At 60.7% G+C, this 44,921-nt stretch carries 34 protein-coding genes; 15 read left to right on the top strand and 19 right to left on the bottom strand.

Annotated elements, in window-relative coordinates; genetic code table 11:
* A partial coding sequence (locus D8U60_RS08585; protein ID WP_130899922.1) for a DEAD/DEAH box helicase occupies positions 1-1,160 on the top strand: 1,160 nt, incomplete at its 5' end.
* A 50-nt stretch (positions 1,161-1,210) separates the two neighbouring features.
* Here the strand turns inward: D8U60_RS08585 and D8U60_RS08590 are convergent.
* Entirely contained in the window at positions 1,211-1,486 is a 276-nt protein-coding gene (locus tag D8U60_RS08590; protein WP_041478956.1) for a hypothetical protein, read from the bottom strand.
* 89 nt (positions 1,487-1,575) lie between these two features.
* Complete coding sequence (locus D8U60_RS08595; RefSeq protein WP_130899923.1) at positions 1,576-2,310, bottom strand: thioredoxin family protein; 735 nt, start codon at positions 2,308-2,310, stop codon at positions 1,576-1,578.
* Positions 2,311-2,482: 172 nt separating this feature from the next.
* Here D8U60_RS08595 and D8U60_RS08600 point away from each other — a divergent pair, with 172 nt between their 5' ends.
* Positions 2,483-2,875, top strand: a complete 393-nt coding sequence (locus tag D8U60_RS08600; RefSeq protein ID WP_130899924.1) for a transcriptional regulator — start codon at positions 2,483-2,485, stop codon at positions 2,873-2,875.
* Positions 2,876-2,996: 121 nt separating this feature from the next.
* Here the strand turns inward: D8U60_RS08600 and D8U60_RS08605 are convergent, their stop codons facing one another.
* The 3 genes from D8U60_RS08605 to D8U60_RS08615 all read right to left on the bottom strand — a co-directional run bounded on the left by D8U60_RS08605 (position 2,997) and on the right by D8U60_RS08615 (position 5,050).
* Complete coding sequence (locus D8U60_RS08605; RefSeq protein WP_130899925.1) at positions 2,997-3,866, bottom strand: DUF6279 family lipoprotein; 870 nt, start codon at positions 3,864-3,866, stop codon at positions 2,997-2,999.
* A gap of 77 nt (positions 3,867-3,943) precedes the next feature.
* Positions 3,944-4,660, bottom strand: coding sequence for a TorF family putative porin (locus tag D8U60_RS08610; RefSeq protein WP_016771158.1), 717 nt, complete (start codon positions 4,658-4,660; stop codon positions 3,944-3,946).
* A gap of 201 nt (positions 4,661-4,861) precedes the next feature.
* Entirely contained in the window at positions 4,862-5,050 is a 189-nt protein-coding gene (locus D8U60_RS08615) for a hypothetical protein (RefSeq protein ID WP_016985943.1), read from the bottom strand.
* Between the two features lie 339 nt (positions 5,051-5,389).
* On the opposite strand from D8U60_RS08615, the gene D8U60_RS08620 reads away from it, so the two are divergent.
* The 3 genes from D8U60_RS08620 (at position 5,390) to D8U60_RS08630 (ending at position 7,897) form a co-directional block, all read left to right on the top strand.
* Positions 5,390-6,226: a S1-like domain-containing RNA-binding protein gene (locus D8U60_RS08620; RefSeq protein ID WP_130899926.1), complete on the top strand. Its 837-nt coding sequence runs from the start codon at positions 5,390-5,392 to the stop codon at positions 6,224-6,226.
* A gap of 95 nt (positions 6,227-6,321) precedes the next feature.
* Positions 6,322-6,714: a DUF2177 family protein gene (locus tag D8U60_RS08625; RefSeq protein WP_024012046.1), complete on the top strand. Its 393-nt coding sequence runs from the start codon at positions 6,322-6,324 to the stop codon at positions 6,712-6,714.
* 253 nt (positions 6,715-6,967) lie between these two features.
* Complete coding sequence (locus tag D8U60_RS08630; protein ID WP_016771155.1) at positions 6,968-7,897, top strand: DMT family transporter; 930 nt, start codon at positions 6,968-6,970, stop codon at positions 7,895-7,897.
* Here the strand turns inward: D8U60_RS08630 and D8U60_RS08635 are convergent.
* On the bottom strand, positions 7,845-9,026 hold the full coding sequence (locus D8U60_RS08635) for an MFS transporter (RefSeq protein ID WP_130899927.1): 1,182 nt from the start codon (positions 9,024-9,026) through the stop codon (positions 7,845-7,847). The genes D8U60_RS08630 and D8U60_RS08635 overlap by 53 nt on opposite strands.
* Positions 9,027-9,129: 103 nt before the next feature.
* Between D8U60_RS08635 and D8U60_RS08640 the strand changes: the two genes are divergently transcribed.
* Entirely contained in the window at positions 9,130-10,023 is an 894-nt protein-coding gene (locus D8U60_RS08640; protein WP_122611683.1) for a LysR family transcriptional regulator, read from the top strand.
* A gap of 142 nt (positions 10,024-10,165) precedes the next feature.
* Positions 10,166-10,294, top strand: a complete 129-nt coding sequence (locus tag D8U60_RS27990) for a PA1414 family protein (protein WP_003184145.1) — start codon at positions 10,166-10,168, stop codon at positions 10,292-10,294.
* Positions 10,295-10,455: 161 nt separating this feature from the next.
* Here the strand turns inward: D8U60_RS27990 and D8U60_RS08645 are convergent, their stop codons facing one another.
* From D8U60_RS08645 to speB, 4 genes are all read right to left on the bottom strand, one after another.
* A complete protein-coding gene (locus tag D8U60_RS08645; protein ID WP_130899928.1) occupies positions 10,456-11,835 on the bottom strand; it encodes a sodium:solute symporter in 1,380 nt (459 codons plus the stop codon).
* A gap of 159 nt (positions 11,836-11,994) precedes the next feature.
* Positions 11,995-13,497 carry a cytosine permease gene (locus D8U60_RS08650; protein ID WP_041478966.1) on the bottom strand — a complete coding sequence of 501 codons (1,503 nt, stop codon included), beginning with the start codon at positions 13,495-13,497 and terminating at the stop codon, positions 11,995-11,997.
* A 51-nt stretch (positions 13,498-13,548) separates the two neighbouring features.
* Positions 13,549-13,971 carry a nuclear transport factor 2 family protein gene (locus tag D8U60_RS08655; RefSeq protein WP_122505894.1) on the bottom strand — a complete coding sequence of 141 codons (423 nt, stop codon included), beginning with the start codon at positions 13,969-13,971 and terminating at the stop codon, positions 13,549-13,551.
* Positions 13,972-13,981: 10 nt separating this feature from the next.
* Positions 13,982-14,932, bottom strand: coding sequence for an agmatinase (gene speB / locus D8U60_RS08660; RefSeq protein ID WP_003222717.1), 951 nt, complete (start codon positions 14,930-14,932; stop codon positions 13,982-13,984).
* Between the two features lie 293 nt (positions 14,933-15,225).
* On the opposite strand from speB, the gene D8U60_RS08670 reads away from it, so the two are divergent.
* The gene (locus D8U60_RS08670) at positions 15,226-16,119 is read left to right on the top strand and encodes a LysR family transcriptional regulator (protein WP_007956593.1); all 894 of its coding nucleotides are present in this window, start codon (positions 15,226-15,228) and stop codon (positions 16,117-16,119) included.
* Positions 16,120-16,126: 7 nt separating this feature from the next.
* Positions 16,127-16,723: a DTW domain-containing protein gene (locus D8U60_RS08675; protein ID WP_130899929.1), complete on the top strand. Its 597-nt coding sequence runs from the start codon at positions 16,127-16,129 to the stop codon at positions 16,721-16,723.
* Positions 16,724-16,757: 34 nt separating this feature from the next.
* On the opposite strand, the gene D8U60_RS08680 is transcribed toward D8U60_RS08675, so the two are convergent.
* From D8U60_RS08680 to D8U60_RS08690, 3 genes are all read right to left on the bottom strand, one after another.
* Positions 16,758-18,119, bottom strand: coding sequence for an HlyD family type I secretion periplasmic adaptor subunit (locus tag D8U60_RS08680; RefSeq protein WP_039761043.1), 1,362 nt, complete (start codon positions 18,117-18,119; stop codon positions 16,758-16,760).
* A 10-nt stretch (positions 18,120-18,129) separates the two neighbouring features.
* Complete coding sequence (locus D8U60_RS08685; RefSeq protein ID WP_110601996.1) at positions 18,130-20,289, bottom strand: type I secretion system permease/ATPase; 2,160 nt, start codon at positions 20,287-20,289, stop codon at positions 18,130-18,132.
* Between the two features lie 169 nt (positions 20,290-20,458).
* Positions 20,459-21,817: a TolC family outer membrane protein gene (locus D8U60_RS08690; RefSeq protein WP_016771146.1), complete on the bottom strand. Its 1,359-nt coding sequence runs from the start codon at positions 21,815-21,817 to the stop codon at positions 20,459-20,461.
* Positions 21,818-22,349: 532 nt separating this feature from the next.
* Between D8U60_RS08690 and D8U60_RS08695 the strand changes: the two genes are divergently transcribed.
* Positions 22,350-30,197: a retention module-containing protein gene (locus D8U60_RS08695; protein WP_130899930.1), complete on the top strand. Its 7,848-nt coding sequence runs from the start codon at positions 22,350-22,352 to the stop codon at positions 30,195-30,197.
* A gap of 168 nt (positions 30,198-30,365) precedes the next feature.
* Here the strand turns inward: D8U60_RS08695 and D8U60_RS08700 are convergent, their stop codons facing one another.
* The 3 genes from D8U60_RS08700 to D8U60_RS08710 form a co-directional block, all read right to left on the bottom strand.
* Entirely contained in the window at positions 30,366-33,386 is a 3,021-nt protein-coding gene (locus D8U60_RS08700) for an Ig-like domain-containing protein (protein ID WP_177435450.1), read from the bottom strand.
* A 149-nt stretch (positions 33,387-33,535) separates the two neighbouring features.
* On the bottom strand, positions 33,536-33,931 hold the full coding sequence (locus tag D8U60_RS08705; RefSeq protein WP_016771144.1) for a YbaN family protein: 396 nt from the start codon (positions 33,929-33,931) through the stop codon (positions 33,536-33,538).
* Positions 33,932-33,941: 10 nt separating this feature from the next.
* Entirely contained in the window at positions 33,942-34,529 is a 588-nt protein-coding gene (locus D8U60_RS08710; RefSeq protein ID WP_016771143.1) for a YecA family protein, read from the bottom strand.
* A 412-nt stretch (positions 34,530-34,941) separates the two neighbouring features.
* Here D8U60_RS08710 and recQ point away from each other — a divergent pair, with 412 nt between their 5' ends.
* From recQ to D8U60_RS08725, 3 genes are all read left to right on the top strand, one after another.
* Positions 34,942-37,071 carry a DNA helicase RecQ gene (recQ, locus tag D8U60_RS08715; protein WP_130899932.1) on the top strand — a complete coding sequence of 710 codons (2,130 nt, stop codon included), beginning with the start codon at positions 34,942-34,944 and terminating at the stop codon, positions 37,069-37,071.
* A 132-nt stretch (positions 37,072-37,203) separates the two neighbouring features.
* The gene (locus D8U60_RS08720; protein WP_016771142.1) at positions 37,204-37,638 is read left to right on the top strand and encodes a MarR family transcriptional regulator; all 435 of its coding nucleotides are present in this window, start codon (positions 37,204-37,206) and stop codon (positions 37,636-37,638) included.
* Positions 37,639-37,765: 127 nt separating this feature from the next.
* The gene (locus tag D8U60_RS08725) at positions 37,766-39,574 is read left to right on the top strand and encodes a FimV/HubP family polar landmark protein (protein ID WP_130899933.1); all 1,809 of its coding nucleotides are present in this window, start codon (positions 37,766-37,768) and stop codon (positions 39,572-39,574) included.
* 103 nt (positions 39,575-39,677) lie between these two features.
* On the opposite strand, the gene D8U60_RS08730 is transcribed toward D8U60_RS08725, so the two are convergent.
* Complete coding sequence (locus tag D8U60_RS08730) at positions 39,678-41,867, bottom strand: patatin-like phospholipase family protein (RefSeq protein WP_130899934.1); 2,190 nt, start codon at positions 41,865-41,867, stop codon at positions 39,678-39,680.
* Positions 41,868-41,938: 71 nt separating this feature from the next.
* Here D8U60_RS08730 and D8U60_RS08735 point away from each other — a divergent pair, with 71 nt between their 5' ends.
* A complete protein-coding gene (locus D8U60_RS08735) occupies positions 41,939-42,226 on the top strand; it encodes a SelT/SelW/SelH family protein (protein WP_016771139.1) in 288 nt (95 codons plus the stop codon).
* Here D8U60_RS08735 and D8U60_RS08740 read toward each other — a convergent pair.
* Together D8U60_RS08740 and D8U60_RS08745 are read right to left on the bottom strand one after the other, a co-directional pair.
* On the bottom strand, positions 42,220-43,113 hold the full coding sequence (locus D8U60_RS08740; protein ID WP_016771138.1) for a DMT family transporter: 894 nt from the start codon (positions 43,111-43,113) through the stop codon (positions 42,220-42,222). The genes D8U60_RS08735 and D8U60_RS08740 overlap by 7 nt on opposite strands.
* Positions 43,114-43,185: 72 nt before the next feature.
* Entirely contained in the window at positions 43,186-43,950 is a 765-nt protein-coding gene (locus D8U60_RS08745; RefSeq protein ID WP_130899935.1) for a helix-turn-helix domain-containing protein, read from the bottom strand.
* 135 nt (positions 43,951-44,085) lie between these two features.
* Between D8U60_RS08745 and D8U60_RS08750 the strand changes: the two genes are divergently transcribed.
* Entirely contained in the window at positions 44,086-44,901 is an 816-nt protein-coding gene (locus D8U60_RS08750) for a UDP-2,3-diacylglucosamine diphosphatase (protein ID WP_076566531.1), read from the top strand.
* Positions 44,902-44,921 lie beyond the last annotated feature (20 nt).

The following is a 44,921-nucleotide window of genomic DNA, read 5'->3' on the forward strand; positions in this document are numbered from 1 at the left end:
GCCTGATCGGCCCGGCGAAGATCCGCGTCAGCATCAAGACGCTGATCCTGCTGCCGACCCGTGAACTGGCCCAGCAGACTTTGAAGGAAGTCGAACGCTTCTCGCAGTTCACCTTCATCAAGTCCGGCCTGATCACTGGCGGCGAAGACTTCAAAGTCCAGGCCGCGATGTTGCGCAAAGTGCCGGACATCCTCATTGGCACCCCTGGGCGAATGATCGAGCAACTCAATGCCGGCAACCTCGACCTGAAAGAAGTCGAAGTGCTGGTGCTCGACGAAGCCGACCGCATGCTCGACATGGGTTTCGCCGAAGACGTGCAGCGTCTGGTCGACGAGTGCCCGAACCGTCAGCAGACCATGCTGTTCTCCGCCACCACCGGCGGTTCCGGTCTGCGCGAGATGATCGCCAAGGTCCTGAACAACCCGGAGCACCTGCAGCTCAACGCGGTCAGCCAGCTCAACTCGACGACTCGCCAGCAAATCATCACCGCCGACCACAATCAGCACAAAGAGCAGATTGTGAACTGGCTGCTTGCCAACGAGACCTACCAGAAGGCCATCGTCTTCACCAACACCCGCGCCATGGCCGACCGCATCTACGGCCGCCTCGTGGCCCAGGAATACAAAGCGTTTGTGCTGCATGGCGAGAAAGACCAGAAGGATCGCAAACTGGCGATTGATCGTCTGAAGCAGGGCGGCGTGAAGATCCTCGTCGCGACCGACGTTGCCGCCCGTGGTCTGGACGTCGACGGTCTGGATCTGGTGATCAACTTCGACATGCCACGCAGCGGCGACGAATACGTACACCGCATCGGTCGTACCGGCCGCGCCGGCAACGACGGTCTGGCGATCTCGCTGATCTGCCACGGCGACTGGAACCTGATGTCGAGCATCGAGCGCTACCTGAAGCAAAGCTTCGAGCGCCGCACGATCAAGGAAGTCAAAGGCACCTACGGCGGGCCGAAAAAGGTCAAGGCCTCGGGCAAAGCCGTCGGCGTGAAGAAGAAAAAGACCGACGCCAAGGGCGACAAGAAGAAAACCACGGCCAAGACACCGACCAAGCGCAAGAGCGTGAACCGGCCGAAGCCGGATTCTCTGGTGAGCAGCGACGGCATGGCCCCGCTCAAGCGTCGCAAGCCAGCTGAACCTGCGGCTGAGTAAGCTTTAGACCGCGCATAAAAAAACCGGACATTGTCCGGTTTTTTTTCGCCTCAACTGTCGGCCTTTTTCTCCGCCGACCCCAGTTCCTTCAGACGCTGATCGATCAACTGGCATTTGTCTGGGAGATCCGCACTGGCCGTGCCCAGATCCATTTTCTGCAACTCGGCGTTAATCTCCTTGGCTTTTTCCGGATTCTGCTCGGTGAGCTTGGAGACTTCCTTGGCCAGTTGTTCGCGTTTGATCGTCGCCTCTTCCGGCGTGCAGGCCCAGACGGGCAGGGCGCAGGCAAGGGTGGCGGCGAGGGAGAGCTTGATCAGGATTTTCATGGGCAGGCCTCAGTTCCGGTTAAGGCGGGTTAACCGGTTGAGGGCTGAAGCCTGGTAAAAGTTCAGAAACTGTGGGGGCAGGGTTGCGCTCAATCGGCATGGCAGCAGCCCGACTTCGGCGCACCGTCATACCGATCATGATGCCGCACCCATTCCATGATCTCGTCCTCGTTCCTGCCTTTGGGCGTCAGATCAAGGTAGTGGTAAGCGCCAACCAGCATGTCCAGACCGCGCGCGTATGTGGAATAGGTGTGGAAAATCTCGCCTTCGTCATTGCGATAAAACACGCTCAGCCCCGGCATTTCTTCCTCGGCGCTGTCGGTTCTTTCGTAGTTGTAGGTAGCCTTTCCCGCCGCGACGTCCTCAGCCCGGGCGCAGACGCCGAAGTCGTAATTGAAATCGCAACCTTCTGACGAGACCCAGTCGAACTTCCAGCCCATCCGCTTTTTGAAGTCCTGAAACTCGTTGAATGGCGCATGGGAAACTGCAACCACCGCGACGTCGTGATGGGCCAGGTGCTGGTTGGCGCCATCAATGTGGTCACTGAGGAACGAGCAGCCCTGGCAGCCTTGCTCCCAGCCTTTGGCAAACATGAAATGGTAGATGATCAACTGGCTGTTGGTGCCAAACAGGTCGTTGAGCTTGAGCTCGCCGTTCGGCCCTTGAAAATGATAGTCCTTGTCGACTTTCACCCACGGCAGGGCGCGGCGCTCGGCGCTGAGGCGATCGCGTTCCCGGGTGAAGGCTTTTTCGTGGGCCAGATGCTGCTGGCGGGCGGCGAGCCATTCTTCGCGTGATACCACCGGATGGTTTGTAACGTTCATGACGATGTCTCCTGCGGGTTGAACCGGCTGTTTCAGCCTAGTCGTTCATCGTGCGAGGGAATCGACAGCCGCCGGTCGGTCGGGTCCGGAAATACTGCTGAACGGCTGCGCAGCGCTTCGGTCACAACCTTGAAAGCGGCACAAAATCACCCGCACCGGAGGTTGGATCAGGATGACGACTTATAACTGGGATTTGATTGAACGTTTGCTGCATGAAGTGCAGAACAGCGCTGGCCACAGCTTCGCTCCCCGCACTTATGCCGAAGACCATGCGGCCGAGAAAGCCAGCGCCGGCGAGCCGATCGACAATCTCGATCACTTGAAAACCCTGGCCTGTGATTATGAAAAGCTCTTGCTGGAACGCGGATTCATCGAGCCACGGCCGGATCACGAGGGCAGTACTGGCAACAACTTCATTCTGACCCCGCGCGGCTCCAGCCTGCTGAGCCTGATCGACAGCAGCATTCCCGGCAACGATCATCCGCGTCAGGTGCTGGATGAGCAGGAGGATGCGCTGAATGAGGTGACGTTCGATGAAGTCGCCTCGAAGGCTCAAATCGCCTGAGCCAGCGAAATCCCCTGTGGGAGCGAGCCTGCTCGCGAAAACGGTCTGTCAGTGACATTTGAACTGTCTGACACTCCGCCTTCGCGAGCAGGCTCGCTCCCACAATGGGCCATTGGTTTATTCAAGGTTTCTGCGCGGCCTTCAGGCACTTGAGGTCATTGAAGTCTTTGCGCACTCCCTCGATTTTCTTCAACAAACGCTGACGCTGTTGCGGCGTGCTCTCGGCCATCAAGTCGACAAACAGCGAGCGCGCCTGGGCTTCGGTGTTGGCGTAGGCCTTGCGGTAATCCGCTGTCCATAAGCGCTCGCGGTTGACCAGAAGCGTCTCGATGCGTTGTGCGAATTCCGCGCTTTGGCGTTGCGCAACGGCGGCGCTGAACTGTTGCTGCCAGTGCGCGCGGTTGGCGATCCATTGGGTGTTCTGGTCGCCCAAGGCATTGGTCCAGGCCACGACGCGTTGTTTCTGTTTATCACTGAGCGGGCCTAGCCAATCGTTCAGGCGTTTTTCCATGCGCTCGCCGCGTTCCTTGATCTGCTGGGCCAGCGGCGGTTTCACGTATTCCTGCTGACGTTTGCGCAAATCCTTGGCAAACGCGTCGTTCATTTCTGCCACCTGTTTATCGTCCAGACCTTGCAGCAGCTCGATGGCCGAAGGGGTGATTTCCCGGGCGGTTTCGGCGATAGCCTGTTTGGCTTCGGCGGTGCGCTCCTGCAGCGCGGCGTCGCTGACCTGATTGCTCTCGACCATGGCCTGCAAACGGTCCAGCCAGTCGAGGTAACCCGGTAACTGCGTGGTGCAGTGCCAGCTCAGGTGTTCCTTGAGGCGTTCGTTGAACCAGTCTTTCTGCTCGCCGTTCATGTCCACGTAGTCGCTGAGCGACCACGGGATGATCACGTCGAGGTTGCGGTAGGCCAGGCCCACGCGGCTGCAAGCGCCGAGGGCGAGGGTGAAGATGAGCAGGGCGGCAATCTGTTTGAACCAGCGAGACATGGGCAAATCCTTGCGAGAGCCTGGCGTCGGAAATCTGATTCTTATGTGATGCAGGATGCGCGCGGCAGTTCAGCCGATCAATAGAACGTGCGTACAGCCTTTAGTGTGACGAGGCCGTCGCACTCGCTGTTGTGCCCGGAATAGGCCGAGCAATCACTGCCGCTGAGGCTGGAGTCGCTGTAGATCAGATCAAGATCGACGCCCATGAATGGCCGCGACAGTTTCACCGACCAATCAGTGAAACTGCTGATATAGCCACCGTCCACCGCCGCCGGTGTATTCAACTGGTGCGTGGTGTATTTCATGCTCACGCCAATGCCGAACGGCTGATTGCCAGTGAGGTCGGCAAACAAGGTGTTGTTCTGTTTATCCGGGTCGTTGCTCAGGGCAATGCCGAAGCGACTGCCGAGCAGAGTCAGGCCACCAAACAGCTCCTGGCTGTCGAGGGTATCCACGCGGGGATAGCTGTAATGGATCATCCCGACTTCATAGCCGAGCACCTGATCGAACGGCTGCTTGAAGCCGACGTAGGAATCGATCTCGAGGTTCTTGCCCGGGCTGATGCCCATGCTCGGCGCGTACTGGCCGAAATACACGCCGCTGTCGTGGCTCAGATCTAGGCCGCCGTGGAACGATCCGACCGCCGCCGGTTTCACCAGGCCCTGGGCCATGCTGCGGCTGGGCGTGGTGCCGAGCTTGAGATCGAAGTCGCCCAGTTCACCCTGAAAAACCTGCGCGTGCGCGGTCGCGCCTGACAGCAGGCTGACGAACAATAAACAGGGAAATGGGCGCATGCGTCACTCCATGAACCGCGAGCGCAGGGCGAAGGCCTGCTGAAACGCTTGATCTAGACGCGTGCAAGGATACCGGCGAATGCCCGGCATTGATGGCCGTTCGTCGATTTTCGGGAATTTGTTTAAAGCGAAGGGGTGTTGCGCGGTGCCAGTCCAGGCGCTTCGAAGCTCAAAGCGCCTCTGGACGGGGTAAAACCGGTGTTACTTCTTGCCCAGGCTGATCTGCTTGGACGGGCCGAATGTCTGGCCGCTGACGCCTTTGGCAATTTGCTGGATCTCGCCGCCGGACTTGAGGAATGCTGCGATCTGATCGTTGATCGATTCGCTGGTTTCAACGGCTGGAGCTGGCTTTGCTTTGCTGGTGGATGCTTTTACACGCATGGCGGCCATTAACCTTTAGAAAAGTAACTCGGCCAGGCATCGTACAGGAATAACTTGACAATAGCTTGGTAAATATCCCCCGGATTAACCAACCGTAACGCTGCATTATTACCGGCCGCTCACTCGTAATAAGCAGCTAACCTGCTGTTTTAAATAAGAACATTTAATTGAAGTGAGGCAAATCAGCACGGCTGTGAAGCGTCGGACCGGACTGACGAGCGGCACCCCGTAGGGCAGTGATCAAGCAAAATCAACAGGTTGACGCAGATTTTCCGGTGCGAGGATCTGTCGCCCGACGTTGGCGGCAAAAACGGGTAGAATGCCGCCCACGTATTGAGGGTTTCGGAAATGGCTTTAGTCGGGCGTTACAACAGTTTGCAAGTGGTTAAACACACTAACTTCGGTTTATATCTGGACGGCGGTGCCGACGGCGAAATTCTTTTGCCCAACCGTTATATCCCCAAAGATATTCCCAGCGAAGATGAAGACTGGCTCAACGTATTCATCTATCTGGACAGCGAAGACAAACTTCTCGCCACCACGGAAAAACCCAAAGTTCAGGTCGGCGAATTTGCCAGTCTGAAAGTGGTTGAAGTCAACAGCATCGGCGTGTTCCTCGACTGGGGCCTGCCGAAAGATCTGCTGCTGCCGTACTCGGAAGAAAAGCGCCAGATGACTGCCGGCGAATACTGCGTGGTGCACGTCTACCTCGACAAACACACGCGCCGCATCACCGCCACCGCGCGCCTCGATCGTTACCTGGACAAGACCCCGGCCACCTACAGCCAGGGGCAGGAAGTCGATCTGCTGGTAGCCGAAGCCACCGACATGGGCTTCAAGGCGATCATCAACAACAAGCACTGGGGCCTGATCCACAAGAACGAGATCTTCAAGTTCATGCGTTCGGGCATGCGCGAGAAAGGCTTCATCAAGGAAGTGCGCGCCGACGGCAAGATCAGCCTGAGCCTGCAACCGGTTGGTCAGGAAGCGGCGAGCAGTCTGAGTTCGAAGATCCTCGGCAAGTTGCGCGAAAACGACGGCACCCTGGCGGTCAGTGACAAGAGTGATCCGGCGTTGATCAGCAGCCTGTTCGGCGTCAGCAAGGGCAACTTCAAGAAAGCCATCGGTTCGCTGTACAAGGAAGGCAAGATCGTCATTCACGCCGATCGCATTGAACTAACCTGACTCACCGCAGGCCCATGGTAGGAGCTGCCGAAGGCTGCGATCTTTTGATCTTGATCTTGAAAATCGGCGGCTCCCACATCTAAAGGGGTGAGCCAATGAAAAAGGCGCTGATCGCTTACGTCGCAACGCTGCTGACGTTTCTGCTGCTCGATGGCATCTGGCTCGGGCTGCTGATGGCGCCGACCTATCGCGAACTGCTCGGTTCGCTGATGCTGGAAAAACCGCTGCTGTTGCCCGCAGCGGTTTTTTATTGCCTGTACGTTATTGGCTGCGTGGTGTTCGTGGTGTTGCCGGCGCTGAGCTGGCAGAGGGCGGCGAAGCTGGGTGCGCTGTTGGGGCTGGTGGCCTACGGCACCTATGACCTGACCAATTGGGCGACCTTGCGCGACTGGTCGGTGCAGGTGAGTTTGATGGATTGGGCGTGGGGGACAGTGGCGACAGCGGTTGCCTGCACGGTGGGTTATTTGATGGCGAAGCGATTTACGTGAGCTGATCCGGCAGTTGTGTTGGCAATGCTGGCCTCTTCGCGAGCAGGCTCGCTCCCACATGTTCACCGAACCCTCTGTGGGAGCGGGCTTGCTCGCGAATGACGGCGCAGCCGTCAACCATTCAGCGCTGACGCCACTGACCAACTTAATGTCTTTTCCAGACGGCTTTTTCCGCGCATCTGATTGATAATCCCCGACACTGTTTTCTGACCATTGGATGGCCTGCCATGTTGTGTGTGTTCGAGGTGTTGCGGTGAGTGCCGAGCGGCGCAATGCCGACGGTTTTGCCCTGCAAGTGATGATCGGCCTGTGCCTGATCTGGGGTGTGCAGCAAGTTCTGATCAAGTGGGCGGCAACGGACATCGCGCCGGTGATGCAAGCGGCGGGGCGCTCAGGAATTTCTGCGTTACTGGTCGGTTTGCTGATCTGCTGGAAGGGCGGTTGGGATCAGGTCGGCAGCACCTGGCGCGGCGGTTTGCTGGCCGGTGCACTGTTTGGTCTGGAATTCCTGTTCATCGCCGAAGGTCTGCAACTGACCACCGCCGCGCATATGTCGGTTTTCCTCTATACCGCGCCGATCTTCACCGCACTCGGCGTGCATTTCCTGCTGGCCAGCGAGCGTTTGCGCCCGTTGCAATGGCTGGGGATTCTGCTGGCGTTCATCGGCATCGCGATTGCCTTCGCCGGCGGTGTGTCGTGGGACAACCTTGATCGGCGCATGCTGCTGGGCGATGCCTTCGGCGTATTGGCCGGCGCCTGTTGGGGCGCGACCACCGTGGTGGTGCGCGCCTCGCGACTGTCGGAAGCGCCGGTGACATTGACCCTGTTTTATCAGCTGATGGTCGGTTTCATCGGTCTGCTGTTGATCGCGTTGTTCAGCGGCCAGATCACCCACGTCAGCCTGACTACCGTGGCGGTGGCCAGTGTGCTGTTCCAAGGGCTGGTGGTGTCGTTCTTCAGCTACCTGGTGTGGTTCTGGCTGCTGCGCCGTTATCTGGCGGCCAACCTTGCGGTGTTCTCGTTCATGACGCCGTTGTTCGGCGTGACCTTCGGCGTGCTGCTGCTCGGCGAACAGTTGAGCCTGAACTTTGTCATCGGCGCCGTGCTGGTGCTGCTCGGCATCACTTTCGTCAGCGCCGAACAGTGGCTGCGTCGGCGTTTGCGCAAGGCGCTGGGCCAGTAGCCTTGGCCTGCATCGCCAGCGCGCCGGCCAGCAACAGGCCGGCACCGGCGATCAGCAGCGCCGGCTGCAAGCCGCCGCTGAAATGGCTGCTCAGCGCCGCCAGCAGCGGGCCGCTGAGCTGGCCGACAGCGAAGCACGCCGTGAGCATCCCGGCGTTGCGCTGAGTGGCGTGGGGCGCCAGCTCTCGCGAACGCTGCATGACCAGTTGCATGCAGGCCAGAAACGGTGTGCCGCAGAGGATCACCCCCAGCGCCAGGCCGACGCCGCTGCCCAGCAGGCAAGCAAACACCCCGGCCGCTTGCAGCCACAACGTCGCCATCAGCCAGTGCCGCGTGGTCTCGGGATCATGTCGGCGCAGACTCACCAACCACACACCGATTGCCGCGCCGAGGCCAAAGCACGGCCAGAACAGATCCGCCTGCCACTGGCCGTGAAACTGCGCGTTGGCCATCTGCGACAGGAACGTTGCCGGAATGATGTAGCCGATGCCGTACAGCGCATATACCAGCGCCAGCCGGGCAATGCCGCGATTCGCTGGGTTCACATGGGTTGTTGCTGGCCTCGCTACCACCGTGGGCTGCGGTAACAACCGCCAGACGCCGAGCATCATCAGCAACGCGGCGGCCGCGTAAATCAGCCACAGGGTTGCCGATGTCTGCTGCAAGCGATGTGAGACCAGCGCCAGCAAGCCTGTGAGAAAAATCCCCAGACCCGGCCCGGCAAAAACCAGAGCACCCCAGCGCGGGCGACCCGCTGCCGCCGCCAGCGGCTGACTGAGTGAAGTGATCATCACCAGCACCCAGGCACTCGCCACCCCGGTGCCAAAGCGCAATAGCAGGTGCGACCAGAAACCGTTGGCCCAGAACGACGCCAGTGTCAGCAGCACGCACAGCCACAGCCCGCCATGCAGGCGACGCTGCACCTGCTGCGGCCGCTGGGCGAACATCGCATCCACGGCACCGAGCAGATAGCCGAAGTAGTTGGCCGCCGCGATCAGCCCGGCGGCGGTGAGGTCGATCTGCCCTTCGCTGAGCAGGTGCGGCATCTGAGGTGTCAGGGCGAAACGGCCAATGCCCATGGCCATCATCAGGGCAACGAAACAGGCGGATAAACGTATCAGCGGCGACATGGTCGGGCTTCCTTCAAGGCAGCAATGACCGTCAGGCTAGGATCGATTGACTTTCTTTAAAATTGAATAATAGTGAGTAACTTGTTCTGTTCAGGAGAAAGCAGTGGAATTCAGCCAACTGCGGATATTTCAGGCGGTCGCCGAGGAAGGCTCGATCACCCGCGCCGCCGAGCGCCTGCATCGTGTGCCGTCGAATCTGTCGACGCGCCTGAAACAGCTCGAAGAGCAGTTGGGTGTCGAACTGTTCGTCCGCGAACGGCAGCGCTTGCAGTTGTCGCCGGCGGGCAAGGTCCTGCTCGACTACGCCGGCAAACTCTTCGCTCTGCGCGATCAGGCCAGTGCGGCGGTGATGGGCGGGCAACCGGCCGGGGATTTCGTGCTGGGCACCATGTACAGCACGGCGGCGATCCATCTGCCGGCGTTGCTGGCGCGTTATCACAAGCAATACCCGATGGTGAATTTGCAGGTGCAATCGGCGCCGACCGGCGAACTGCTCGAAGGTTTGCTCACCGGTCGCCTCGACGCGGCATTGGTCGACGGACCGCTGGAACTGGCCGGGCTTGATGGCGTGCCGTTGTGCGAGGAGCGGCTGGTGCTGATCACTGAAATCGACCATCCGCCAGTACGCACCGCGCGGGACGTGGAAGGGCGGTCGGTGTTCACTTTTCGCCAGGGTTGTTCATATCGCATGCGTCTGGAAGCGTGGTTCTCTCATTACCACGCGGCGATGGGCCGGCCGATGGAGATCGAGTCTTATCAGGGCATGCTCGCCTGTGTGATTGCCGGCAGTGGTGTGGCGTTGATGGCCGAGTCGATGCTGGCCAGCCTGCCGGGTCGCGAAAGCGTCGCCGTGCATCCGTTGGCCGAGCCGTTCGCGGGTGCGACAACATGGCTCATGTGGCGCAAGGGCATGGCTGGGGCCAACCTGAATGCCTGGATCGACGTGCAGCAAGCGGTCTATCCCGTGGCTTTGCATGAAGTCCGTGAAACAGCGTGAACCAATCGCAACAGATTCTGTTCAATTCAGTAACAGATCATTGCGGATTTGGCCGAGCATTGCGTAGGACTTCGGACTATTATCAGTGCGAAGCGGCCTCAGAATTCCGGCCGCTCAGCACCACCCTGAAGGGGGCATGACGATGAAAGAGAAAATCCAGAACTGGCTGCACGATTTGGGAGTTGCCCTCGGTTTGATCGAACCGCCTCTGCAACCGGTACCGATTCGCACGGACGACGAACAGCGCCGACGCCAGCCACGTCGCCGTTAGTACCTGCGATCAGAGATTTCAAGATCGCAGCCGTCGGCAGTTTCTACAAAGTGTAGGAGCTGCCGAAGGCTGCGATCTTTTGTTTTTTATCAGGCAAAAAAAACGGGTGTGGCTACCGACGCCACACCCGCTGAAGAAAACATCAAGTCGTTACAGCCGATTCACACCGCCGTTGCCACGGTCGCCGGGCGCGGCGAGAACAGGCTGACCAGTACAAAGCTCACCAGGCTGACACCCAGGCTGTAATAGATCGGCGTGTTCGCGTCCATGCCGTCCTTGACCATGAACACCAGCGCGGTGATAAAGCCCAGCGTCATCGCGCTGATCGCCCCGGCAGTGGTCGCACGCTTCCAGAAAATCGCGCCCATCAGCGGAATCAGCATGCCGCCGACCAAGAGGTTGTAAGCCAGGGTCAGCGCGCTGATCACGTCATTGACGACCAGAGCAATACCCAACACCGCGATCCCCGTCAGCAGCGTAAACAGACGGCTGACCGCGACGTTGGATTGTTTACCGCCGCGCAGTTTCGGCAGCAGGTCTTCGGTCAGGGTGGTGGACGCGGCGAGCAGGCCGGCGCTGGCGGTGGACATCATCGCCGCCAGTGCGGCAGCGATCACCAGGCCACGGATGCCGTCGGGCAGCGAGACTTTGACGATGGCGGCAAAGGCGTTGTTGACGTTGTCCAGATCCGGAATCAGCACATGCGCAGCCATGCCGATCAAGGCGCAGACCAGGCCGTAAATGATGCAGTAGATCCCCGCGGAAGTGCCGGCGTATTTGGCGACTTTTTCGCTTTTTGCCGTGAACACCCGCTGCCAGATGTCCTGGCCGATCAGGATGCCGAAGAAGTAGATCATGAAGTAGGTAATGATCGTGTCCCAGCCGATGCTGGTGAAGTTGAAGCTGGCCGCCGGCAGTTGCGCGACCAGTTGATCCCAGCCGCCGACGCGGTACAGGCAGATCGGCAGCAGCAGGAACATCAGGCCCACCGTCTGGATGCCGAACTGGACGATGTCCGTCAGGGTCAGCGACCACATGCCGCCGATCGTTGAATAAGTCACCACGATACCGCCGCCCAGCAGTACGGAAATCCAGAAGGGCAGACCGAACAACACTTGCAGCACGGTGCCGATCGCCAGAATCGAGGTCACGCCGATCATCAGCGCGTAAGCGAGCATGATCGTCGCACTGGCGGTGCGCGCCATCGGGTTGTAGCGCTTCTCCAGGACCTGGGTGACGGTGAATACCTTGAGTTTCAGCAAGGGCTTGGCGAGGAACAGGTTCAGCGCGACGATGCCGCAGCCCAGTGCCGCGCACAGCCAGAATCCGGAGATGCCATGCACGTAACCCAGACGGACCGTGCCGACGGTGGACGCGCCGCCGAGGACGGTTGCTGCCATGGTGCCCATGTACAGCGACGGTCCAAGATTACGCCCGGCAACCAGATAGTCTTCGTGGGTCTTGGCCTTGCGCATGCCGTAGTAGCCGAGAATCAGCATCGCAGCGGCATAAATGAGTACGACGAATAAATCCAAAGCCATGATGGCGTGTCTCCGATTGTCTTTTTTATGGTCAAGCAAATGGGGTCTGCAAGGCTTCCTGTGGGAGCGAGCCTGCTCGCGAAGGCGGTCTGTCAGTCACACCAATGTTGGATGTGCTGAAGTCTTCGCGAGCAGGCTCGCTCCCACAGGGGATTCGTGTCAGGCGGCCTGACGCAGTTGAGGTTTTATTGCGGCTTCACTGCGCACATCCGTTGGCCCAAACACTTCCCGAGGTTCGGGGAACAGGCGTAGCAGCGTCAGATACACCACCGACGCCAGGCCCAATGTCACCGGCAAGCTGATGTCGATGCCACCGGCCAGTTCGCCCAGCGGGCCGACGAACTGCCCCGGCAGGTTGACGAAGCACAGGCCGACCAGCGCACTTGGAATCCACGCCCCCAGACCGCGCCAGTTCCAGCCGTGGTTGAACCAGTAGCGTCCGCCCTGTTCGCCGCGGGTGAACACTTGCAGGTCATCCGGGCAGTAGAAGCCGCGCCGTACCACCAGGCCGATGATCATGATCACCATCCATGGGGTGGTGCAGGTGATGATCAGCACGGCGAAGGTCGACACGCTCTGCACCAGGTTCGCCGCAAAACGGCCGATGAAGATGAAGGCGATCGACAGCACGCCGATCAGCAAGGTCGCCTTGACCCGGGACAGCACGCGCGGGAACACGCTGGACATGTCCAGCCCGGTGCCATACAGCGAGGTGGTGCCGGTGGACATGCCGCCGATCACCGCAATCAGGCACACCGGCAGGAAGAACCAGCTCGGCGAGACGGCCAGCAAGCCGCCGACATAGTTGTTCGCGGCGATGTAGTCCGGCGCCTTGATCGCGACGATGGTGGCGGTGGCGAGGCCGAACAGGAAAGGAATCAACGTCGCCAGTTGCGCGGCGATCACCGCCAGCATGATTCGGCCCTTCGGCGTCTCACGCGGGATGTAGCGCGACCAGTCGCCGAGGAACGCACCGAAGGAAATCGGGTTGCTCATTGCCACCAGCGCCGCGCCGATGAATGCCGCCCAGAACCCGGCCTGACCCAGCGCCACGCTGCCGGCGTACTGGCTGTCGAAAGCAGGGGCGAAGGCGAAGATGCCGAGCAGGAACAACAGGCTCGCGGCCCACACCGCGATGCGGTTGACCCACAGCATGATGCGGAAACCATAGATGCACACGGTCAGCACCAGCAGCGCGAACAGACCGTAGGCCAGGCCCAGGGTCAGGTCGGTTTCCGGCAGATCAACGAGGCGTTTGGCGCCGCCGACCAGCGCATCACCCGAGCTCCACACTGACAGCGAGAAGAACGCGATCGCCGTCAACAACGACAGGAACGAACCGACAATCCGCCCGTGCACGCCGAAGTGCGCACCGGAAGACACGGCGTTGTTGGTGCCGTTGAGCGGGCCGAACAGGCCCATCGGCGCGAGGATCAGCGCACCGACCACCACACCCAGCACAATCGCCCAGACACCGGCCTGAAACGACAGGCCGAACAGCACCGGGAAACTGCCGAGCACAGCGGTGGCAAACGTATTGGCGCCGCCGAAGATCAAGCGAAACAGGTCGCTGGGCCGGGCGTCGCGCTCATGATCCGGGATCTGTTCGACCCCGTTTGTTTCGATGCTGCTAAGGCTTTTTTCGTTGTTGTTGTTATTCATGATCTGCTCCGATCATCAGGCGCGCTCATCGTGCGTGAGCGTCACCATTGGCTAAGGGGGTGGCAGCCCTTCCGGCATTGCGGACAAATGTTCGTGACAGGCCAGCCATAGGCCTTGTTGTTCTAGGCTCGACGCTTGTCTTCTGAAAACAATCGTCTCGCGCTCCTGGCTGAAGTGTTGCTCCCCTTGCATGCGCAGCTCGGTGGCCACGTCATGGATGAAAATCGCCACGTCACCCTGCAGGCTGACAAAGGCGTTGCTCGAGGTGCACGACAGCACCTCGAATCCATCCTCGGCACGCCAGCGGTCCCACAACGCCTGATAGGCATCGCGCGACAGCAATGGCTGGTCGAGGGTGTAGAAAACGAAGCTGGCATCGGCGCTGAACGCCCCGAAGTAAGCTTCGCGATCGTTACGCGCAAACGCGGCGACCAACTCGGCGGCCGCGTGCAGAACCTGATCACGTGCGTGCATGACCCGACCCTCAGCGATGAACCACGCCAGGCAGTACGCAGAGCATTTCGTACAGCAGGTTGGCGGCCAGCAGCGAGGTGTTGCCGGTGGTGTCGTAAGCGGGCGAGACTTCTACCAGATCGCAACCGATCAGGTCGAGGCCTTGGCAGCCACGGACGATTTCAATCGCCTGAATGGTGGTCAGGCCGCCGATTTCCGGGGTGCCGGTGCCGGGCGCCCAGGCCGGGTCGATGCCGTCGATATCGAAACTCAGATACACCGGACCGCCACCGACTTTCTCGCGTACTTCAGCCATCAACGGCGCCAGCGACTTGTGCCAGCACTCTTCGGCCTGCACCACACGGAAGCCCTGATCGCGGCTCCAGTTGAAGTCGTCGGCGGTGTAACCCTGCGCTCGCAAACCGATCTGCACCACGCGGTCGCAATCGAGCAGACCTTCTTCGACAGCGCGACGGAACGTGGTGCCGTGGGCGATCTTCTCGCCGAACATGTGATCGTTGACGTCAGCGTGCGCATCGATGTGCACCAGGCCAACCTTGCCGTGCTTTTTATGAATCGCGCGCAGGATCGGCAGGGTGATGGTGTGGTCGCCACCCAAGGTCATCGGGATGACGTTGTGCTCGAGGATGTTGTCGTAGGCTTCTTCGATGATGCGCACGGCGTCGAGCAGGTTGAAGGTGTTGATCGCCACGTCACCGATGTCGGCCACCGACAGCGAGTCGAACGGCGCGGCGCCGGTGGCCATGTTGTACGGGCGGATCATCACCGATTCGGTGCGGATATCGCGCGGCCCGAAGCGGGTGCCGGGGCGCAGCGAAGTGCCGATGTCCAGCGGCACGCCAACGAAGGCAGCGTCGAGGCCGGCAGCGGTCGGTACATGGGGAAGTCGGAGCATGGTGGCGATGCCGCCGAAGCGCGGCATTTCATTGCCGCCCAGTGGTTGGTGAAGAATCTTGTCCACGGGTAGGGCCTCATCGTCTTTGTTTTATTTATGCCGGCGCGCCGTTGAGCACAGGTTCGGACGCCGCTGTGGGGCCGATCATGCGAAATGTAGTGACGGGGAAGAATCGCTACGGGCAAAAACTTAGTTCAGATTTTTCTAAACTAATGCCAGACTTCCACACCTGATCGTTTCCATGCTCTGCGTGGGAATGCATCCACGGACGCTTCGCGTCCAGCCGAACTCGCAAGTGACGCAGAGCGTCACGGGCTGCATTCCCACGCAGAGCGTGGGAACGATCCTTGGGAGCAGAAATGGCCAACGCCTTACCCGACCTGAAACTCCTGCGCATCTTCGTCAGCGTCGTGCGCCATCAGGGTTTTGCCAATGCGCAGCAGGAACTCAACCTGTCGACGTCGGCGATCAGCACTTATATGAGCCAGCTCGAAGCCGCGCTCGGTCTGGTGCTGTGCCATCGCGGGCGCGGTGGCTTCAGCCTGACCAGCAAGGGCGAGCTGTTCCATCAGGAAACCCTGCGCCTGCTCGCCGAGCTTGAAGGCTTCGAGCAATACGCCGCCGCGCTCAAGGGCGAACTGCGCGGCACGCTCAACCTCGGGGTGATCGATTCCACGGTCAGCGACAAGGCCCTGCCGTTTGCTGAAGCCATCGGCGCCTACAGCCAGGAACACCCGGCGGTGCATTTGCACCTGTCGGTGATGAGCCCTTACGAATTGCAGCTCGGCGTGCAGGACAATCGCCTTGACCTGGCCATCGGTGCGTTTTCCACGCGCATGAGCGGTCTGGTCTACATGCCGCTGTACCGCGAGCAGCACTGGCTGTATTGCAGCAGTCGCCATCCACTGTTCAACGAACGGCGCATCCCTGAGCAGGTCATCACCCAGCAACGGATGGTCGGGCGCGGTTACTGGAGTCAGGCGGAACTGGCCCGGCACGGTTTCAAACACAGTGCCGCGACCGTGGAAAGTATGGAAGCGCAGCTGATTCTGGTGCTCTCCGGCGCCTACATCGGTTACCTGCCGGAGCACTACGCCCAGGCCTGGGCCGACAAGGGTGATCTGCGTGTTCTGCTGCCGGCGACCTTCGGTTATCAGGCGCCGTTTTCGATGATCATGCGCAGGGGCCGCAGCCGCGAGCCGCTGATCCAGACCTTCCGCGATTTGCTCAAAGCGCAGCTCAATCAGGCTTGAGAAAAAAATGTCCCGACCACAATGCCCGCGCTGCCTGCGCCCCCAGACCCATTGCCTGTGCCCATTGATTCCGCACCTCGATAGCCGCACCCGAGTATTGCTGCTGCAGCATCCGAGCGAGGTCAGTCACGCGCTCAATACCGCGCGGCTGGCGGCGCTGGGGCTGAGCAATGCCGAGCTGATTGTCGGCGAGGTATTCGAGGATTTGCCGAAACTGTTGAACCGGCCGGGCTATCACGCGCGCTTGCTGTTCCCGGCTGAGGATGCGCAGCCGTTGCAGGCTTACGCGCCAAATGATCAGCCAATGTTGCTGGTCGTCCCGGACGGCACCTGGCGCAAAGCGCGCAAGATGCTGCACCTCAATCCGCTGCTGGCAGCACTGCCACGGGTGACCCTGACCGAGGGCGGCGTGTCGCGCTATCGCTTGCGCAAGGCACCGGGGCCGGGGGCGCTATCGACGATCGAGGCGATCGTGCAGGCGCTCGAAACCCTCGAAGCACCGACGACGTTTGCGCCGTTACTGAAACCGTTTGAAGCGCTGATCGAAGGGCAGATTGCGGCGATGGGGGAGGAGACCTTCCAGCGTAACCATGGCGACAAATGATCGTTCCCACGCGGAGCGTGGGAACGATCATTGGCTAGCGCTCGCGCATCGCCTCGGTCCGCGCTTTCAGCACCGGTTTGAGCAAGTAATCCAAGACGCTTTTCTCGCCGGTAATGATGTCCACCGTCGCCACCATCCCCGGGATGATCAGCAGCGGTTTCACGTCGCCGCCCAGGTGATTCTTGTCGGTGCGCACCTGAATCAGATAGAAGCTGTTGCCCTTGTCGTCGGTAATCGTATCGGCGCCGATCAGCTCGAGTTTGGCGCTCAGCCCGCCGTAAATCGTGTAGTCGTAGGCGCTGAACTTGACCATGGCTTTCTGGCCCGGATGCAGGAACGCGACGTCTTGCGGGCGGACCTTGGCTTCGATCAGCAGGTTGTCTTCCAGCGGCACGATTTCGACCATGTCGCTGCCCGGCTGGACCACGCCGCCGATGGTGTTGACCTTCATCTGCTTGATCACGCCACGCACCGGCGAAGTCACCGTGGTACGGCTGACGCGGTCGTCGATGGCGATGCTCGACGCGGTGATTTTCGACAGGTCGGTGCGTTTCTCATTCAGCTCTTTGGCGGCCTCGGAACGAAAGGTCTGCTCGGATTCGTCGATCTTGCTGCGGATCTCGGCGATCGCCGATTCGGCACGGGGAATCGCCAGCGTGGTGGCGTTCAGCGAACCGCGAATTTCCACGGCACTGCGTCTGAGGCGGAGGATTTCCACCGGTGACACGGCGCCGGTTTTCACCAGCGGTTCGGACATGTTCATCTCTTGTTGCAGCAGCGCCAGGCTCGAGCTGAACTGGCCTTGCTTGGAGCGAAACTCCGCCAGTTCCTGGGTTTTCTGCCGCAGTTGTTCGCTGAGGGTGCGCTGTTCGCTGGCCAAGCGGCGTTGGCGTTGCTCGTACAGCGAGCGCTCGTCCTCGGCGACTTGCGGCGCTTTGGCGATGACTTCAGCGGAGAGTTTGAAGGGGCGTCCCTCGGCCTCTGCTGACAGCCGTTCAACCTGCGCGGTCAGCGCGTAACGGTCGGCCTCGCTCTCGCCCTTGTTCGAGCGAAAGCGCGTGTCATCCAGACGCAGCAGGGTGTCGCCCTTGCCGACCATCTGGCCTTCGCGAACGAAAATCTCGGTGACGATGCCGCCCTCAAGGTTCTGGATTACCTGAACCTTGCTCGACGGAATCGCCTTGCCTTCGCCCATGGTCACTTCTTCGAGCACGGCAAATTTGGCCCAGACCAGAGCGGCGATCAGCAGCGCTGCCGCCAGCCACACGGTGATCCGCGATTTGCGCGGCGAATCCTGCAATGCTGCGCCGGCGGTTTCCGGCATGAACTCGGCTTCGGCGCTTTTGCCGAAACTGTCGAAGTAGCCGCGCTTGTTGCTATCGGAGGAAGCAGGCATGGCGTAACTCCTAGACCGCCGCCGAGCCGACACGGCCCTTGCGCAGTGCATCGATGACCGCTTCTTTCGGGCCGTCAGCGACGACCCGGCCGTTGTCCAGCACCAGCAACCGGTCTACCAGGCTCAGCATCGAGGTGCGGTGAGTCACCAGCAGCAGGGTTTTGCCTTGCACCCAGCCATGCAGTTTCTGCCGCAGCGCATCTTCACTGCTGTTGTCCATGGCGCTGGTGGGTTCGTCGAGCAGCATGATCGGCGGATCGAGCAGTAACGCGCGCGCCAGCAACACCGCCTGGCGTTGGCCGCCGGATAGCAGCTGTCCGCGTTCGCCCACCGGTCGGTCGAAGCCTTGCGGGTGTTGGCGGGCCAGCTCGGTGACGCCAGTCAGTTCGGCGACTTCGAGCATGCGTGAATCGCTGATGTAACGCGCGCCCAAGGTCAGGTTGTCGCGCAAGCTGCCGGCCAGCAGCGGCAGGTCGTGGGCGACATAACCGATCTGCTGGCGCAGGTCAGCCACGTCCAGTTGGCGCAGGTCGAGGCCGTCGAGCAGTAACTGGCCTTGTTCCGCTTCGTAGAAACCCATCACCAATCGCGCCAACGTGCTTTTGCCGGAGCCGCTGCGGCCGATGATGCCGACCCGCTCGCCGGCTTTCAGACTGAAGCTGACTTCGCTCAGCGCCGGTGCGTTCTGGCCGTTGTAGTGGAACGTCACGCCGCTGACGTCGAGGGCGCCTTGCAGCTGTGTGCGTTCCAATGGCCGTTGTTTGCCGTCGCGTTCCTGCGGCAGGGCCATCAGCGCGTCGGTGCTTTTCATCGTTAGTTGCGCTTGCTGGTAGCGGGTGATCAGCCCGGCGATCTGGCCGAGCGGGGCGAGTACGCGGCTGCCGAGCATGTAAGTGGCAACCAGCGCGCCGACGCTGAGGTTGCCGGCAATGATGCTGTAGACCCCGGCCACAATCGTCGCCATCCCGGAAAACTGCTGGATGAACAGCGTGCCGTTGGTGGCCAGCGCCGACAGGTTGCGCGCGTGGCTGTCGAGGCGGGTGAGGGCGCCGTGGGTGCTTTCCCATTTGTGCTGGCGCTCGCTTTCGGCGCCGCAGGCCTTGAGGGTTTCCAGACCGCCGAGGGTTTCGATCAGCACTGCCTGACGCTCGGCGCCGAGGCTCAGGCTTTTCTGCACGGTGTCACGCAGGCGCACCTGAATCGCCATGGCGAAGATGATGGTGATCGGAAACGCCAGCAGCGGAATCACCACCAGCCAGCCGCCGAGCAGGCCGATCACTACCAGCATCAACACCACGAAGGGCAAGTCGATCAGGCTGGTCAGGGTCACGGCGGTGAGAAACTCACGCAGGCCCTGGAAGTCGTGAATGCTCTGGGCAAAGCCGCCTATGGTCGCCGGCCGCGCTTTCATCGACATGCCGGTGATGCGCTCGAACAGCGTTGCCGAGAGGATCACATCGGTTTTCTTCCCAGCGGTGTCGAGCAGATGCGCACGCACCACGCGCAGCACCAGTTCAAAACCGGTGCCGATCAGCAAACCGATCGAAAGCACCCACAGCGTCGAGGTCGCCTGATTCGGCACCACGCGATCGTAGGTCTGCATGACGAACAGCGGCACCATCAGGCCCAGCAGGTTGATGAGGAAACTGGCGAGAATCGCATCGCTGTACAGCCATTTCGACAGTTTGAGAGTGTCGCGAAACCACGCATTTACCCGTGGCACCAGCGGCGCGCGCAGGTCTTCGAGTTCGTGACGCGGACGGGCGAACAAGGCCTGGCCGCTGTAATGTTCGCTGAGTTCTTCGCGGCTCACCCATTGCTCGCCGCCGTCGGCTTCGCTGGGCAGCAGCAGGGCTTTGCCATCCTCGCCGAAGCGCCGCAGCACAGCGGTGCGGCCGTCGTTGAGCAGCAGCAGGATCGGCAGGTTCAGCGGCGAAATGTCTTTCAGGTCACGACGCAACAGCCGCGCCTGCAATCCGGCCCGCGCTGCTGCACGGGGCAGCAGATCGAGGCTCAGGCGTTGTTTGTTCAGAGGCAGCCCGGCGCTCAGGCTGGCACGACTGACCGTGGCGCCATGCAGTTTGCAGAGGATCAGCAGACCGTCGAGTAACGGGTCGTCGAAGCTCAGGCGCGGATCGACCCCGGTGGCGCCGGGTTCCATGCTGGTCATAGTGATTGCCTCTGTTGAACGGGCTCGGTTATCGGATCGTTCCCACGCTCTGCGTGGGAGTGCCTCTAGGGACGCTCTGCGTCCAGTGACGCGGAGCGTCACGGGCTGCATTCCCACGCAGAGCGTGGGAACGATCAGAGATCGCAGCCTTCGGCAGGTCCTGCAGGATCTATTTCAACTCGGGCAGGCGCGCCTGGTTTTTCACTTCGGTCGTGGCAATCGCATCAGCCGGCAGCACCACGCGTTGCTTGCTCAGCAACTGGCCCATGTTCGCCAGCACGCGGTACATCGAGTATTCCTCGGTGTAGCGGATTTCGGTGTAGCGACGGTTGGCGTTGTACAGCTCGTTTTCGCTGTCGAGCAGGTCGAGCAGGGTGCGTTGGCCGAGGCCGAACTGGTCCTGATAAGCGGCGCGCACGCGTTTGGTGGTTTCTGCGTACTCGCGAGCGGTCGGCGTCTGCTTCTTGGCATTTTCCATGGCGTTCCAGGCCAGACGAATGTTCTCGTTGAGCTGACGCAGGGCGTTGTTGCGGATGTCCATTGCCTGGTTGATGTCGTGGGCATTCGCGGCCAGACGTGCCTTGTCGCTGCCGCCACGGAACAGGTTGTAGTTCATCACCACACCGACACGCCATTCGTTGTCGTGGCCTTCGTCGCCCTGCACGTTGTTGTTCGCGCCGACTGCTGCTTCGGCATCGAAGCGCGGGTAGAACGGCGACTTGGCCACTTCGTACTGGCTCTCGGCGGACTGCACGTCAGCCTGGGCCGATTTCAGGTACGGGTTGTTGTCGACCATGCTCTGCTGCGCTTCACGCAGGTCCGGCGGCATCTCACCGCGAGTCGAGGCCGGGGTTTCCAGCTCATCGGGCATGCGTCCGACCACGCTGTAGAAATTCGATTCGGCGTCGGCCAGATCGACTTCGGCGGTGTCGAGGTTGTTCTGCGCCAGTGCACGACGGGCAACCGATTGATCCGAGTCGGCGGTGCTGCCGATGCCGCGCTCGGTGCGCAGGCCGATCTGATCGTTGACGCGCAAGTGCGCCTGCAGGTTGTTCTTCGCCAGCGTCACCAGTTCACGCCGCTTGAGCACTTCGAGGTAGACCTCGATCGTGCGCAGGGCCAGATCCTGCGCGGTGCCCTGCGCGTAGTAGGCGCGCGAGTTGGACACGCCCTTGGTGCGCTCGACCTCGTTGGCGGTGTTGAAGCCGTCGAAGATCATCTGCCGCAAGCGCAGCTCCGACTGGGTGTAATTGAGGATTTCGGTGTTGTGATTACCGAAGGCACGGGTGTTGGTGTTGTCGCTGTAGCCGCGCCCGTAGGCAGCGTTCAGATCGACCGACGGATAAAACCCGCCCTTGGCCACTTTCACCTGCTCATCCGCAGACAGGCGGGCGTCCACGCGCGAAGCCAGCTCCGGGTGGGTGGCGATGGTGCTTTGAATCGCCTCGGTGAGGTTCATCGCCTGGGCTTGGGAAGTGCAAGCCATGGCCAGCAAAACCGCGCTGCAGAGGGGGGTTAAAACGCGCATGGGTGCATCTCCCTGGATCTCAATGTTGTGTTACCGTCGCCAAATATTTGACGTAAATTTAGGGTGTAAGCGTTTCACTCTTGTAACAACAGAGCTAAGAACATCCTAGAGCGTAGCTAAGAAAAAATTTTCATAAGGTTTATTCCAAAAAAAACTTATGCGGTTTTTCAAAAGCAGCACATTGTTCAGCTCGAAAGCCTTTGTTTTATGCGCTTTAGGGAGCTCAAAAAGGCTTGAGGAAAGTTCCATTCACTTTGCGAGACACTGCGAAGTACTGCTGAAGGGGAGGGACGCGTAGCGGGGAATGAGCGACAGATTTTTGTCACTCGAGTGATTCACCCCCGTTACGTAGCGCTAGTGGGTCGATGGATTGAACAGGGTTGGCAAGTGCTTGATAGCGCTGACAATTCGTTTCAAACCAGGCCTGCGAAACGAACTGTCGAGGGTGCGAGCGTCGCCCCCGGCAACCCGATTGAGCCATGGGCTGCTTCGCGAACGAGTGCCGACGGTGGTCGGCAGCGGAGGATTTCACATGGCAGCGCTCATCGGTACGGTCACAAAAGTCATTGGTCAGGTGTTCGCTCAAGCGAGCGACGGCATCAAGCGTCCGCTGTTCGAAGGCGATCGTTTGTACGCCGGCGATCAACTGATCACCGGCGCGGAAGGCGCGGTGGCAGTGAAACTGCAAAACGGCGAGGAATTGACCCTCGGCCGCGGCAGCAGCATCACCATGACCGGGCAATTGCTGGCCGACCAGGCTGTGCCGGTGAACGTCGACGAAGCGCAGACCCCGAGCCAGGCGCAACTGACCGATGTCGAGCAGATCCAGCAAGCCATCGCCGCCGGGGAAGACCCGAGCAAAACTGCCGAAGCCACTGCCGCCGGCCCCAACGCGCCCACCGGCAATACCGGTGAACTGGGCGGCGGGCACAGCTTCGTTCTGCTCACCGAAGTTGGCGGCCGAGTCGATCCGATCATTGGTTTCCCCACCGCTGGCTTCAACGGTATTCCCGAATTTCCCGAGTATCGTCGCGACGCGGACATCGACAATGGCGACGACACGCCAGCGCCGGTCGTGGTGCCACCGCCACCAGTGAACAACCCGGTCATCCTCAACGGCCTCAATGGGGCGGATGGCGAACTCAACCTCAATGAAGCCAATCTGCCTGACGGTACAGCGGCCAATCCAGGCGCGCTGACGCAAAGTGGCAGCTTCACGGTCTCGGCAGCGGATGGTTTGAACAGCCTGAGCATCGGCGGCATCAACGTGATTGTTGGCGGCGTGCCGATCGGCTTTCCCCAGTCGATCACCACGCAACTGGGCAACACCCTGACCATCACCGGTTACAACGCGGCGACCGGTACGGTCAGCTACAGCTACACCCTCAACGGCAACGAAACCCACGCGGCCGGCGACGGCGTGAACAATCTCAGCGAACAATTCACCGTGATCGCCACTGACAGCAATGGCGACAGCGCCACTGGCACCCTCGACGTGAATATCACCGACGACGTGCCCAAAGCGTTTGATGACGCCAACGGCGTTGCCTCGGAAACCTTGCTGACCCTGACCGGCAACGTCCTCACCAACGACATACAAGGCGCTGACCGCGTACCCACCGGACCGGTCACGCCGGGTACTTTCACCGGTACTTACGGCACGTTGGTGCTGAACGCCGACGGCACCTACACCTACACGCTCAATACCAGCGATGCCGATTTCAAAGCCTTGACCGGCGGAGGCAAAGGAACCGAAACGTTCGCCTACACGATCACCGATGCCGACGGCGATAGCAGCAGCGCCAATCTGGTTCTGCAGATCCACAACAACGACGATCCAGTCACCATCGATGGCCTGAACGTCGCCGGTGGCGAGCTGACGGTTTACGAGAAGAACCTTGGCGATGGCAGCGCCCCGGATGCTGGTGCGCTGACGCAAAACGGCACGTTCACCATCACTGCACTGGACGGCGTCACCACGCTGACCGTCGGCGGCATCGCCGTGGTGACCAACGGCGTCGCCGCAGGCTTCCCGCAGTCAATCACCACGCCATTGGGCAGCACGCTGACGATTACTGGTTTCAACGCTGCGACCGGCGTGGTCAGTTACAGCTACACCCTGGCCGACAACGAAGCACATCCGAACGCCAACGGCGCGAACAATCTGCCTGAGCAGTTCGCAGTCACGGTAGTCGATGACAACGGCACCACCGCCACCGGCACGCTGGACGTGAACATCGTCGACGACCTGCCGAAAGCCAACGATGACAGCAACGGCACTGCCTCAGAAAGCCAACTGACCCTGACCGGCAACGTCCTGACCAACGACGTGCAAGGTGCCGACCGCGTACCTACCGGCCCGGTTACTCCGGGCACTTTCACCGGCACGTTCGGGACGTTGGTTTTGAACGCCGACGGCACTTATACCTACACGCTCAATACCAGCGATGCCGATTTCAAAGCCTTGACCGGCGGTGGCAACGGAACCGAAACCTTCGCCTACACGATCACCGATGCCGACGGCGATAGCAGCACCGCCAACCTCATTCTGCAGATCCACAACAACGACGATCCAGTCATCATCGACGGCCTGAACGTCGCTGGCGGCGAGCTGACGATCTACGAGAAAAATCTCAGCGACGGCAGCGCACCGGACGCCACCGCGCTGACACAAAACGGCACGTTCACCATCACTGCACTGGACGGCGTCACCACGCTGACTGTCGGCGGCATCGCCGTGGTGACCAACGGCGTCGCCGCAGGTTTCCCGCAATCGATCACCACGCCGCTGGGCAGCACGCTGACGATTACTGGTTTCAACGCTGCGACCGGCGTGGTCAGTTACAGCTACACCCTGGCCGACAACGAAGCACATCCGAACGCCAACGGCGCGAACAATCTGCCTGAGCAGTTCGCAGTCACGGTAGTCGATGACAACGGCACCACCGCCACCGGCACGCTGGACGTGAACATCGTCGACGACCTGCCGAAAGCCAACGACGACAGCAACGGTACCGCCTCGGAAAGCCAACTGACCCTGACCGGCAACGTCCTGACCAACGACGTGCAAGGCGCCGACCGCGTCCCAACGGGTCCAGTCACGCCCGGCACTTTCACTGGCACGTTCGGAACTTTGGTTCTGAACGCCGACGGCACTTACACCTACACGCTGAATACCAGCGATGCCGATTTCAAAGCCTTGACCGGCGGCGGTAACGGCACCGAAACCTTCGCCTACACCATCACCGATGCCGACGGCGATACCAGCACTGCCAATCTCGTACTGAATATCCACAACAATGACGATCCGGTGCTGCTCAATGGCCTCGACGTCAACGGCGGCGAACTTACCGTCTACGAAAAAAACCTCAGCGACGGCACCAGCCCCAACACCCCGGCGCTGACCCAGAACGGCACTTTCACCGTCAGCGCTCTCGATGGTCTTCAGACCCTCACAGTCGGTGGCATCGCGGTGATCACCAATGGCGCGGCCGCAGGCTTCCCGCAATCAATCGTCACCCCGCTGGGCAGCACCTTGACCATCAGCGGTTATGACCCGGCGACCGGCGTGGTCAGCTACAGCTACACCCTGGCCGACAACGAAGCCCATCCAACCGCCAACGGCGCCAACAGCCTCACCGAGAACTTCGACGTGGTGGCGACTGACACCGATGGCAGCACCGCCAGCGGCCAGATCAACGTCAACATCGTTGATGATTTGCCGACCGCGCATGCGGACGCGGCTTCGGTGGCGGAGGGTGGCACCGTCAGCGGCAACGTACTCAACAACGATGTCGGCGGCGCGGATGGCCCGGCGATTACCGGCGCAGTGGTCGGCGTGCGTGCCGGTGCCGACACCTCGACTTCGGCCATCGGCGGACTCAATTCGCAGATCAACGGCACCTACGGCTACCTCACGCTTGATGCCAACGGCAACGCCGTTTATCACAGCAATCCCAACGCGGTGAACGGCCCGGGCGCGGTGGACGTATTCACCTACACCGTGCGCGATGCCGACGGTGACGAAAGCACCACGACGATCACCATCGACGTCTACAACAGCTGCCTGAAAGCGGTCAGCGACACTGACGTCACCGTCTACGAAAAAGCCCTCGACCTGAACCAGGATGGCCAGGATCTGGCGGCGGGCAGTGTGGTCGGCAGCGATCCGAACAGCACCGGCGAAACCGCTTCCGGCACCCTGGTCGGCTCGGTCACTGGTGCGGTCGGCGCGATCAGTTATGCACTGGTCGGCAGCGCCACCGGCAATTACGGGCAGATCGTCCTCAACGCCAATGGCACTTACACCTACACCCTGACTTCGCCGGCTACCACTACGCCGCACGCTGACGACGGCGCCAACAGCCTGAGCGAAACCTTCACCTATCAGGCCACCGATTCGCTGGGCAATGTCGTCACCAGCACGATCGTTGTGAGCATCGTCGATGACGTGCCGAAGGCGCTGAATGACAGCAATGCCGACAGCGCAACAGAAGCCCAGGTGACCCTGACCGGCAACGTCCTCGACAACGATGTGCAGGGCGCCGACCGCGTCGCCAGCGGCCCGGTAACCGCCGGTACTTTCACTGGCACTTACGGCACGCTGGTGCTCAACGCCAACGGCACTTACACCTACACGCTGGACGCCAATGACGCCGACTTCAAAAACCTCCAGGGCGGCGGCAACGGCACGGAAACCTTCGCCTACACCATCACCGATGCCGACGGCGACACCAGCACCGCCAACCTGGTGCTGAACATCCATAACAACGACGATCCGGTGTGCCTCGACGGCCTCAACGTGAAGGGCGGCGAAATCACCGTCTACGAGAAAAACCTCAGCGACGGCAGCAGCCCCAACACCTCGGCGCTGACCCAGAGCGGCAGCTTCACCGTGACTGCGCTTGATGGCCTGCAAACCCTGACGGTCGGTGGTATTGCGGTGATCAGCAATGGCGTCGCCGCCGGTTTGCCGCAATCGGCGGTATCGCCGCTGGGCAGCACCTTCACCATCACCGGTTACGATCCGGCCACCGGCGTGGTCAGTTACAGCTACACCCTGGTCGACAACGAAGCTCATCCGAACGCCAACGGCGCCAACAGCCTCAGCGAGAGCTTCGACGTGGTCGCCACTGATACCGATGGCAGTACCGCCAGCGGTCAGATCAACGTCAACATCGTCGACGATTTGCCGACTGCCAACGCCGATACCGGCTCGGTGGCGGAGGGCGGCACGGTCAATGTCAGTGTGCTCGGCAATGACCTCAGCGGTGCCGACGGCGCCGCCACGGTGGTCGGCGTGCGCGCCGGCAGCAACACCGCGACGTCAGCCAGCGGCGGGCTCAACAGCAACATCAACGGCAACTACGGCTACCTGACCCTCGACGCGGCGGGCAACGCGGTTTACCACAGCAACCCGAACTCGGTGAGCCCGCCGGGCGCGACCGACACGTTCACCTACACCATCCGTGACAGCGATGGCGACGAAAGCACCACGACGCTGACCATCAACGTCGCCGACAGCAAACTGGTCGCCGCGGTGGATCAGGATGTCACGGTCTACGAAAAAGCCCTCGACCTGAACAAGGATGGCCAGGATCTCGCCCCCGGCACAGTGACCGGCAGCGAACCGGGCAACACCGGTGAAACCGCCAGCGGCACGCTGGTCGGTTCGGTCAGTGGCGGCAGCGGCGCGATCACGTACACCCTGGTCGGCAACGCCACCGGCAGCTACGGGCAACTGCAGCTCAACGCCGACGGCACCTACACCTACACGCTGACGTCGGCACCGAAAACCGCGCCGAACGCCAACGACGGGTCGAACACGCTCAGCGAAACGTTCACCTACAAAGCCACCGATGCGCTGGGCAACAGCACCACCAGCACGCTTGTGGTGAACATCGTCGACGATGTGCCGAAAGCCGTTGCCTCGGATCGCTCGGTTACCGCAGTGGAGATCGATTCCAACATCCTCATCGTCCTCGACATCTCCGGCAGCATGGCCGATCCCTCTGGCGTGCCGGGCCTGTCGCGGCTGGCACTGGCCAAGCAGGCCATTGGCGCCTTGCTCGACAAGTACGATGATCTGGGCGATGTGAAAGTGCAGTTGGTGACGTTCAGCAGCAATGCCGCCGACCGCACCACGGTGTGGGTCGATGTCGCTACTGCCAAGACATTGCTCGCCGGCCTCAACGCCGGCGGCGGCACCAACTACGATGCCGCCGTGGCGGTGATGCAGACCGCGTTCAACACCACGGGCAAACTCACCGGGGCGCAGAACGTCGGCTACTTCTTCTCCGACGGCAAGCCTAACGAGGGCGACATCGGCACGGCTGACGAAGCCGCGCTGAAAAACTTCCTCGACGCCAACAACATCAAGAACTATGCAATCGGTCTGGGCAGTGGCGTGAGCAACGCCAACCTCGATCCGCTGGCCTACGACGGCATCAACCACACCAATACCAATGCGGTGGTGGTCACCGATCTCAACCAGCTCAACTCGGTGCTGTCCGGCACCGTGCAGGGCGCGCCGGTTACCGGTTCGCTGCTGGGCGACGGTGGTTCGTTCGGCGCCGATGGCGGTTTCATCAAATCGATCGTGGTCGACGGCACCACCTACACCTACGATCCGAAAGCCCTCAGTGGCCAGGGTTCGTTGACCGCGAGCGGCGGCGCCAACCACGGCACCTTCAATACCGCCAACAACACCGTCAGCATCGCCACCAACAACAGCGGCACGCTGGTGGTCAGCCTCGACACTGGCGAATACAGCTACACCTCGCAGAAAACCACCGCCGTGGTCATCACCGAAAACATCGGTTTCACCGTCAGCGACAACGACGGCGATCTGGCCAGCTCCACCCTGACGGTGAAAGTGATTCCCAACGCGCCACCGGTGGCGATGGACGATCACGTCATCACCAACGTGCTCTCGGGCAACATCGTGGTGCCGGGTGAGCTGCTGCTGGCCAATGACAGCGATCCGAACGGCGACACCCTCAACGCCACACCCACCAGTTTCAATACTGGTTGGGTTTCGAAAGCGGCGGACTTCACCGGTACTGGCCTGATCGGTTTCACTGGGCAGAACAATAATGCGGCCAACCAGAACCTGGCCAACGTGCGCAGCGCCTTCAGCGCCAATGCCGCGACCATGACCGCTGTGCTGGTGGTCAGCGGTTATCTGGGCATGGTGAGCAACAGCAATGCCAACGATGAAGATCGCATCACCGTCAATCTACGTCAGGGCGAAACCCTCAATCTGGATCACAATCTGGGTGCCGGTAAGATCAGCATGGAGTATTCGCTCAACGGCGGTGCCTGGATGGCGCTGGCGGACGGCCAGACCCTCAGCGCCTCGGCGGACGGCGTCTACCAGATCCACATCACCAACATTGGTAATGGTGGCGGCAACCCGAACGCGGCGGAAAACTACCAACTGACCATGACCCTCAACTATGCGGGGGCCCACGACATCACGCCGGACTACCACGGCACCTACACCGCCAACGATAACCACGGCGGCAGCGACACGGCCAACGTCAGCATCAGCTATCAGGACGGCCACACCCTGACCGGCACTGCTGGCGACGATGTGTTGGTAGCGGGCAGCGGCAACAATGTGATCAACGCCGGCGAAGGCAACGACGTGCTCAGCGCAGGCTCCGGCAACAACGAAATGCACGGCGACGGCGGCAACGACTTGCTCTACAGCGGTGCCGGCAATGACCTGCTCGACGGCGGCACTGGCAGCGACACCGCCAGCTACGCCCACGCCACGGCCGCCGTCACCGTCAATCTCGGCCTGCTCGGTGCGCAGAACACCCTCGGCGCCGGTACTGACACCTTGACCGGTATCGAAAACCTGATCGGCTCGAACTTCAACGACAGCCTCACCGGCGACGGCAACAACAACGTGATCAACGGCGGCCTCGGCAACGACTTCCTCAATGGCGGCGCTGGCGATGACTTGCTGATCGGTGGCATGGGCAACAATACGCTGACGGGCGGGGCAGGGGCCGACACCTTCCAGTGGCTCAAGGGCAACAGCGGCCACGACCTGATCACCGACTTCACCCCCGGCACCGACAAACTCGACCTGTCGCAACTGCTGCAAGGCGAAAACGCCAGCACCGCGTCGCTGGACGACTACCTGCACTTCACCGTCAGCGGCAGCGGCGCCTCGGTGATGACCAGCATCGACGTCAGCGCCATGGCCGGCGGCACGCCGAACCAGACCATCGACCTCGCCGGCGTCAACCTCGCCAGCCATTACGGCGTGACACCGGGGGCGGGCGGCATGGTGGCTGGGGGGCATGACACGGCGACGATCATCAACGGGATGCTTAATGATCATTCGTTGAAGGTGGATACGGTTTGACCTGAGGTCTGAAACGACAAAACCCGCCGCCCCGGTTGTTTCGGGGGCGGCGGGTTTTGTCTGTCTGTAGAGACGTGTTGTCTTTAAGTCAGCCTTCGCGAGCAGGCTCGCTCCCACAGGGGAGAGCGGTGAAACTGTGGGAGCGAGCCTGCTCGCGAAGAGGCCGGTTTATCCGTAAATGGGATAGATACACCATGGAGCCCATCGGGCGTTCAGGTCCGAATGGCAATAAATTCCGCCGTTGGCATGTCCATATATCGCTCGCAGGTTGCCGGGACAACCGCTTTCATCACACATCCTGTAGATCCCTCCAGCGGCTATTGGCCAATAAGGATCGGGACCATATACAACTTGCATGGCGTGCAGTGCTCGGCTCATCGGTACTGCGCCCGGAATGCTGTATCGCCAGTTGAGCGCCTCTTGGTGTGTCATGCCGTAGCCGCCGATAGCCAACTGATAAACATTCGTCACACTGACGTAATAAGAAAATGAGCTGAATCGGTCCTGTACAGTAATGTACGTATTGCCGTTACGTATGCCCGTGACTTTCCCGTTGCCGTCGACATAAGCCACGTTCGGATTACTGCTTCTGTAGGTGATCGGGTGAACGCCTGTAGACGGGACGGCGGCGCGGATTTGGGTATTGTTTGGAAAATCTGCACTGTGAGTGTGGCGCCATGCATAAACTCTCTGTCCTGACAGGGCCATGGCGCTATTGTTGACTTCCAGCACTCGGCGCAGCATGAACGAGCGTAAAGGAGAGAGAAGACCATCGCCATAGAGTGCTCGAATCTGCACGACTGCCAGGACATCGACTGCCAGTCCCTTCAAAAGCGTTGAAAATTTCCCGTCCTTGTCTGTGGTCAATGTCTCTATCGACTTGCCATTCACCAGAACGTCAACCTGCTGTTCTACGCTCGCAGTTCCCTCGATCGTGACATTCGGATCAACCGTAAGGTCGCTATGCGGTATCTCTCGGTTCTGCGAGTCCTTGACCAATGTAATGACCGGTTGCAGTTCAACCAGAGATTCGATTTGGTACGTCTGGTGAGGAAATTCCACCGGTTTGCCGCGCAACCCCAGGCGCACGGAAAATATCAATGTCGCCGTACTGCCGCTTTTGAGATTTCTCAACACTTCCAGCGTCGGCGTTGACAGTTCCCGTATCAGCCCGGCGCTGGTGGCGCTCGCCTCCGCGTTGATGATGACGTGGCGGACAGGGTTGTTTGTGCTGTCGATGCCGATCAGCACCAGCGTCATGCTCTGGCCCGGCCGTTGTCCGTGCCAGAGGTTGACCACCAATTTGTCTGTGCTGGTCAGTTTTTTCACGTCCAGTATTCCATTGTCAAAGCCAATGATCCGCGGCCTCGGGAATCTGGGGTCCTGATCAGCGATCAGTTTGAAAGAAATTTTTATTTCCGGAGATGAACCGATTTTCTTGCCATCCTGATTCAGGTTGAATTTGAAACCCACGGTTTCGCCGTGAAGCGCCGTTATCAACTTTCTGTTCAGGAGAAAGGTGGCTTGTTTGGCCGAATCCAGATCTACCAGCGGGAAGCGATCAAATCCCAAGGGCAGTGGTGTGCACACCAGGCGGACCTTCTCGGTCTTGGCATCGAGATATTCCACCAGCATGCTCGGCAACTCCGCCAATGGATCAAGCGGATTAGTGAAAGGTGATACCAGTGAAGGCGGCGTGAGGACAAGCTCCTTGGGATCGCCGATCTTCAACTGAGCGATATCGGAAAAGACTTCACTTTCGCCGGGATTGGTGATGGTGGCCTGCACGGCCAGTTTCGCGCTGGCGTAGGGCTTGATGTACTCATTCTCGGCCTCGAAAACGATGGGCTTTGAAGGATCGGTTACCAGCTGTCCCCAAGTGAACTGTACCAACTTGCCATTGATGTCTGTGGTCTGCCAGTGCAGCTTGACCTCTGCCCCTTGTTTCAAGGGCCAGAAGCTGGCGACACTTATAAGGGCTTTGGCAGTATCGACCGCCAGTTCGCCTTCCACCAGTGGGGTGACCTCCGGCGCTCCCAGTGGCAACGATTTACCCGCAACGGTTACGTCAGCAGGTTTGGAGAGCTTGGGCTGACCTGCTCTGGTCAGGATATAGGTTGCCCGTAAACTTCCACCTATCACATTTTGAATGCGGAAGTTTTCGACTGGAAAGTACAGTGTCTTGCTGGCGACGGTCACCGTTAAAGAATAGGTATGAGTGACTGGCACGTTGTTTCGGGTGAATCCTTCCAGTGTCAGGGCGATCACATCGTTGATCGCAAAACTGCCCGTCAGGAGAATGTTTGTCGGGCCGCCTGCAAGCCAATCATGATGTAGAACGTCGTCGCCGTCGGACTGCTCGAAAATCGGCGCGGCCAGCAGAGTTATTCCTGGCTTGAACGGCAGAATGAGCGGTTCCGAAAAGCCACTGGAGTTCTCGACAACGTCATAGACGCTCCAGCGCACCACCAGATTGCTGGTTTGTTGCAATTTGCCAAGTAAGTCAGACGTCAGCTTGAAAACGATGTCGGCCGAGGCGTCAGTCACGACGAAGTCCAGCCGCAGCGAACCACATGTCAGCACGACCGTATCGCCGATCTGCTGATTGAAGTAATGCTTGACCGTGACTTCCATGCCCTCTTTGATGACGTTCTGATCGACGATGCTTTCCGATGCGAGCGGCAGCTTGAGGCCCTGATTGAGGGACTTTCCACCATCAGTGTCAGCCTCGCCGGGTGCGGGGTATTTGAACCAGAGCTGTGCGTGTGGCGATTCCGATGGGTTGCCGCTCTGTCTTGTGACTATCATCCAGCAATCCAGCCTGACGTCTGTAAACGGCAGGAATTTCTCCTCGAGGATTTCAGCTGAAATGTAAAAAAGTACGGTTTTAGGAATCTTTCCATCGGCCTCAAAATCCTCCTCCGTAAGGATGAAATCAATCACGGACAAAGGGTTATTGACATCGGGTTTATCGATGAAGACTTTGATATGGTCACCAATGCCTTGAGACAGATACTCCGGGAGACGGAAGCCCAATCCGTTAATGTTCTGAGCAACCATGGCGATGTTGATACCGTAGCTCTTGTCAGTTTGCAGCTTGTGCAGGAGTGGTTGCGGCGGATAGAGGGCCAGCACACCGATACCGGAACGCGGCGCAGGAGGGAATATCAGGTATTGTGAGCTGTTCATGAATTTTCGCCTTCCACAGGGGGCGCTTACCTGGGCTGTCAGCGCCGATACGGAAGAATTAAGCATGCGACGTTAAAGCGCGCACCTGTCAACTCTGACAGGTGCGGACGGATATCGGATGAACGGTTGTGCTGCCGACGGTGGGGCGATCAGCGTTTTTTCAAGGTCTTCTGCCGCAAGATATAAACCGTCACCAGCACCGCACTGGTCAACATGAACCCCCGCGCCCAAACCAGCGGCACCAGATAACACGAGAACAGGATGCTCACCCACATCAGCCCGATCGCGTAGACCTTGCCTTTGAGCGGGATGCCGTTGCCCTCGAGGTAGTCGCGGATCCATGGCCCGAGGCGTGGGTGTTCGACCAGCCAGCGGTAGAAGCGCGGAGAGCTGCGCGCGAAGCAGGCCGCGGCGAGCAGGAGGAAGGGGGTGGTGGGCAGGACCGGCAGGAAGATGCCGATCACCCCCAATGCCACGCTGAGCCAGCCGATGGCCAGCAGCACGTAGCGCAACATCAGGGGGCGGTTGCCTATGGGATTGTCCATAGGCCGGTTCTTAGTGATGACGAGGCTTGAGGATCGCCGGTTTTTCGTCGGGGGCCTGGCACAGCAGGTACAGCGCGGTCAGGGCTTCCGGGATCTGAACGATCATGTCGTCCATCAGGTTGGCGTCCTTGGCGATGTCTTCGAATTCAGGCTGCTCGTCGAACAGGCCGGAACCGACCATGATCGGCAGGAGCATTTCGCTGACTTCTTCTTCGGCGGTTTCGAACCACGCCGCTTCGCGCAGGAACACGCCTTCCATGAAACCGATGCACCAGCCGCGCAGTTCGGAGTCGTCCGGCTCTTCGCCCAGATCCAGTTCGCACGGCAGTTCGAATTCTTCATCCGAGGCCAGTTGGCGAGCGATGTGCGCCTTGAGACCGATCAGCGTGGCTTCGATTTCGGCACGCTGGGCTTCGTCGGTGTAATGCGGCTCTTCGGCGAACAGCGCGTCGATCCACTCGCGCTCCGGAACGTCTTCGGAGCAGATCGACAGCGCGGTCAGGTAACCGTGGGCGGCGACGTAATCCAGCGCCTCGTCGTGCAGCTCGTCGGCGTCGAGGAAGACTTGCAGGCGGGTCAGTTGCTCAGCGAAGGACATTACGGGGCTACCTTGGGGAATAAACAATGCGGGAATTCTAGGCCTTCTTGCGCGCTCTAGCCAGCCGCTTGGCAGATTTGCCCGCACGGACGCACGCAAATGCCGGGTCGGACGCAAAACCTGTGGGAGCGGGCTTGCCCGCGATGGCGGTGTGTCAGTCGATGAAGAAGTTGTCAGTGCCGGCCTCTTCGCGGGCAAGCCCGCTCCCACAGGGTTCGGTGTGATGTCAATTGCAGAGTGAGTCTTCTCAGCGGCACCCTCTGCGGCGAAGGCCTCGGGTATACTGCCGCGTTTTGCGATCCCTGCCGGCGCTGCGCTGGTCATGCAATGTGTTCTTACGTTTTGTTTAAGCAGCCGAAGCTGCTCTGAACCAGCCTGAGCAGGGATGTATCGGTAGATTTTTGGAGTTTTTATGCTCGAACAGGCTCAACGCGTCCTCAAGGACATCTTCGGCTACGACAGTTTCCGTGGCCGTCAGGGTGCGATCATTGAGCGCGTGGCCAGCGGCGGTGATGCGCTGGTGCTGATGCCTACCGGTGGCGGCAAGTCGTTGTGCTTCCAGGTGCCGGCGCTGTTGCGTGAAGGTCTGGCGGTGGTCGTTTCGCCGTTGATCGCGTTGATGGACGATCAGGTCGCCACCCTCGAAGAACTGGGCGTGGCCGCCGCTGCGCTGAACTCCACGCTGAGTGCCGAGCAGCAGCGCGACCTCGCTCTGCGGATCAAACGCGGCGAAGTGAAAATGCTCTATCTGGCGCCCGAGCGCTTGGTGCAGCCGCGCATGCTGGCGTTCCTGCAAAGCCTGGAAATCGCTTTGTTCGCCATCGACGAAGCGCATTGCGTATCGCAATGGGGCCACGATTTCCGCCGCGAATACCTGCAACTGGGTCAATTGGCAGAGCTGTTTCCCAACGTTCCGCGCATTGCCCTCACCGCGACCGCCGACAAGCGCACCCGCGAAGAAATTGTCGATCGCCTGCACCTGCAGAACGCCGAGCGCTTCCTGTCGAGCTTCGACCGCCCGAACATCTTCTATCGCATCGTGCCCAAAGAACAGCCGCGCAAACAGTTGCTGGCGTTCCTCGCCGAACGGCGCAGCGATGCCGGCATCGTTTATTGCCTGTCGCGCAAGAAGGTTGAAGAAGTTGCGGCGTTCCTCAGCGAACAGGGTTTCCCGGCGCTGCCGTATCACGCCGGTCTGCCCAACGATCTGCGCGCCTATCACCAGAAGCGCTTCCTCAATGAGGAAGGCCTGATCATGGTTGCGACCGTGGCGTTCGGCATGGGCATCGACAAGCCCAACGTACGCTTTGTCGCGCACCTTGATCTGCCTAAATCCCTCGAAGCGTATTACCAGGAAACCGGGCGCGGCGGCCGTGACGGGCTGCCGGCGGATGCGTGGATGGCTTACGGTCTGCAAGACGTGGTGATGCTCAAGCAGATGCTGCAGAACTCCGAAGGCGACGAGCGGCACAAGCGTCTGGAGCAGCACAAGCTCGACGCCATGCTCTCGCTGTGCGAAGAAACCCGCTGCCGCCGGCAGGCGTTACTGGCCTATTTCGACGAAGACATGCCCGAACCGTGCGGGCATTGCGACAACTGTGTCGACGGCGTGCAGACCTGGGACGCCACCGAGCCTGCACGTCAGGCGTTGTCGGCGATTTTCCGCACCGGCCAGCGCTATGGCGTCGGTCATCTGGTCGACGTGTTGCTGGGCAAGGACAACGAAAAGGTGCGCAGCTTCGGCCATCAGCATTTGTCGGTGTTCGGCGTTGGCAAGGTGCTGAGCGAGAGCGAGTGGCGGTCGCTGTTCCGCCAGTTGGTGGCGCGTGGATTGGCCGATGTCGATCACGAGGGTTATGGCGGTCTGCGTCTTAATGACAGTTGCCGGCCGCTGCTCAAAGGCGAAGTGAAGCTGGAACTGCGCCGCGACCTGAAACCGCAAGTCACCGCCAAAACCGGCAGCAAGAGCCAGGCCAGCCAACTGGTGCGCGGCGAAGAACGCGAACAGTGGGAAGCCTTGCGCGCACTGCGGCGCAAATTGGCCGAAGAACACGGCGTGCCGCCGTACGTCATCTTCCCCGACTCGACGTTGCTGGAAATGCTCCGCAGCCAGCCGACGTCTCTGGCGGAAATGGCCCGGGTCAGCGGCGTCGGCGCGCGCAAGCTGGAACGCTATGGCGAAGCCTTCCTCGAAGTGCTCGGCGGCGAGGCGGAGGCGCCGAAGGTGGTCGCCGATGTCCGTCACGAGCTGATCACCCTGGCCCGCGCCGGCATGACCCCGCTGCAGATCGCCGGGCAGTTGCAGTGCTCGGAGAAGAACGTCTACGCCATGCTCGCCGAAGCCATCGGCAAGCAGCAATTGTCGCTGGAGCAGGCGCTGGACTTGCCAGAAGAGCTGATGGGCGAAGTGCAGGACGCGTTCCTCGACGGGGAGGGCGAGTTGCCGTCCGTCGCTGAAGTGGCTGAGCTGTTTGCCGGGCGTGTGCCGGAAGGCGTGCTGTATTGCGTGCGGGCGGCGTTGCAGTCTGAATTCGAGATGTGAAACGACGTATGCGCCAAGCCCCGCGCAGTTGTAACGATTCAGTACAGAGCGACTCTTGCCTATAACTGCCGCCCATGCTTAGCTGACTAATAATTAGATTTTCCGTATTTTCAGTCTAACCGTGAGTGTTTTATGCCGTTAACCGATCAACATCGCTTTGGTATGCAACTGGCCCAGATGTCCCGTGGCTGGCGTGCCGAACTGGATCGTCGTCTCGCCGGGCTGGGCCTGTCGCAGGCGCGCTGGCTGGTGCTGCTGCATCTGGCGCGTTTTGAAGAGGCACCGACCCAACGCGAACTGGCGCAGAGTGTCGGCGTCGAAGGCCCGACCCTGGCGCGCTTGCTTGATAGTCTGGAAAACCAGGGACTGGTGCAACGCCAGTCAGTGATGGAAGACCGTCGGGCGAAAAAAATCGTGCTCTGCGCACCTGCGCTGCCCCTGATCGAACAGATCGAGACCATTGCCACGCAGCTGCGCCACGAATTGTTCGAGGGCGTCGATGAGGCGGATTTGAAGGTGTGCATGCGCGTACACGGGCACATTCTGGCCAACCTGGAAAAATCTTGAGGCACATCCCGGCAGTGATTTTTTGAGAGATCGCGCTGAGCCGACTATAAGAACTACTGGGCAATATCGTGTTCGTACCGGATGTGCGAACGCATAGAAACCGGTTTTGCTTATTTAAGGGATGCTCATGCTCGCAAGTCGGCACGTGCTGCGCGGGGGCGCCAAATGGCTGCTGCTCGCTGGCGTATTCAGCCATTCGACCTGGTCGATGGCGTTGGGGTTGGGCGAAATCACTGTTCACTCAGCCCTCAATCAGCCGTTCAAGGCCGACATCGCGCTGGTCGATGTCGGCACGTTGACGCAAAACGATCTCTCGGCCAGCCTGGCTTCGGCGGATGAATTCGGCCGGGCGGGCGTCGAGCGGGTGTTCTTTCTCAATGACCTCAAGTTCATCCCGATCCTGCGCGGCAGCCGCCAGATGATCCGGGTGACGTCCGGCAAACCGGTCAACGAACCTTTCCTGAATTTCCTCGTGCAGCTCGATCAGCCCAACGGCCGTCTGCTGCGCGAGTACACGGTGCTGATCGACCCGCCGGGTTCGCCGGCCATCGTGCCCGCCACCGACGAGCCGGATCCGCGCCCGCAATCCTCTGAATTTCCAACCGTCGAACCGGTTACCGCACCGCCCCAGGCTGCCCAGGGCAAACGCACTGCGGCGCCTGTGCCGCCAACGCCGGCGGCACCTGCCAACGATGCGCAGGCCGAGCAACTGGCCGCCAGCGTGCTGCTCACCCAGCAACTGCAAAAGACCCTCGACGAACAGAACCTCAGGCTGCAAGAGCAGCAAGTGCAGATAGCCGACGGCAAGAAGCAGATCGAGGAGTTGCAAACCCGTCTGGCCGAAGTGCAGAAAGCGCCGCCACCACCCGTGGTCGCGCCGGCTCCGGCCGCTGTTTCAGCCTCGGTCGAGGCGGCAGACGATGGCGTGAACTGGCCGCTGCTCGGCGGACTTCTATTGCTGCTGGGCGTGCTGGCTGCGTTGCTCATACGTCGCCGTCAGCAACGTTCGACAGCAGATGGCACGCCGCTGCCGCTATTGCCCGTGAGCGCCGAAGAAGAAGTCGACGAGCCCGAGCTTCAACAATCTGTCGGTGCGCACGCGGCCGCCGATCATCGCGACGAACCCGGTGCCGGCGATGTGCTGGAGGCCGTGGGCATCTATCTGGCCTACGGTCGACTCAGCGAAGCGGCCGGGCTGCTGCGCGATGCCTTGCACAAGGAGCCTGAACGCACTGATCTCGGTCTGCAGTTGCTGGAGGTTCTTGGGCGCCAGGGTGACAGCGGCGCTTTTGAACAGCAGGAAAACCGCCTGCGTGCGCTTGGCGTCGATGACCGCGAACTGATTGAAATCCGCGCTCGCCATCCAAAACTGGCAGGCGCCGCACCGGCGGCATTTGCAGCAACGCCAATCGCGCCCGAACTGCCCGTGGCCTCGGCAGCGACCGCAGCCGCGCCGCTTGCAGCGTCGCCCAGCGCTCTCGAGGATGATTTCGAATTGAATCTGGGCGAGCTGTCGATGGATTCAAATTGGGATCTGAACGACAGCCGCACTGATGCCGCGTCACCGCCGGTCGATGATCCGGCGCTGGGCACCAGCCTGTCGGTGTTACCTGTCGATTTCGAACTGCCACAGGCTGCATCTGCCGAAGAAGCCGAACTCGAATGGATCCCCGAACCCGACGCCCAGCCGCTCGACGACGACTTTCTCAATGAGTTCGGCGATCCCGAGCCGTCGCTGGTGCTGGAACCTCTGGATCTGCAATTACCCGAGTCCACCGACACTGACACCGAGGCCGCCGGCAAACTCGAACAGGCGCAAACCTGCATCGACGACGGCGACATCGACAGTGCGATCGCCTTGCTCAATGAATTGCTCAGGGAAGGGGATGAGCCGTTGAAGCAAACCGCGAGGACTTTGTTGGCGGGGATTCGCTGAGCGCCAACGGATTTCGTGTTCATCCGAGACCGCTTTCGCGAGCAGGCTCGCTCCCACAATGGAGTGTGCTTTCCCTGTGGGAGCGAGCCTGCTCGCGAAGGCGTCAGAACGTCTGCCCCAGATTCAGATAAACCGCCTGCTCATCCGCATCATTCAACCCATACGTGAAGTTCAACGGCCCCAGTGGCGTGTCGAAGCCGATAAACACACTCGCGGCATTGATGTAGCCGCTGTCGAATTCATTGTCGTTGTTCCACGCCCGACCGCGTTCCAGCGAGGCCCCGGCGTACAGCGGGAAGTCCAGCGGCAGGTACGAGCGCGGCGTCAGGCGGCGGTAGTACACCGCGCGCATCAGGCTGACGTTCTGCCCGGACAGCGCATCCTCACGGAACCCCGACAACTGCCGCGCGCCGCCGAGCAGGAAGCTTGAGGTCACCACATTGGCATCGTCCAGCGTCCGACCGTAGCGCCCGCCGAGAATCAGCGTGTCGGGCCCATGGCTCATGGCCTTGTCGAAATTCAGTTCCCATTGGCGATAGCGATTGTCCGAACCCAGACCCGGTTCGAACTGAGCGAACGTCAGGCTGACGTCCTTGCCTTCGTGCGGAAAGTACACGTTGTCCAGCGAGTCGTAGGAATACTTCAAGGTATAGAAGCCCTCATTGAAACTCTCGCTCGGCAGATCCTGATCACCGATGCGCACGTCAGCCTTGCCCCACGCCTGGCCGACGCCGAGTCGCACTTCACCGTTGTTGCCGATCTGCCGGCCGAGGTTGAGGCCGAAACCGTAACGCTCGACGCGATACTGGGCGATTGGATCGTTATCCAGCACCGAGTCAACGTTCTGCGCCTCGAACGACCCGTAGGGTGCGACGAAGTAACGCGAGCCGACGTCCAGCGGCTGATAGAACTCGCTGTACAGCTCCTGCTTGTCGCCGATCTGCGCGCGGGTCAGCCATTCCGCGCCGAGGCGGTTGATGCCGTTGACGCGGTAACTGGCGCCGAGGTTGAAAGCACTGTCGCCGCGCATGTCGTCCGACAGATTGAGGCCGACCCGCAAATAATCGGTACCGCTGCGCTTGCCGCTGGCGCTGATGACCAGTGTGTGATCCTGGCGTTTGTGCACGACGCGGTAACGCACTTGATCGAAGTAATCGAGGCCGTACAGCGTGCCCATGTCCGAATGCAGGCGGCCCAGGTCCAGCGGCGCGCCGATCGGTTGGCGGATGTAATAGCGAATTACGTCATCGTCAACTTTCGAGTCATTTTCGACGCGGATCGCGGTAATGATCGGCGTGCGCTGCCCCGGCTGGCGGGCGGCGTTCAGTTCCGCGTCCTGGGTTTCCGTCGGCTTGAGTTGCGCCAGCCGCGCATCGAGGATCCGCGTGGCGCGGTAACCGGCGTCGATCATCTCCTGAGCCTTGCCGAAATCGGTCACGCCGAACGCGGCCAGCGCAGGCTGGATCAACACGTCATTGGCATGCAGAGTCGCCAGTTGTTCTTCGGAGTTGCGCCGGGTCATCAAGGTGATCGACTGATTGAGCACGTCCACCACGGTAGTCAACTGCTTGCGGTTGCGCAGCGGTGTGCCGATATCGACGACGATGGCAATGTCGACGCCCATTTCCCGCGCGACATCCAGCGGGATGTTGTCGGTCATGCCGCCGTCCACCAACAACCGGCCATCAAGCTCGACCGGGGCGAATACCGCCGGGATCGACATGCTCGCGCGGATCACCTGCGGCAGGTGGCCTTTGCGAAACACCACTTTCTCGCCATTGGCGATGTCGGTGGTCACGGCGCGAAACGGGATCGGTAGTTTGTCGAAGTCGCGGGTGTCGCTGGTGTGCGCCAACAGGCTTTCCAGCAACAGTGCGAGGTTCTGGCCCTGAATCACCCCCAATGGCAGGCCGAGGCTGCCGTCGTCGCGGAAGCTGAGTTTCTGCTTCACCAGAAAGTCGCGGTCGTCCTGTTTGCGGCGAAATGGCACGTCCTCACGCGGCGGCGCGTCGGACAGCGCCGCTTGCCAGTCGATGCTCAGGGCGAGCTTTTCCAGTTCGTCGACCTTGTAGCCCGAGGCGTACAGGCCGCCGACTACCGCGCCCATGCTGGTGCCGGCAATCGCGTCGATCCTGATGCCTTGTTCTTCCAGCGCCTTGAGCACGCCGATGTGCGCCAGCCCGCGCGCAGCGCCGCCGGACAGCACCAGGCCGACTTTCGGTCGTGGCGCCTCACTGGCGAGAACCAGCAGGGGAAGGAAACCAAGCAGCAGGCAGAGCAGCAAACGGCGCATTGTGAGTCTCGGGGCAAACGGTAAAGCCGGCTATTATAGCGGCGCCCTCTGTCTCAGGAGTTTCAGCGATCATGACCGTCGCCAAAGCCGAAGTTGTCATCACTTATTGCACCCAATGCCAGTGGCTGCTGCGCGCGGCGTGGCTGGCCCAGGAGCTGCTCAGCACCTTCGCTGACGACCTGGGCAAAGTGTCATTGGTGCCGGGCACCGGCGGGGTGTTTCACATCACTTGTGCGGGTGTGCAGATCTGGGAGCGCAAGGCCGACGGTGGTTTTCCCGAAGCCAAGGTATTGAAACAGCGAGTGCGCGATCAGATCGATCCTGACCGCGACCTCGGCCACAACGACCGCACTCAGTGAGAGGCGGCCTCGGCGGCGACGGTTTTCTTGTCGGCCGAGCCTGACATCCGCGCCGACACCACAATCGCGACGATGATCAACGCGCCACCGATGAGCATGCGCAGGGTCGGGGTTTCGCTGAACAGCAGCCAGGCGATGGTGATGCCGTAGACCGGCTCCATGGCGAACACCACTGCCGCCGTGCGCGCTTTTATCACCGCCAGACTGGCGACGAACAGGCTGTGCGCCACGCCCGTGCAGAACACTCCGAGCAGGGCGATCCACAACCAGTCCAGCGCTCGGACCTGACTCAACTGCGGCGCCGCGACCGGCAACAGACACAACGCCACGACGACGTTCTGGCACAACGCCGCCTGCACCGCCGGGATGCGTCCGGAACTGGCGCGGTTGGTCAGCGACAGCAGGGAAAACAGCAGGCCGGACAGTACGGCCCATAGCAAGCCGACGGTCGCGCCGCTGCCCAGATCGAATGCGGGCGTCACCAGCACCAGACCGATGCTGACCAATACCACCAGGACGATTTCATTGGCACGGATGCGTTCGCGGAAAATCAGTCCTTCGAGAATCACCGTAAACGCCGGGAAACTGGCAAAGCCCAAGGTGGCGATGGCCACCCCGGCGATCTTCACCGATACGAAAAAACTCACCCAGTGCCCGGCAAGCAACACGCCGCTGAGGGCGAGGCGCCGCCAGTCCACGGCCTGAAGTTTCTGCCAACCATGCTGGCTGGCGAAACGGGCGAAAAATGCCAGGGCGAGCACGGCAAAAGCCGCACGTCCAAAGACGATCACAGCAGGGGAGGCGGCAGCGAGTTTGCCGAACACACCGGTCAGGCCAAACATCAAAGCGCCAATATGCAGAGCGCCGAGGGCGGTACGCGGAGTCATTGCATTCCTTTTTTCAGGTTCAACTTCATGGGGCCATTGAACCGCGTCTCGGCCTGCAAGTCTGTCGGCAGGCTATCGTCTTTTGTCGCAGGAATCGCGCCGAAGATGTCCGGGCGATGAGCCGAATTCACGTAGGACTGCGGCCGAGAACGCACTTTGCGAGCTGTACCCGACGCGACTGGCTACTTCACCAATCGGCAATGCAGTGTCGCGCAGCAGTTGCACCGCGAGATGCAGGCGTCGACTGCGGATGTAATCCATCGGCGTCTGTCCGCATTCGGCCATGAACCGTGCGTGCAGGCGCGCACTGGATAACCCGGCCACGCGCGCCAGGTCAGCGACTTGCAGCGGATAGGCTGCGTAATGCTCGATGTGCGCATCCAGCGCGGCGTAGGGCAGGCGACGCGCGCCGAGTTCGGCAGGTTGCGCGTGATTGAGACTGGCCAGCAGCAACACCGCGCCTTGCTGCGCGATCAACGGATCGCTGACCGGACTGTTCGCCAGCCAGTTGACCAATTGGCTCTGCCCCGAGTCCAGCGACAGCCGCCCCGGATGATCGAGCAAGCGGCGACTGGCCTCGGCATGCGCGCCCAGCGAGTCCTGCACCCATTGCCCTTCAGGGATGTCGAGCACCAGGCAGCTGCTGCCTTGGGGACTGTCGCAGGCATGATGAGCGCCGGACGGAACCACCACAACACTCTGCTGACGCACTTGGCTGCCACAGCCCTCGACCTCGAAATCCAGCGCACCGGACAGCCCGAACACCAACTGCGCGTGCTCGTGGCTGTGCACAATCAGGTCGCGGGTGTACTGGCGCAGGGTGAGGATCGGTCGCATGGCAGGTTGTCTCCGAAGTGGCCGTCAGTCTACACCGCCGTACGCCGGATGCGTTGTCACACGACTGACTCAAGTCTGTCACGGTCGATTAACCGGGCGCGCGCAAGCTGGCGAAAACATCGCAGAGGGTTGCCCATGACCAGCGCCGAGCTCGCCCGACCCAGTCGCAAACAACGGGTGCGAACCCTGTGGATCTCCGATGTGCACCTGGGCACGCGGGATTGCCAGGCCGAGCACTTGTCGCAATTTCTCAAGGGCTACCACGCCGACAAGGTCTATCTGGTAGGTGACATCATCGATGGCTGGAAACTGCGCAGCGGCATGTACTGGCCGCAAGCCCACACCAACGTCATCCGCCGCCTGCTGACCATGAGCAAGCGCGGCACCGAGGTGATTTACGTCACCGGCAACCACGACGAATTCCTGCGGCGCTATTCGAAACTGATTCTGGGCAATATCCAGTTGGTCGATGAGGCGGTGCACGTTACTGCGGACGGCCGGCATTTGCTGGTGATCCACGGCGATCAGTTCGACGTGATCACTCGCTATCACCGCTGGCTGGCGTTTCTCGGCGACTCGGCCTACGAATTCACCCTGACCCTCAACCGCTGGCTCAATCACTGGCGTGCCCGCTATGGCTACGGCTACTGGTCGCTGTCGGCGTATTTGAAACACAAGGTCAAGACAGCGGTGAGTTTCATCAGCGACTTTGAAGAAGCCATCGCCCACGAGTGTGTGAAGCGCGAACTGCATGGCGTGGTTTGCGGGCATATTCACCATGCCGAGATTCGCAAGGTGGGGGAGGTGGACTACCTCAATTGCGGCGACTGGGTCGAATCGTGCACAGCGCTGATCGAGCATTGGGACGGCACGATCGAGTTGTATCGATTGGCGGATGCCCAGGCGCGGGAGGCGGAGCTCAGGGCTGCCAAGGTTGCCGAGATCGCTTAAAAGCAAAAGATCGCAGCCTT

The organism is Pseudomonas sp. Sample_11 (assembly GCF_004307505.1).
In the GTDB taxonomy this organism is placed as follows: domain Bacteria; phylum Pseudomonadota; class Gammaproteobacteria; order Pseudomonadales; family Pseudomonadaceae; genus Aquipseudomonas; species Aquipseudomonas atacamensis.

Bases quoted from the DNA above. Each gene is read 5' to 3' on its own strand.
- D8U60_RS08590 (WP_041478956.1), bottom strand. From the start codon at position 1,486: ATGAAAATCCTGATCAAGCTCTCCCTCGCCGCCACCCTTGCCTGCGCC.
- D8U60_RS08595 (WP_130899923.1), bottom strand. From the start codon at position 2,310: ATGAACGTTACAAACCATCCGGTGGTATCACGCGAAGAATGGCTCGCC.
- D8U60_RS08600 (WP_130899924.1), top strand. From the start codon at position 2,483: ATGACGACTTATAACTGGGATTTGATTGAACGTTTGCTGCATGAAGTG.
- D8U60_RS08605 (WP_130899925.1), bottom strand. From the start codon at position 3,866: ATGTCTCGCTGGTTCAAACAGATTGCCGCCCTGCTCATCTTCACCCTC.
- D8U60_RS08610 (WP_016771158.1), bottom strand. From the start codon at position 4,660: ATGCGCCCATTTCCCTGTTTATTGTTCGTCAGCCTGCTGTCAGGCGCG.
- D8U60_RS08615 (WP_016985943.1), bottom strand. From the start codon at position 5,050: ATGGCCGCCATGCGTGTAAAAGCATCCACCAGCAAAGCAAAGCCAGCT.
- D8U60_RS08620 (WP_130899926.1), top strand. From the start codon at position 5,390: ATGGCTTTAGTCGGGCGTTACAACAGTTTGCAAGTGGTTAAACACACT.
- D8U60_RS08625 (WP_024012046.1), top strand. From the start codon at position 6,322: ATGAAAAAGGCGCTGATCGCTTACGTCGCAACGCTGCTGACGTTTCTG.
- D8U60_RS08635 (WP_130899927.1), bottom strand. From the start codon at position 9,026: ATGTCGCCGCTGATACGTTTATCCGCCTGTTTCGTTGCCCTGATGATG.
- D8U60_RS27990 (WP_003184145.1), top strand. From the start codon at position 10,166: ATGAAAGAGAAAATCCAGAACTGGCTGCACGATTTGGGAGTTGCCCTC.
- D8U60_RS08645 (WP_130899928.1), bottom strand. From the start codon at position 11,835: ATGGCTTTGGATTTATTCGTCGTACTCATTTATGCCGCTGCGATGCTG.
- D8U60_RS08650 (WP_041478966.1), bottom strand. From the start codon at position 13,497: ATGAATAACAACAACAACGAAAAAAGCCTTAGCAGCATCGAAACAAAC.
- D8U60_RS08655 (WP_122505894.1), bottom strand. From the start codon at position 13,971: ATGCACGCACGTGATCAGGTTCTGCACGCGGCCGCCGAGTTGGTCGCC.
- D8U60_RS08670 (WP_007956593.1), top strand. From the start codon at position 15,226: ATGGCCAACGCCTTACCCGACCTGAAACTCCTGCGCATCTTCGTCAGC.
- D8U60_RS08675 (WP_130899929.1), top strand. From the start codon at position 16,127: ATGTCCCGACCACAATGCCCGCGCTGCCTGCGCCCCCAGACCCATTGC.
- D8U60_RS08680 (WP_039761043.1), bottom strand. From the start codon at position 18,119: ATGCCTGCTTCCTCCGATAGCAACAAGCGCGGCTACTTCGACAGTTTC.
- D8U60_RS08685 (WP_110601996.1), bottom strand. From the start codon at position 20,289: ATGACCAGCATGGAACCCGGCGCCACCGGGGTCGATCCGCGCCTGAGC.
- D8U60_RS08690 (WP_016771146.1), bottom strand. From the start codon at position 21,817: ATGCGCGTTTTAACCCCCCTCTGCAGCGCGGTTTTGCTGGCCATGGCT.
- D8U60_RS08695 (WP_130899930.1), top strand. From the start codon at position 22,350: ATGGCAGCGCTCATCGGTACGGTCACAAAAGTCATTGGTCAGGTGTTC.
- D8U60_RS08700 (WP_177435450.1), bottom strand. From the start codon at position 33,386: ATGAACAGCTCACAATACCTGATATTCCCTCCTGCGCCGCGTTCCGGT.
- D8U60_RS08705 (WP_016771144.1), bottom strand. From the start codon at position 33,931: ATGGACAATCCCATAGGCAACCGCCCCCTGATGTTGCGCTACGTGCTG.
- D8U60_RS08710 (WP_016771143.1), bottom strand. From the start codon at position 34,529: ATGTCCTTCGCTGAGCAACTGACCCGCCTGCAAGTCTTCCTCGACGCC.
- recQ (WP_130899932.1), top strand. From the start codon at position 34,942: ATGCTCGAACAGGCTCAACGCGTCCTCAAGGACATCTTCGGCTACGAC.
- D8U60_RS08720 (WP_016771142.1), top strand. From the start codon at position 37,204: ATGCCGTTAACCGATCAACATCGCTTTGGTATGCAACTGGCCCAGATG.
- D8U60_RS08725 (WP_130899933.1), top strand. From the start codon at position 37,766: ATGCTCGCAAGTCGGCACGTGCTGCGCGGGGGCGCCAAATGGCTGCTG.
- D8U60_RS08730 (WP_130899934.1), bottom strand. From the start codon at position 41,867: ATGCGCCGTTTGCTGCTCTGCCTGCTGCTTGGTTTCCTTCCCCTGCTG.
- D8U60_RS08735 (WP_016771139.1), top strand. From the start codon at position 41,939: ATGACCGTCGCCAAAGCCGAAGTTGTCATCACTTATTGCACCCAATGC.
- D8U60_RS08740 (WP_016771138.1), bottom strand. From the start codon at position 43,113: ATGACTCCGCGTACCGCCCTCGGCGCTCTGCATATTGGCGCTTTGATG.
- D8U60_RS08745 (WP_130899935.1), bottom strand. From the start codon at position 43,950: ATGCGACCGATCCTCACCCTGCGCCAGTACACCCGCGACCTGATTGTG.
- D8U60_RS08750 (WP_076566531.1), top strand. From the start codon at position 44,086: ATGACCAGCGCCGAGCTCGCCCGACCCAGTCGCAAACAACGGGTGCGA.